The organism is Streptomyces sp. ALB3 (genome assembly GCF_044385685.1).
Lineage (GTDB): Bacteria > Actinomycetota > Actinomycetes > Streptomycetales > Streptomycetaceae > Streptomyces.
Map to the genome: position 1 here is coordinate 286,373 of NZ_JBISCE010000008.1, position 57,671 is coordinate 344,043.

Below are 57,671 nucleotides of genomic sequence, written 5' to 3' on the forward strand. Positions count from 1 at the left end.
GGCCGCCATCGCCGACCAGGCCCCGGGGCTGGAACTCCTGGAACGGCCGGTGAACGGTACGCCCGGCCTGGTGGCCCGGCGTGACGGGGCCGTCATGACCGTGGCCGCGTTCGATGTCGCCGGCACGCGCGTCACCCGGATCTGGGTGTTCCGCAATCCCGAGAAGCTGGGACCGTGGGCGTGACGGCAGCGGACCGTCCGCTCCGAAGCGTGACGTGGGGCCCATGGGCCGGACCGGGCGGAGGCCGTCCCGGCCGGTGTGTGCGCACAGGAGACGAGGGCGAGGATGGGCAGGCTCAGCACCGAGGGGGACGTGGACGCCTGGCTGGCAGCGGCCGGGTGGCGTCCCGGGCGCGACGTCGGTGAGGAGGCCGCGAAGGCCCTGGCGGCCGTGACCGGGCGATACCGCTTCTACGGCGTGGAGATCGAGCCCTCCGCACCGGCCCTCGCCTTCGTCCGGGAGCACGCGTTCCTCCGGGCCACCCTCGACACCGCACCGGAGAACGACGTGGTGTTCACGCCGCGCCTGGTCTTCGTGGGGGACGCCGAGGAGATCCGCGATCTCGGCGGAGCCCTCGGCGTGCGGCTCTTCCCGGTGGGACACGACACGTATGACGGCGCCACCGTGCTCATGGATGAGAACGGCCGGTTCTTCCTGTCGCACCACACCGGCGCGTATCTCCTCGGACGCGACAAGTACGAGGCGCTGATCAGCCTGACGAGCGGCGACATGCGGGACGCCGAGGACTACTTCGTCTGAGCGCGCCCCGCCGACGCGTCACCCGGCCGACTCCTCGGGTCGTCGGAACGGCCCGCGCCACAGGCACTGCCCCCGCCCCGGCGCGACCGGACCGCCGTGTCCAGGTGTCCGGACGGCCCGCCCCCGTGGGGGACGTGCGCCGTTCGCCGGTCCGCCCGCAGGGCGGTCGCCACGGTTCCAGGGCCCTCGTGGCTCACTCCGGCGCCGTGGCGCGGTGGCGCGGTGGCGCGCCTCGTGGCCCGTGCCCTCCCGCGACAGCCGGACCGGTGATCCCGGGTGGCGGGACGACCGGCGGACCGGCCGTGCGAGCGCTCCTGCCGTCACTTCCCGGCCTCGTACTCGTTCAGGACGTAGCGGCGGCGGGCCGCCGGAGGCGCCGAAGCCGGTGATCGGCCGGCCCCGGGACGGACGGGCGACGGCCGGACTGGCCGGTTCCCCGACCGGGTAGGGGGCGCGCACCCGGCGCATGGGAGCTTGTCGTGATCTCCGTGTGAAACGGAAGTACGCGGGCGCACACCGGGGGACTTCCGAAAGTGCGCGGCCCAAATCAAGTGGTACCTGCACCATTGGGACATCGGGTGGCCGATAATCTCAGCCCATGGCTTGTTGGCATATTCCCCCGGCGGGTGCTCCCCCTCCTCGCCGATTCGATACTTGTGAGTAACCAGGCGAATACGCGCCTTTCGTTGCCTCGGGTCCTCTAATGTGATTGGCGGGCGGACGGAGTCGGGTTATCCCCGGATCGGTCCCAGGCGTCTCGCGCTACGCGGAGGCGTGACGAATCTCCGTTCCGCGTGTCCGGGGTCGCGCTGAGGGAGTTCGGGGGCCGGTGGAATGTCGCGGGAAAGCGGCCGACGCGGTACGCCCAAGCGCAACTGATGAATGTGTCGTGGAAAGAGTGAGAACAAGTGGGGGACGGCCGTGACCAATCCTTTCGATGACGAGGCGGGCCGGTTCGTGGCGCTCGTGAACGACGAGGGCCAGTACTCGCTGTGGCCCGCGCACGTCGAGGTGCCGGGCGGCTGGCGCACCGAAGGGCCGGAGGGGTCACGTCAGGAATGTCTGGACGTGATCGAGCGGGCCTGGACGGACATGCGGCCCGCCGGCCTGGTGCGGCTGACGAGGGCCGACGTCAGGTAGGCCGGTGGCCGGCCACCGGAGGCCGCCTGAGGTCTCCTCGGGCCGAGCAGCATGCAGGCACTCCGACTTGATCAATCTCGCTCGCATGTGAGCAGGATCGATCAAGTCGTGAGCAGGTGTCCGCCCACCTTGCGCCGAAATGCTCATGTGCCCTTCATTGGGTGTTCATTCATTCGGCCGCCGTGCGGCCTCCTCCGATGAGCTGAGACGACGCGGTCTCCTATCGGGACGGCATGCCCGGTATGCGATCCCGGCCGCGCCCGACGCCAAGGGCGCGGTGACGTTTCTCCCCGCTTCCGCCTGCCCCGGCATCGACGACCGGCGCACTGGCGTGGTCGGTTCGACCGGCCTTTCTTCACCGTCCCCGAAAACTCTCCCCAAAGGTGTGGACCGGCATGCAGGAAAATCGTTCTCTCCCCACGGACGCGGCTTCCGAAGACCTTCTCGAACTGACCGCGGCACAGCAAGGCGTCTGGTACGGGCAGCTCGTCGATCCGGACAGCCCGAAATACAACATCGGGGAATGCTTCGAGATCCACGGCGACCTCGACGAGGAATTATTCGCAGCCGCCGTCGGGCGCGGCGCCGCCCTGTGCGACAGTCTCAACCTCGAGTTCGTCACCCAGGGGGAGACGGTGCGTCAGCACGTCGTCCACCGCCCCGCGGCCGGCCCGGGCCGGCTCCACGTCGTCGACCTGTCGGGCGCCGACGATCCCGCCGCCTCCGCCGAGCGGTACATGGCCGACGAGATGTACACCGTCGACCGGCTCGACGCCCCGCACCACCACTTCGCGCTGCTGCGTCTGGGCCGCCGGCTGCACTACTGGTACGTCCGCTTCCACCACATCGCCGTCGACGGTCTCGGCGGCGCCGTCTTCGGCCGCCTCGTGGCCGACCTCTACGGGCGTGCCGCCCGGGGCGAGGACGTGGCCGCTGCCGGGCTGCCCGCGGCACCCCTGCGCGCGCTCATAGCCGACGAGGCGGCCTACCGCGCCTCGGACCGCTTCGACGCCGACCGCGCGTACTGGACAGGCAAGTTCGCCGACCTGGCGGGCACGGGCGAGGCGGGCGCGGTGGGTGCCGGCACCGGTGCCGAGGACGGTGCCCGTACGCGCGGCGGTACCGCGCTCATCCGCCGGCGCACCGGCGCTCCGGCACCGGACGCGGCAGGGACGGACGTCCGGATGCACACGGGGGAGACCCTCCCTCCCGCGGTGCTCGACGACCTGCGCGCACTGGCGGCCGACCACCGGACGAAGTGGTCAGCCGTCCTCGTGGCCGCGGTCGCCGCCTACGTCGGCCGGGTCACCGGGGCGCAGGACATCACCGTGGGCCTCGCCTCCAACGGCCGTCACGGCGGGCTGCGGCACATCGTCGGCATGACGGCCAACATCCTGCCGCTGCGGCTGGCCGTCACCGGCGACATGACGGTCGGGTCCCTGGTCCGTACCGTCGCCGCCGAGATGGGCGGCGCCCTGCGCCACCGTCGCTTCTCCCGCGAGCAGCTCGCCCGTGAGCTGAACATGAGCGACGGCGGGGCCCGCCTGACCGACGTGGTCGTCAACATCATGGGATACGACTACGACCTCGACTTCGGAGGCAGCCCCGCGGCCTCCCGCGTCCTGTCCATCGGACCGGTCGACGACGTGTCCCTCTTCGTCTCCGAACGGGGCGAGGGCACGGGGCCGTTGATCGGATTCGACGCCAACCCGGAGCTGTACGACCCCGAGGACGTGCGGCTGCTCCAGCAGGCGCTCGTGTCCTTCCTGACGGCCCTGGCCCGCGCGGACGCCGGCACGGCTCTCCGTGACCTGCCGTTCCTCGACCGCACCGCCGCCGGGGCGCTGCTGCGCCGGGGGAGTGGCACCGCCCTGCCCGCCGTGCCCGCGACCTCGGGCCTGCCGGAGGCGTTCGGCGCCCGGGCCCGGCTGACGCCCGACGCTCCGGCCGTGGTGGACGGCGCTGCCACACTCTCCTACCGGGAACTCGCGCGGACGGCCGGGGAACTCGCGGGCGCTCTGACCGGCTGGGGCATCGGCGCCGAGGACGGCGTCGGCGTCCTCGTGGGCCGGTCGGCGGCCGTCGTGGCCGCCACGATCGGCACGGCCGGCGCGGGCGCCGCCTACGTACCGATGGACGCCGCGTGGCCGGCCGAGCGGCTCGGCCGCGTCGCCGAGGTGGCCGGCCTCCGCGCGCTGGTCGTCGACGAGGCCGCCGCTGCCAGGCCCTGGGTCCAGGAGAAGGCCGCCACTCTGCCGTTGATCGTCGTCGACGGTCTCGGAGCCGTCGTACGCGGCGCTCCGCCGCTGCCCGGACCGCTGCCGGGAGCGGTCCCCGCCGGCCGGCTCGCCTACGTGATGTTCACCTCCGGCTCGACCGGCCTGCCCAAGGGCGTCGGAGTCACCCACGCCGACGTGATGGCGCTGGCCGCCGACACGGCCTGGGCGGACGGTGCGTGCGACGCCGTCCTGCTGCACTCGGCCTACGTGTTCGACGCCTCGACGTTCGAGATCTGGGTGCCCCTCCTGAACGGCGGCCGTGTGGTCGTCGCTCCCGGAGGCGTCCTCGAGGCGCCTGCCCTCGAAGAGCTGGCGGACCGGCACGGGGTGACGGCGCTGTTCCTGACGACGGCGTTGTTCAACGTCCTGGCGGAGGCCGGCCCCGCGGCGTTCGCGGGGCTGCGCCTCGTGGCCGCCGGCGGCGAGGCCGCCACCCCGGACCTGATGCAGCGGGTGGCCGCCGCCGCGCCCGGCACGCGCGTCCTGCACGTGTACGGGCCCACGGAGACCACGACCTTCGCCACCCGCCACGAGGTGGACCCCGGCATGCCGGGCGTGCCGCCCATCGGCCGGGCCCTCGACGGGGTGCGCCTGTACGTGCTCGACGGCACCCTCGCGATGGTGCCGCCCGGCGTCATCGGGGAGCTCTACGTCAGCGGCCACGGCGTCGCCCGCGGCTACCAGGGCCGTGCGGCGCTGACCGCCACCCGGTTCGTCGCCGACCCGTACGGCGCACGCGGCGCCCGGATGTACAGGACCGGCGACCTCGTCCGCTGGACCGCGCGCGGCGACATCGAGTACGCCGGACGCGCGGACGGCCAGGTCAAACTCCGCGGATTCCGCATCGAGCCCGCCGAGATCGAGAACACCCTGCTCACCGACCCCGGTGTGCGGGCCGCCTGCGTCCTGGTCCGCGAGGACATACCGGGCGACCGGCGACTCGTCGCCTACGTCGTGCCCACCCCCGGAGCCGCGCCGGACGACTCCGCCCTGACCCGCCGCGTGAGACGCGCCCTGCCCGCGTACATGGTGCCGTCCGTGTTCGTCCTCCTCGACGCACTGCCCCTGAACCCCAACGGCAAGGTCGACCGCCGCGCCCTGCCCGCCCCCCGTGCCGCCGCCGCCGCCGGTCGCGCCCCGCGTACGGCACACGAGGAGGTCCTGGCCGGTCTCTTCGCCGATGTCCTCGGGATCGACGCGGTCGGGACCGACGACAACTTCTTCTCCCTGGGCGGCCACTCCCTGCTGGCCACCCGCCTCACCGGACGTGTGCGGGCCGCCCTGGGCGCCGAAGTCGGCCTGCGGACCCTCTTCGACCACCCCACGGTCGCCTCCCTCGCCGCCGCCCTCGACACCACGGGACCGGCCCGGCCGGCCCTCACACCGCAGCACCGGCCCGAAGCGGTGCCGCTGTCCTTCGCGCAGCAGCGCCTGTGGTTCCTCAACCGGGCCGAGGGACCGGGCGACACCTACACCATCCCGCTCGTGCTCGAACTCCGGGGAGCCCTGGACACGGACGCCCTGCGCGGCGCACTCGCCGACGTGGTCGCCCGGCACGAGAGCCTGCGCACCGTCTTCGCCGAGCACGACGGTGTCGCCCGCCAGGAAGTCCTCGGCGCGTCCGCCGCCACCGCCCGCGTCCCCCTCGTCGTCGAGCTGCCCCCGGCCGGGGAGAACGCCGACGCCTGGGCCGACAGCACGGTGCGCCGCCTGTCCGCGGTGCCCTTCGACCTCGCCGGCGACCTGGGCGTCCGCGCCCACCTGCTCCGCCTGGGCTCCGCCCGCCACATCCTGGTCCTGGTCCTCCACCACGTGGTCGCCGACGGCTGGTCCCTCGCCCCGCTCAGCCGCGACCTCGGCGCCGCCTACCGGGCGAGGTGCTCGGGTGGCGGCACGCCCGACTGGCCCGAGCTGCGCGTGCAGTACGCCGACTACGCCCTCTGGCAGCGCCGGCTGCTCGGGGACGACGGCGACCCGGAAAGCCTGGGCGCACGCCAGCTCGCCTTCTGGCAGGAGGCGTTGCGCGGCGCTCCCGACCTGCTCGACCTGCCTCTCGACCGCCCCCGCCAGGCCGTCGCCGGCCACCGCGGCGGCGCGGTCCCCTTCGAGCTGCCCGCTCCCGCGCACGCCGCGCTCACCGGTCTCGCCCGCGCCACGGGGTGCACCCCCTTCATGGTGCTCCAGGCGGCCCTCGCCGTGACACTGCACGCCCACGGAGCCGGCACCGACATCCCGCTGGGCACCGCGGTGGCCGGAAGGACCGACGACGCCCTCGACGACATGGTCGGCTTCTTCGTCAACACCGTCGTCCTGCGTGCGGACCTGTCGGGCGACCCGGCCTTCCGTGAACTCCTGCAACGGGTCAAGGACTTCGACCTCGCCGCTCTCGGCCACGTCGACGTCCCCTTCGAACGGATCGTGGAGGCGCTCAACCCCGAGCGGTCCGGCGACCACCACCCCCTCTTCCAGACGATGCTGGTCCTCCAGAACCAGGACCGGGCCGCGCTCGACCTTCCCGGCGTCACGGTCCTCGACCGGTCCCGGCACACCGGGGTCAGCAAGTTCGACCTCACGTTCTCGCTGACCGAAGCCACCGAAGCCACCGGGGACACCGCGGGCGGCATCGGCGGGTACCTGGAGTACGCCACCGGCCTCTTCGACGAGGCCACCGCCCGCGCCCTGTGCGCCCGTTTCGCGCGGATCCTGACCCTCGCCGTGACCGACCCGGACCGTACCGTCGGCGAGCTGGACCCGCTCGTGCCCGGCGAGCGGGAACGCCTCCTGGCCCAGGGACGCGGCGCGGAGCGTCCGCTCCCCGCCCGTACCGTCCCCGAAGCGGTCCGGGCGTGGGCCGTGCGCACGCCCCACGCGGTGGCCGTGCGCGACGCGCACACGAGCCTCACCTACGCCGAGCTCGACGCCCGTGCCGACGCGCTCTCCCGTGTGCTGACCGAGCGGGGCGCGGGCCGGGAGGACCGAGTGGCCCTCGCCGCACCGCCGTCCGTGGACACCGTCGTCGCCATGCTGGCCGTCCTGCGGGCCGGTGCCGCCTACCTGCCCGTCGACCCGGAGTATCCGCCCGCCCGCATCCGGCACATGCTCGACGACGCGGAGCCCGTCCTGCTGCTGACCACCACGGCGGCCCACGCGGACCTGCCCGCCTGCGGCATACCGTGGCTCGCCCTCGACGACCCGGCGACCCGGCCCGGGAACCCCGCCGGCGCCGGCACGCCCCACCCGGCGGACCCGGCCTACGTCATCTACACCTCCGGCTCCACCGGCCGGCCCAAGGGCGTCGTCGTCACGCACGAGGCGCTGGCCAACCACATGGACTGGATGGCGCGGCACCTGGACGTCACCCCCCAGGACCGGGTACTCGCCCGCACGTCCAGCAGCTTCGACGCCTCCGTATGGGAGTTGTGGCTGCCGCTGACGAACGGCGCGGAAGCCTGTGTGCTGCCGGACGGCGCCAACCGGGACCCCCGTGCCCTCGTCTCCTGGATGAGCCGGTTCGACGTCACCGTCGCCCAGTTCGTCCCCTCGCACCTGGCCCTCGTCCTCACCGAGGCGGCAGACGCCGAGCCGCTTCCCGCGCTCCGTGCCGTCCTGTGCGGCGGCGAACCGCTGCCGCGGGCCCTCGCCCACGACATCGCCGGACTGTGGCGTGCCGAGGTGCACAACCTCTACGGGCCCACCGAGGCCACCATCGACGCCACCGCGCACCGCTTCGGCGGGCAGGGGGACGCCGGCACGGTCTCCGAGACGGTGCCGATCGGCCGCCCCGTCGACACCATGCGCGCCTACGTCCTCGACGGCCGGCTCCGGCCCGTACCACCCGGCGTCACCGGGGAGCTCTACCTCTCGGGCCCCAACCTCGCCCGCGGCTACCTGGGCCGGCAGGCACTGACCGCCACCCGGTTCGTCGCGGACCCGTTCGGGTCCACCGGCGCCCGGATGTACCGGACGGGTGACCTCGTACGGTGGAACGGGCACGGTCTGCTCGACTACGTGGCCCGCGCCGACGACCAGGTCAAACTCCGCGGGTTCCGCATCGAGCTGGGTGAGGTCGAGGCCGCGCTGCTGGCGCGGCCCGGCGTCACGGCCGCCTGTGCCGTGATCCGGGAGGACGCACCCGGGCGGCGCCAGCTCGTCGCCTACGCCGTCGGCGGTCAGCCGGCCGAGCGCCCCGCCGCCCTGCGCGACGCCCTCGCGGAGACCCTGCCCCACTACATGGTGCCCGGCGCCGTCGTCGTACTGGACGACCTCCCGCTCCTGCCCAACGGCAAGGTGGACCGGCGGTCCCTGCCCGAGCCCGAGCCGGAGAGCGACGCCCCCGCCGGACCGGGGCGGCGCACGCTCCAGGAGGACCTGCTCGCCGGGATCTTCGCCGATGTGCTGCACCGGCCCCGCGTGGGCCCGCACGACAGCTTCTTCGACCTCGGGGGGCATTCGCTCCTCGCCATGCGTGTCATCAGCCGTGTCCGCGCCGTCCTGGGCGCCGAGATCGACGTACGCACCCTCTTCGAGCACCCGACCGCCGGGGGCCTGGCCCGCGTCCTGGACACACCCGGGCAGGCCCGCCCGCCGGTGGTGGCAGCGGCGCGACGCCCCGACCCGCTGCCCCTGTCCCACGCGCAGCAGCGCCTGTGGTTCCTCAACCGCCTCGAAGGCCCCAGCTCCGCCTACAACATCCCGCTCGTCCTCGAACTGCACGGAACCCTGGACACCGACGCGCTGCGCGCCGCCCTCCGCGACGTGGTGGAGCGGCACGAGGCGCTCCGCACCCTGTTCCCGGAACGGGACGGTGTACCGCACCAACTGATCCTCCCCGTCGACGCCGCCCTGCCCCCTCTGCCCGTCACGGCGCTGGCCCCCGCCGATCTGGAGCAGGCCGTCCTGGCCGCCGTGCGCGAGCCGTTCGACGTGGTCGCGGACGTGCCGCTGCGGGCCTCGCTGCTGAACTCCGCACCCGGCCACCACGTCCTGGTGCTCGTCCTGCACCACATCGCGGCCGACGGCTGGTCCCTCGCCCCGCTCGCCCGCCACCTCGGCGACGCCTACCGGGCCCGCGTCGCGGGCCTGGAGCCCGGACCCGCGGCCGGCACCCCTGTGCAGTACGCCGACTACACCCTCTGGCAGCACGCCACCCTGGGCGACGGCGTCGCACCGGGGAGCGTGCTGAGGCAGCAGCTCGACCACTGGCACACCGCCCTCGCGGGGCTGCCCGGACTGACCGGCCTGCCGCTCGACAGGCCGCGCCCGATGACCACGGACCCGAGGGGGGCCGTCCACACCTTCGACGTGCCGCCCCCGGTGTACGCCCAGCTCCTGCGGCTGGCCCGTGAGTCGGGCAGCAGCCTGTTCATGGTGCTCCAGGCGGCTCTGGCCACCCTGCTGCACCGCCACGGTGCGGGTGACGACATCCCGGTCGGCTCGCCCGTCGCCGGCCGGACGGACGAGGCGCTGGAGGACCTGGTCGGGTTCTTCGTCAACACGCTCGTCCTGCGCACCGACCTGTCCGGCTTCCCGACCTTCCAGGAACTGCTCGTACGGGTGCGGGAGTTCGACCTGGCCGCCTACATGAACCAGGACGTTCCCTTCGAGCGCCTGGTCGAGAGCCTCAACCCCGCCAGGGCCCACAACCACCACCCGCTGTTCCAGACGATGCTGGTCCTGCAGAACCAGGAGACCGCGCGCCCCGACCTGCCCGGTCTCACCGTGGAGGACCGGCTCGTCCACAACGGCCTGAGCAAGTTCGACCTCACCTTCGCCTTCACCGAGGAGCAGGGCGAGGACCGGCTCACCGCCGGGGTCGAGTACGCCACGGCCCTCTTCGACCGGGCCACCGTCGAGACGCTCGCGGCCCGCCTGGTACGCCTGCTGGAGCAGGTGGCGGCCGACCCCGGACGGCCCCTGGCCGACTACGACCTCATGACGCCGGACGAACGCGCACGTGTCACGCGCTGGGGCACCGGACGTGAACTGCCCCCGGGCACACGGGACGCCACCCTGCCCGCCCTCTTCGCGTCACAGGCACGCCGCACCCCGCACGCCGTCGCGGTGACCGGCGACGACGCCACCCTCACCTACGCCGAACTCGACCGGATCTCCGCCGGCCTCGCGGGCGCGCTCGCGGGCCTCGGTATCGGCCCCGAGTCCGGGGTGGGCGTGCTGCTCACCCGGTCGCCCGCCGTGGTGTCGGTATCGCTCGGCGCGGTCCGGGCAGCCGGCGCGTACGTCCCGCTGGACGCGCGCTGGCCCGGTGAACGCCTCGAACAGGTCGCCGGCGTCGCGGCCGTACGGGTCCTCGTCGTCGACGAGGACGCCTACGCCTCACCCTGGGTGACCGCGACGGCCCGCCGGATGCCGGTCGTCGTCGTGGACCGGCTCGGCCGGATCCTGCGGGGCGCTCCCGGGCAGCCGGGCCGCCCGGCCGCCGTACCCGGCCCCCGGACACTCGCCTACGTGATGTTCACCTCCGGGTCGACCGGCCTGCCCAAGGGGGTCGGAGTCACGCACGCCGACGTGGCGGCGCTCACGGCCGACTCCGCGTGGGACGACGGCGCCGCCGACGCGGTCCTGATGCACTCCGCCTACGTCTTCGACGCCTCCACCTTCGAGATCTGGGCCCCGCTCCTGCGCGGCGGCCGGGTCGTCGTCGCACCGGACGGCGTCCTGGAGGCCCGTGCCCTCAATGACGCCGTGGATGAGCACGGCGTGACCGCGGTCTTCCTGACGACGGCCCTGTTCAACGTGATCGCCGAGACGGATCCGGGCGCCTTCGCGGGTCTCCGGCTCGTCTGCGCCGGCGGGGAGCTGGCCTCTCCGGACGCGATGCAGCGGGTGGCGGGCACCGCGCCCGGCGTGCGGGTCCTCCACGTGTACGGGCCGACCGAGACCACCACCTTCGCCACGCGCTACCACGTGGCGCCCGGCTCGGCATCCGGCCCGCCGCCCGTGGGGCGCGCCCTGGACGGCATGCGCCTGTACGTACTCGACGGCTCCCTGCGCCCGGTCCCGCCGGGGGTGGTGGGCGAGCTGTACCTCGCCGGACACGGCGTCGCACGCGGGTACACCGGGCTCCCGGGGCTGACCGCCGCGCGCTTCGTGGCCGACCCGTCCGGCCCGCCGGGCAGCCGCATGTACCGCACGGGTGACCTCGTGCGGTGGACCCGCGACGGCCAGATCACCTACGTCGACCGGGCCGACGGCCAGGTCAAACTGCGCGGCCACCGCATCGAACTCGGGGAGATCGAGGGCGTGCTGGCACGCAGCGAGGGAGTCGCCGACTCCTTCGCGGTCGTCCGTGAGGACACTCCCGGCGACCGGCGGCTGGTCGCCTACGTGGTGCCCTCCGGCGGCGCCCGCCCCGAACCCGGCGACCTCGCCCGGGCGGTGGGCCGGTCCCTGCCCGCCTACATGGTGCCCTCCGCGTTCGTCCTGCTCGACGCGCTGCCCCTGACCCTCAACGGCAAGGTCGACCGGCGGGCGCTGCCCGTCCCCGAGCACCGTGCTCCGGGCCACGGGCGCGCCGCCCGCACGGTCCGCGAGGAGATCCTGTGCGGGCTCTTCGCCGATGTGCTCGGCCTGGCCGGCGCGGGAGCCGAGGACGACTTCTTCTCCCTGGGCGGCCACTCCCTGCTCGCCACCCGCCTCGTCGCCCGCATCCGCACCGTGCTCGGTGTGGAGGTCCAGGTCAAGGCCCTCTTCGAGCATCCCACGCCCGCCGCGCTCGCCGCGGCGCTGGAAGGCGCCGAGGCGGCCAGAAGCCCTCTGGAGCGCGCCCCGCGCCGCCCCGACCCGCTGCCGCTGTCCTACGCGCAGCAGCGCCTGTGGTTCCTCAACCGGTTCGAAGGGCCCAGCGCCACGTACAACGTGCCGCTCGTGCTCCGCCTGGCCGGCCCGCTCGACGCGGAAGCCCTGGAGAGCGCCCTCGCGGACGTCGTCGGACGTCACGAGAGTCTGCGCACCGTCTTCCCCGACACCGACGGAGTGGCGCGTCAGGTCGTCCTCGACGCGGATCAGGCCGACCTCGACCTCACGCCCCGCGACACCGGCCCCGCCCACCTCGACGAGACCGTGCGCGCACAGGTGTCGCACGCCTTCGACGTGAGTGCCGAACTCCCGGTACGGGCACGCCTGCTGCGGCTCGGCGCGGAGGACCACGTCCTGGTGCTGGTCGTCCACCACATCGCGGGCGACGGCTGGTCCCTCGCCCCGCTCGCCCGCGACCTGGGCGAGGCCTACCGGGCACGGACCGAGGGTGTGGAACCGCCCTGGACGGAGCTGCGCGTCCAGTACGCCGACTACACCCTGTGGCAGCGCGCCCTGCTCGGCGACGCGGACGACCCGGACGGCCGGGCGGCCCGCCAGCTGGACTTCTGGCGCACCGCTCTCGCCGGTGCCCCCGACCTCCTCGACCTGCCGTACGACCGTCCCCGCCCCGCCGTGAGCGCGCACCGCGGTGACGCGTTCGCGTTCCCCGTCGGCGCCGACACCCACCGGGCCCTGGCGGATCTCGCCCGCGCCCGCGGGTGCAGCCTCTTCATGGTCCTCCAGGCGGCCCTGTCGGTCCTCCTGTCCCGGCACGGCGCCGGTGAGGACATCCCGCTCGGCACCGCCGTCGCCGGACGGACCGACGAAGCCCTCGACGACCTGGTGGGCTTCTTCGTCAACACCCTCGTCCTGCGCACCGACCTGAGCGGCGACCCCACCTTCGGCGACGTACTCGACCGGGTCCGCGACTTCGACCTGGCGGCGTACGCCCATCAGGACGTGCCGTTCGAGCGGCTGGTGGACTCCCTCAGCCCGGTCCGGGCCCAGGACCACCACCCGCTGTTCCAGACCATGCTCGTCCTCCAGAACCAGCAGGACGCGGTGATCGACCTGCCCGGCCTCACGGTGACGGAGCAGCCGGTGCGCACCGGCATCAGCAAGTTCGACCTGACCTTCACCTTCACGGAGAGACGTGACGGCGCGGGCCTGCCCGCCGGCCTCGACGGCGTCCTCGAGTTCTCCACCGAGCTCTTCGCCCACGCCACCGCGCACGCGCTGGCCGGCCGGCTGACCCGGCTGCTCTCCTCGCTCGCCGCCGACCCGGACCGCCGCGTCCACACCGCCGACGTCCTGGACGCGTCCGAGCGAGGGGATCTCGAACGCGCCGCACACGGTCCGGCACGGACCGGGGCGGCGGGCACCGCTCCCGAGGGCTTCCGTGCCCGATGCGACCGGAACCCGGCGGCGATCGCCGTGCGGGACGGTGCGCACCGCCTCACCTTCGGCGAACTGGACGCCCGGTCCGACGATCTGGCGCACCACCTGCACAGCCGGGGCATCGGCCGCGGCGACCTCGTGGCCCTCGCCCTGGAGGGCACCGCGGACCAGGTCGTCGCGATGCTGGCGGTGGCGAAGGCCGGGGCGGCGTACCTGCCGGTCGACCTGGAGTACCCCGAGGCACGGGTCGCCCACATGCTGCGGGACGCCCGCCCGGCCCTGCTCCTCACCCACGGCACCGCACGCGCCGCGCGGTACCGGACGTCCGTGGCGTGCCTCGCCCTGGACGACCGGGCCGCATGGTCCACCGGGGGCAGCGTGCCGCCGTCCGCCGCCCCGGACCCGCGCGACGCGGCGTACGTCATCTACACCTCGGGCTCCACCGGCCGGCCCAAGGGCGTCGTCGTCACCCACGGCTCCCTGACCAACCACATGGCGTGGATGGCGGAACACCTCGGCCTCACCGACGAGGACCGCGTCCTCGCCCGCACCTCGCCGAGCTTCGACGCCTCCGTCTGGGAGACCTGGCTGCCGCTCCTGCACGGCGGCTCCACCTGCCCCGTCCCGCCCGCACTCAACCACGACCCGGCGGGGCTGCTGGCCCGCATGCGGGAGACGGGCGCGACCCTCGCCCAGTTCGTTCCCTCGCACCTCTCGCTCGTCCTCACCGAGACCGCGCCGCACGAGGCGCCGACGACGCTGCGGGCCGTCCTGTGCGGCGGTGAGCCCCTGCCCCGGACTCTGGCGGAACGGGCCGCGCGGGCCTGGCGGGCCGAGGTGCACAACCTCTACGGCCCCACCGAGACGACCATCGACGCCACCGCCCACCACTACCGGGCCGCCGGGACCGACGGCCCGGCGGGGGAGGGGAACGTGCCCCTCGGCCGCCCCGTCGACAACACCCGCGCCTACGTCCTGGACGCCGGCCTGCGCCCCGTACCACCCGGCGTCACCGGCGAGCTCTACGTCGCGGGCGAAGGTCTCGCACGCGGCTACCTGGGCCGCCCGGGCCTGACCGCCGCACGGTTCGTCGCCGACCCGTACGGCCCCGCCGGCAGCCGCATGTACCGCACGGGCGACCTCGTCCGGTGGGACGCCGACGGCCTGCTCGGCTACGTCTCCCGAGCCGACGACCAGGTCAAGCTGCACGGCTTCCGCATCGAACTCGGGGAGGTCGAGGCCGCGCTCACCGCACTGGACGGCATCACCGCCGCATGCGCCGTCGTCCGCGAGGACCGCCCGGGGGAGCGGCGCCTGGTCGCCTACACCGTGCCCGACGCGCGCGGCGGTGCCCGGGCACTGTCGGACGGCGAGCTGCGCGCCCGGCTGGTGGCGGCCCTGCCGCCGTACATGGTGCCCGCGGTCCTCGTCCCCCTCGACGCGCTGCCCCTGCTGCCCAACGGCAAGACCGACCGGCGCGCCCTGCCCGTCCCGGCGCGCCCCGTGACGGCCCGGCCGGGCGGGGAGCCGCGCACCGAGCGGGAAAGGGTCCTATGCGAGGTGTTCGCCTCCGTGCTGGGCGCTCCCGCCGTCCGTGCCGACGACGACTTCTTCGCACTCGGCGGCGACAGCATCCTCTCCATCCAGCTCGTCAGCCGCGTCCGTGGAGCCGGCCTGGGAGTCACCCCCCGCGACGTCTTCGTCCACCGCACGCCGGAGGCCATCGCGGCCGTCGCCACCGCGCTCGGCCAGGACACCGCCGCACCGGACGGACACGGCACCGGCGAGATGCCCCCGACACCCATCGCCGCCTGGTTCCTGGAGCGGCCCGGAACGACGGACGGGTACAACCAGTCCGGGGTGCTGCGCACGCCCGCCGACGCCGACGAGGCCACCCTCGTGTCCACGCTCCAACTGCTCATCGACCACCACGACATGCTGCGGCTGCGGACCACACGGTCCGCCGACGGCGCAGCCGTACTCGAAGCCCTGCCGCCCGGCGCGGTGGAGGCGCGGCACCGCTTCACCCGGGTCGACGTCGCGGGCCTCGGCGCCGGCGCGGTCCGCGCCGCCGTCGACGAGGCGGGCGAACTGGCGCGCAGGCGGCTGCGGCCCGCGCACGGTGAGGTGGTCGAGGCGGTGTGGTTCGACGCCGGGCCGCGCAGTCGGGGGCACCTGCTGCTCGTCGTGCACCACCTGGCCGTCGACGCGGTCTCCTGGCGCATCCTCGCCACGGATGTGGCCACCGCCTGGCAGGCCGTCACCGAGGCGGGGACCGCCGACGGCCGGCCGGCCGCGCTGCCGCCGGCCACCACCTCCTACAGGAGCTGGGCGCGACTCCTCTCCTCTCAGGCCCGGGAGCCCGCCAGGGAGGCGGAACTGGCCCTGTGGCAGGAGACGGTGAGGACCCCCGACCCACAACTGGGCTACCGGCCGCTCGATCCCGACCTGGACACCGCGGACCGGACACGCACCCTGGTCACCCACCTGGCCGCCGAGTCGACGAAGCCCCTGCTCACCACCGTTCCGGCCGCCTTCCACGCCGGGGTGGACGACGTCCTGCTCACGGGCCTCGCTCTCGCCGTGTGCTCCTGGCGGGCGGAGCGGGCCGGGCCGGGCAGGCCCCGGCCGGGCGGCACCGCCGTCCTCCTCGACCTGGAGGGCCACGGCCGCGAACAGATCGCCGACCACCTGGACCTGTCCCGTACGGTCGGCTGGTTCACCAGCCTCTACCCGGTCAGGCTCGACCCCGGGCCGGTCGACGCGCGCGACCCCCGACGCTTCGACGCCGCACTCGTCGAACGTGCCCTCAAACGGGTCAAGGAACAACTGCGGACCATCCCCGACCACGGGGTGGGCTACGGCATGCTGCGCCATCTCAACCCGGACACCCGTCCTCTGCTGGCCACCGCCCCCCACCCTCAGATCGGTTTCAACTACCTCGGCCGCTACCCCGCTCCGCCCGGGGCGGGGAGCGGGCGGGACGGCGCCGACTGGGACGTACTGCTCGACGCGGGCGGGCCGCGCAGCCAGGACCCCGACATGCCCGTCCACCACGTCCTCGACATCAACGCGCACGTCGAGGACCTGCCGGACGGTCCGCGCCTGGTGACCCGCTGGACCTGGCCCAGCGACCTCCTCAAGGAGGAGGACATGGAGTCCCTGTCCGACGCCTTCACCCGCGCCCTGCGCGCCGTGGCGCAACACGCCGAACGACCCGAAGCGGGCGGCTGGACGCCCTCCGACCTTCCCCTGGTCGCGCTCGACCAGGCCCAGATCGACCGACTGCAGAACAAGTGGGGTGGACGCAAGTGACCGGGTTCAGACTGGAAGACGTACTGCCGCTGACGCCGTTGCAGGCAGGCATGCTCTTCCACGCGCTGTACGACTCCCGCGCCGTGGACGTCTACACCGCGCAGTTCGTCTTCGACCTCGAGGGCCCCGTCAGCGTCCCGGCCCTGCACGCCGCCGTCGGCGGTCTGCTGCGGCGGCACGCCAACCTGCGGGTCGGCTTCCTCCACGAGGACCTGGACGAGCCCGTGCAGGCCGTCGCCGCCGAGGTGCCCGTACCGCTGGAGGAGCTGGACCTGTCCGGGGCGGCCGGCACGGGCACGGCCCAGGAGCGCCTCAGCGCGTTCCTCGCCGCGGACCGCACCCGCCGCTTCGACCTCGCCACCCCGCCGCTGATGCGTTTCACCCTCGTGCGCACCGCTCCGCAGCGGCACCGGCTGGTGATGACGAGCCATCACATCCTGCTCGACGGCTGGTCGATGCCCCTCCTCGTCCGGGAGCTCTTCGAGCTGTACGCCCACGAGGGCGACGACAGCACCCTGCCGCGCGTCGTCCCCTACCGCACCTACCTGGCCTGGCTGGCACAGCAGGACCGTGCCGCCTCCCTGGAGGCCTGGCGCACCGCCCTCGACGGCGTCGAGGCGCCCACCCTGGTCGCCGGACGGGGCGGGGCGGACGCCCCGGCCGCCGGTGAACTGCCCGAGACCCTCGTCCTCGAACTGGACGCCGCCACCACGGACCGGCTGCGCGGGACCGCCCGCACCCACCGGCTCACCCTCAACACCCTGGTGCAGGGAGCCTGGGGTCTGCTGCTCGGACACCTCACCGGTCGTCCCGACGTCGTGTTCGGCACGACCGTCTCCGGCCGCCCGCCGGAGATCGCGGGTATCGAGTCGATGGTCGGCCTCTTCATCAACACCGTGCCGGTACGGCTCCGCCCGGTACCCGGCGAGACCCTGGCCGCGCTGCTGACCCGGCTCCAGGACGAACAGGGCCGTCTGCTCGGCCACCAGTACGTGGGCCTGACCGAGATACGCGGAGTCACCGGACTGGACGAACTCTTCGACACCCTGGCCGTGTTCGAGAACTACCCCATGGACGCGGAGGCCCTGCGCACCGCGCAGCAGGCACTGCCCGGCCTCGCCGTGACCGGGTTCAGCGGCTCGGACGCCGCCCACTATCCGCTCACCCTCACCATCGCTCCGGGTGACGCCCTGAGGATCACGTTCAGCCACCGCACGGCCGTCCTCGGACGCGACGAGGTGGCGCGTACCGTCGCCCGCATGCGGCGGCTGCTGGCCGCGATGGCGGACGGCCTCGACCACCGCGCCGACGCGCTCCCCCTCCTCCTGGACGGGGAACGCGAGGAACTGCTCGCCCTGGGGCGCGGCGCCGGACTCCGGTGCGCCACCCCGGACGAGGCCGTCCCGGCCGCGATCGCCCGGCGGGCCGCCCTCCACCCGGACGCGGTCGCCGTCTCCGGCACCGGCGAACACCTGACGTACCGCCGGCTCGACTCGCTGTCACTGGCGCTGGGCCAGGCCCTGGCAGGGCTCGGCGTCGGCGTGGAGGACGGCGTCGGCATCCTCCTGGGCCGGTCGGCGGCCCTCGTCACGGCCTCTCTCGGGGCCCTGCGCGCGGGGGCCGCCTATGTTCCGCTCGACCCGGGCTGGCCCGCCGAACGACTCACCCGCGTCGCGCGGGTGGCCGCATTGCGCGCGCTGATCGTCGACGAGACCACCGGCGCGCACCCCTGGGTCCGCCGGCTCGGCCCGGACGTACACGTGGTGACCGTCGACGCGGCCGGCCGGGTCCGGCAGGGCGGGCCGGCCGTCGCGGGGGCCCTCCCCGCCGTCGCGGGCGGCACCGGGCTCGCCTACGTGATGTTCACCTCCGGCTCCACCGGCCTGCCCAAAGGCGTGGGCGTCACCCACGCCGACATCACCGCGCTCGCCGCCGACCGTACGTGGGGTGACGGTGCGTCCGAGGCGGTGCTCCTGCACTCGGCGTACGTCTTCGACGCCTCCACCTTCGAGATCTGGGTGCCCCTCCTCAACGGGGGCCGCGTCGTCGTCGCCCCGGAGGGCGCCCTCCAGCCGGCCGTGCTCCGAAACCTCGCCACCGAGGACGGCGTGACCGCGGCGTTCCTGACGACGGCCCTGTTCAACGTCGTCGCGGAGGCCGACCCCGGCGCCCTCGGCCTGCTGCGCCTGGCTGCCTGCGGCGGCGAGACCGCGGCGCCGGGCGTCCTCCAGCGCCTCGCGGCGTCGTACCCCGGCACCGCCTTCCTGAACGTCTACGGCCCCACCGAGACCACTACCTTCGCCACCCTGCACCGCGTCCGCCCCGAAGACGCCCACGACGGCGTGCCCCCGATCGGCCGACCGCTCGACGGCACGCGCGTCTACGTCCTCGACGCGGCGATGCGGCCCGTGCCGCCCGGCGCGGAGGGCGAACTGTACGTCGCGGGCGCCGGTGTCGCGCGAGGCTACCTGGGACACCCGGGCCTCACCGCCACCCGGTTCGTCGCCGACCCGTTCACCGGCGCCGGGGCCCGGATGTACCGCACAGGCGACCTCGTGCGCCGGGACGCCGACGGCACCCTGCACCACGTGGCCCGGGCCGACCAGCAGATCAAGCTGCGCGGCCACCGCATCGAGCCCGCCGAGATCGAGGCGGCCCTGTGCGCCGACCCCTCCGTGCGCGCCGCCTGCGTCCTGGTCCGTGAGGACCTGCCCGGTGACCGCACCCTGACCGCCTACGTCGTCCCCGCCCCGGGGCGGACACCCGACCCGGACCTGCTCGCGGCCCACCTCGGCCGCCGGCTGCCCGCCTACATGGTGCCGACCGTCATCCAGCCACTCGGCGCGCTGCCCCTCACCCGCAACGGCAAGCTCGACCGCGCGGCACTCCCCGCGCCGGCCATCCCGGCCGGCGCGGCGGGCGGACCGCCGCGCGGCGCACACGAGGAGATCCTCGCCGGGCTGTTCGCCGACGTGCTGGGGGTGACCCGCGTCGGTGCCGACGACAGCTTCTTCGCCCTGGGCGGTCACTCCCTGCTCGCCACCCGCCTCGTCGGCCGCATCCGTACCGCCCTGGGCACGGAGACCGAGATCCGCACCCTGTTCGAGAACCCCACCGTCGCCACGCTCGCCCAAGCGCTCCGGGACGCCGCCGGCCCCGCCCGCCCCGCCCTCGTACCGCAGGAACGCCCCGCCGAGCTCCCGCTGTCCTACGCACAGCAGCGCCTGTGGTTCCTCCACCGCCTCGAAGGCCCCTCCGCCACCTACAACATCCCGTTGGCCCTGCGCGTCGACGGACCGCTCGACACGGAGGCGCTGCGCCACGCCCTCCGCGACGTCGTCGTCCGGCACGCCGCGCTGCGCACCGTCTTCCCCGAGCACGACGGACGGCCGCACCAGCACATCACCGCCCCGGCCGACACCCGGGTCCCGTTCGTCCTGGAGACCGTCGACGAGAAGGCGCTCCCCGACCGGATCGGAGCCGCCGCGACGGCGCCGCTCGACATCGAGCGCGGGCTCCCGCTCCGGGCGACCCTGCTGCGCCTCGACGGCGACGCGCACGTCCTGGTCCTCGTGATCCACCACATCGCCGCCGACGGCTCGTCCCTCGCACCCCTCACCCGGGACCTCGGCCTCGCCTACCAGGCCCGGACGCGGGGCGGGGAGCCGGCGTGGACGGACCTTCCCGTCGACTACGCCGACCACACCCTCTGGCAGCGCCGCCTGCTCGGGGACGAGCACGACCCCAAAAGCCTCGTGGCGCGACAACTGGCTTTCTGGAAGCACGCGTTGGACGGGCTGCCGGAGATGGTCGAACTGCCCAGGGACCGGTCGCGCCCCGCCGAGCCCCGGCACACCGGTGCCACCCACGACTTCCTCCTGGGCCCCGCCACGGCGCGGTCGGTCTCGGACCTCGCCCGCGCCCACGGGTGCAGCGTCTTCATGGTGCTCCAGGCCGCCCTCTCGACGGTTCTCTCCCGGCACGGCGCGGGCGACGACATCCCGCTGGGCACAGTCGTCGCCGGGCGCACCGACGAGGCGGCCTCGGACCTCGTCGGCTTCTTCGTCAACACGCTCGTGCTGCGCACGGACCTGACGGGTGACCCCACGTTCCTCGAACTCCTCGACCGCGTGAAGCAGTTCGACCTGTCCGCCTATGCGCACCAGGACGTCCCCTTCGAGCGCCTGGTGGAACTGCTCAACCCCGCCCGCTCCCGGAACCACCACCCGCTCTTCCAGACCATGCTGGTCCTCCAGAACCACACCCCGGCCACGCCCCTGAACCTGCCCGGACTCACGGCCGAAGGCGTGCCGGTCGATCCCGGGGTCAGCAAGTTCGACCTGTCGTTCACCTTCACCGAGACGTACGACGGCGACGGCAGGCACAGCGGCATGCGGGCCACCGTCGACTACGCCACGGAGCTCTTCGACGAAGCCACCGTCCGCGGCCTCGCCGAACGGCTCGTCCTGCTGATCGGCGCCGTCACCGCCGAGCCCGACCGTCCGCTGAGCACGTACGACGTCCTCACCGAGGCGGAGCACACCAGGCTCGCCGCCTGGGGCACCGGGCCCGTCGAGAGCCTGCCGGAGTCGACCGTCCCCGCGCTCTTCGCCCAGCGGGTCCGGCTCACCCCGGACGCCCCCGCGGTCCGTGACTCCGCCACCACCCTCACCTACGGCGAGCTCGACGCCCGCGCCGAGGCCCTCGCCCACCACCTCGCGGCACGGGGCGTCGGACCCGAGGACCGGGTGGCCGTCGCCCTGCCCCGGACCCACGAACTCGTCGTGGCCCTCCTCGGAGTCCTCAAGGCCGGGGCCGCGTACCTGCCGCTCGACCCCGACTACCCGGCCCGGCGCCTGGCGTACATGCTCGACGACGCCCGGCCGAGTCTGCTCCTCACCACGCCCGCCGTCCGCGACCGGCTCCCGGAGTCGCAGATCCCCTGCCTGTACGCCGGCGACCTCGGGGAGCGGGCCCCGGCCTCCGTCCACGCCACCGTGCCGGCCACCCCCCTGCTTCCGGCGCACCCCGCGTACGTCATCTACACCTCCGGCTCCACCGGCCGCCCCAAGGGCGTCGTGGTCACCCACCGGGGCGCCGGAGCCATGGCCAGGACGCAGAGCCAACGGCTGCGGGTCGCGCCGGGCAGCCGGGTGCTCCACATGGCGTCCGTCAGTTTCGACGCCGCGTTCTGGGAGCTGTGCATGGGGCTGCTCTCCGGGGCCTGCCTGGAGATCGCCGAGCGCGACGCCCTGCTGCCCGGCCCCACCCTCGCCGCGCTCGTCCGGGAACGGGGCGTCACCCATCTCACCCTGCCGCCCGCCGCCCTCGCCGTGATGCCGCCGGGCTCGCTGCCCGAGGGAACCACGATGGTCCTCGCGGGCGAGGCCTGCCCGCCGGCCCTGGTGCACGCGTGGGCGCGGGACCGGTTCCTCGTCAACGCGTACGGCCCGACGGAGACCACCGTCTGCGCGACCATGAGCACCTTCCAGCACCCGGACGGGCCGTACGCCCCCGGCCGCACGGTGCCCATCGGGGTCCCCGTCAACGGCACCCGCGTCCACGTCCTGGACGACCGGCTGGCCCCCGTGCCCCCCGGGGTCGTCGGAGAGCTGTACGTCTCCGGCGAGGGAGTGGCCCGGGGCTACCACGGGAAGCCCGCCCTGACCGCCTCCCGGTTCGTCGCCGACCCCTTCGACCGGTGGGGGGGCCGCATGTACCGCACGGGTGACCTGGTGCGCTGGACGGCCGACGGGGAACTCGCCTACGTCTCCCGCGTCGACGACCAGGTCAAACTCCGCGGCTTCCGCATCGAGCTGGGTGAGGTCGAGGCCGCGCTCACCGCCCTGCCCGGCGTCGCCGCGGCGTGCGCCGTCGTCCGTGAGGACCGGCCGGGCGACCGGCGTCTGGTCGCGTACACCGTGCCCGCGGACGGCACGTCGGGCCCGGACGACGCCGAGGTGCGCGCGCACCTCGCCACCACCCTGCCCGACCACATGGTCCCCTCCGCCCACGTCCGGCTCGACGCCCTGCCCCTCACCCCCAACGGCAAGACCGACCGGCGGGCACTCCCCGCACCCGGGCGGAGCGGACCGGCCGCCGGCCGCCCCCCGGCCACCGCCCGCGAACGTGCGCTGTGCGACATCTTCGCGGAGACGCTCGGTGTGCCCGGGGTCGGCGTCACCGACGACTTCTTCGCCCTCGGCGGCCACTCGCTGCTCGCCGTGACCCTCGCCCAGCGGATCGCGGAACGATGCGGGCACCGCCCCTCCCTGCGCGCCCTGTTCGCGGCACCCACGGTCGAGGGCGTCGCCCGGCTCCTGGAGGACGGGGAGGGCGAGGACGAGCAGGAGGACCCCGCCACCCCCGACCTCGCCGCCGAGGTCCGCCTGGCGGCGGACATCACGGGCGCGGGCCGGGCCGGAGCGGCCACGCTCCCCGCCCCCGCCCGCACACCGGCCCGCCCTTCCGCCCGGCCCCTTCTGACCGGCGCCTCAGGATTCCTCGGCGCGTTCCTGCTGCGCGACCTCATCGAGACCACCGACGGCCCGGTCGACTGCCTCGTCCGGGCCGACGACGACCAGCACGGCGCGCACCGGCTGCGGGCCAACCTGGAGCGCTACGGCCTCTGGCGCCCCCGGTACGCGGACCTGGTCCGCCCCGTCCCCGGAGACCTCGCCGCCCCCGGCCTCGGTCTGTCCCCCGAGGGCAGGGCCGCCTTGGTGCGTCGTCTGGGCCCCGTCATCCACAACGGCGCACGCGTCAACTTCGCCGCCGCGTACGGGGATCTGCGCGCCCCCAACGTGGCGGGCACCGAGGAACTGCTGCGCCTGCTCGCCGACTCGGGTTCCCCCGGGATGCACTACGTCTCGACCACGAGCGTCTACGCCCCGGTCGCCGGCTCCGGCGTCATCACGGAGTCGACCCCGGCGGGCCCCGCCTCCGGCCTCCCCGACGGGTACGCGCAGAGCAAGTGGGTCGCCGAGCAACTCGTCGGCCTGGCCCGCGAGCGCGGCCTGCCGGTGACCGTCTACCGGCCGGGCCGCATCAGCGGCGACACCACCACGGGCGCCTGCCAGGACCGCGACCTGCTGTGGCAGCTCATCAAGGGGTGCCTCCAGGCGGGCGCGGTGCCGGACCTCGCGCACGGCTCGACCGACTGGGTGCCGGTGGACCACGTCAGCGCGGCGGTGGTGGCGCTCGCCGCCGCCGGACGGACCGGTGCCGGGACGTATCACCTCACGAACCCCGACGCCCCGGGACTGGACCGTGTCTTCGACGTGGCCACCCGCCTCGGCCACGAGTTGCGCACCGTCCCCGCGCCCGAGTGGCGGGCCCTCGTCGAGGCACAGCACGACAACGCGGCACAGCTGTTCCTCGGCGACGAGGGCCGGACGCGGCGCGAGGCGGTGGACCACCGCGCATTCGATTCCAGCCGCACGGCCGAGGCCGCGGCGTCCCTGGGGGTCCACCTGCCGCCCCTGACCGACGAGACCCTGATCCGCTACCTGACCTACTTCCAGGAGACGGGGTTCCTGCCCACGCCGCAGGGGGTGCGCGCCACGACGTGAGCCGGCCGCGCCCCGACGGACGACGGCATCCGCCCCCGGTTGTCAGAGGCGGATGCCAGACTCCCTGAGCATGAATGACCACGTGTGTCTGCGAGACGTCAGCCAGGCCGACCTGGAGGTGTTCCTCGCCCAGGAACACGACCCGGAGGCCGCGCGCCGGTCGAACTTCCCGCCCCGCGAACGCGAGGCCTTCATGAGGCACTGGACGACGAAGGTCCTGGGCGACCCCACCAACCTCGTGCAGGCCGTCACCGTGGACGGGCAGCTGGCGGGCAACCTGGTGGCGTGGTGGCACGAGGAGCGGCGCTTCATCGGGTACTGGCTCGGCCGGGAGTACTGGGGCCGGGGCGTCGGCACTCAGGCGCTCGGCCTCTTCCTGGACCGGGAGACCACCCGGCCCCTGTACGCCGACCCCTTCGCGGGCAACACCGGTTCGGTGCGGCTGCTGGAGAAGCACGGCTTCCGGCGCACCGGCACGGTCACGTACGGCGAACACGAGCACATCATGCTGGAGCTCCGCTGACTCCACCGGCTCCGCCAGCCGCACGGACCCGGCCTACGGGGCGGCCGGTGCTCCGGCGCGGTGACCGCGCCGGAGGCGGGTCCGCCCGGCCCGGACCCGCAACGTGTGCCGCACACGGCCGAGTTGCCCGGTCCGTAGCGGGGCGGGCAGGGCGGGCAGGGCGGGCAGGGCGGTCCCGGTCGTACGGCTCCACTGTCAGTGCCCCCTCATAGGGTGAAGTCATCACTCGGGGAGCCTCGGAGAGGGGGCGGAAGCGTGTCCGCCAACAAGATCAAGCACAAGGTGAACCACGTCGCGCTGGTAGTGGACAGTTCGGGTTCCATGTATCAGCACCAGAGCCAGCTCATCCGCGTCGTGGACGAGTTCGTGGCCGGTCTCAAGGCCGAGTCCGACAACCTCGGCCACGAGACCCGGATCAGCCTCTACTCCTTCGACCACAGGGTGGAGAACCTGGTCTGGGACATGGATGTGAAGCACCTGCCGTCCATGCGCGGCCTGTACAAGGTCAACAACGGCGCCACGGCTCTCATCGAGGCCTCTCTCAAATCCCTGGACGACCTGGGCCATATCTGGGAGGAGTACGGCGAGCACAGCTTCCTCCAGATCGTGGTGACCGACGGAGAGGAGAACGCCTCCGGGGGCGACAGGCGGCACGACGGCGACATGGCCATCCTCGGGCCGTGGCTCGACAGGATCTCGGCGAAGATGGGCGCGCTTCCGGGCCACTGGACCTCCGCGATCCTCGTCCCGAACTCCCTGGCCAAGCGCACCGCTCAGAACTACGGCTTCCCGGCTGGGAACATCGCCATCTGGGACGCGGACTCCCAGAAGGGCGTCGAGGACGCGATCGGTACCGTGCGCGCCGCCGCCACCAGCTTCCTCCGGGGCCGCGAGCACGGCGTGCGCGGCACGAAGAACCTGTTCGCCGTCGGCCAGGACATATCGGTCGACGAGGTGCGGGCGAACCTCGAACCGGTCCCGGCCGACAAGTACCGGCTCCTGAAGGTCGACAAGGAGACCGAGATCCGGTCCTTCGTCGATTCGCACCCCGGTGTGTCGTACCGGCGCGGCTCCTGCTACTACCAGTTGGGCGCCCGGGTGCAGGTCCAGCCCGACAAGGAGGTCATCGTGGTCGAGAAGGACACCGACCGCGCCTACACGGGCGACGCGGCACGCAGCCTCCTGTTCGGCACCGGCATCCACGGGACCGTCTCCGTGAAGGCGGGGAACAACCCCAAGGTGGAGGTGTACGTGCAGAGCCGTTCGGTGAACAGGAAGCTCAAGCCGAACACGCGCCTGCTCATCATGCTCTGACACGCGGAACCTCCGGACGGCCGTCGGCGTGTCCACACGACAGCCCCACACGCCCACGGCCCGCCCGCGCCCCCGGACGGCATGGCGTGGGCACCGGGCGCCGTCACCCAGATCCGCCCCTCTCAGCCGTGCGCGCCCGGTTGGACCGCGCCCTCCGGGGTCAGGCGCGCCGAGGGCGGGAACGCGGCCGGCGCTCCCGCCCGGCCGGTCCGGCCGGGTGGCCGTGCACAGATGTCGGGTTCACTGCGTCCGGACGAGTTCGCGGACATACTCGATGTCCCCGCAGTCGTCCTTCAGGTACGTGTTCCTGGCCTCGAGGAAGACCGCCCCGAGTTCGGCGCGACGCGCGTCCGGCACGTTCTCCCGGGCTCCGTTGAGGATCGTGCGCTCCTCCTCGTCGAGGTGGTGCGTGACGGCCGTCGCGAGCTCCTCCAGCTTCTCGTCCCACTCCTCGGAGCCGGCCTCCTCCACCTCCATCAGGGCGAGGAGCGCCTCATTGCCCTCATGGTGCTCCTCCTCACCGTGCTCGACCTCCTCGTCGTCCACGTTCCGGAACCGCTTGAGCGCCGGGTAGACCTCGGCTTCCTCGGCCTCTCCGTGGGCGATCAGGAGCGCGGCGAACTCCTTCAGAGCCGCGCTCCGGTCCTCCTCGACACTGCGCATCCGCCGCAGGAGCTCCTCCATGGCGCGATGGTCCTCGAGAATCACGGCCACCACGTCACACGTCTCGGACACCCCAAGCTCCTCTCCTCGTCATTGCCCCGCTGGTACCCCGGGAAGAGGGCGGCAAGCGGAGTTCCGCGCCGGACCGACGGTGGGCGCGGGCCGCGGGAGGCGCGGCTGTGGGCGCCCGGACGACACCGGTCGAGGAGTCCGCGGCCCGGTCACGAGACCGTGAGGACCGGGCCCGGAACGTCCTGCTCAGTAGCCGTAGATCATCTTGTAGGCGACCTCGGGAAGGAACTGGCCGGCCGAGGAGCCCCCACCGACGCCGCAGTTGCCGTCGGACTCGCCCGGCGTCTTGATCCACAACAGCATCTCGGCGCCTCCGCCGGTGCGCGTGGGGGTGCCGATGCGTCGGCCCGAGGGGTTGCACCACTGGCCGTTGGAGCCGTTGCCGTTACGGCTGGTGTCCACGACGAACGGCTTCGTGTAGCCGTAGCGGGCGCCCAGTTCGCTGTTGACGGCATTGCCGTAGGCCGTGTTCTCGGCGGTGGTGAAGTAGTTGGACACGTTGAGGGAGAAGCCGTGGGCCTGTCGCAGCCCGGCTTCATGGAGGCGCCGGGCCATGGTCGCCGCGTTCGCCCAGCCGGGGTTCCCCGCGTCGAGGTACGTCCAGGTGTTGGGTGCCTGGCGGCTGAACGAGGCGAGAGCGCCGGTGAGCATGCCCTCGCGTTGGTCGATCTGGTCCTGGGTCATGCAGCCGTAGTCCCCGAGGGAGTCCGGTTCGAGGATGACGACGGCTGGCCGGCCGCCGATCCCGCCGGCGAACTGCGAGATCCAGTCGGCGTAGGCGGACGGCGAGGCGGCCCCGCCCGCCGAGTGGCCGCCGCAGTAGTCACGGTTGTAGATGTTGTAGGCGACGAGTACGGGCAGCTTGTCGGCCTGGTCCGCCGCGCCCGCGTACGCACCCGCGGCGGCGCCGACGGCGCCGCTCCACGAGCCGAACCAGCGCGCCATCGGGGTGTCGGCGACGGAAGCTCCGACGGCCGGCGCCCGGCCGTCGGATCGGTTGGCGGCGACCCACCTCTTCGCGCTCGAGTCGGGGTCCACGTAGAACCCGTTCGTCATGGTGGTCGGGTCGGCCGCGTGGGCGGACGGGGCCACCGCGAGCGTCAGCGGCAGAGCGACGAGCGAGGCCAGCAGGGTGCGGAGTCTGCGGCGCATGGAGCTACCTCGTTTTCCTGGCAGGGACGCGTCCGTGCGCTCTCGTCCCGAGCGTGCGGCGCGCTGAGGAAGTGCGGTGTACGTGTCGTCGGGAGCGCTCCCACCGGAAGCACCGATCTGCGGGCCCCTCCTCGCCCGACCGTCATGGCCGGACGCTCCCGGAGAGGCCCATGTGTTCGTCATACCGAACAAGGATCGAACTGTCGGGCAACGTGATGATGGAGGGGCCGGTGCGCGCAGTCAAGGGATCCCGCACTATTCGCTTGACGGAGCGAAACTGTCGAAGGCGGCTCCAGGTGAAGCAGGTGCCCAGCCACTCCGGGCGGGGCGTGCGAGGCGATGGCTCATCCCGTCGTGGACGTGGGAAGCCGCCGTCGAAGACCTGTCGCAGGACGCCCCCGTGGCCGGGCGGGGTCTCCCCGGTGCCCGGCCCCGACGCGGCGCACAGCCGATGGCCGTGTACGGATGCCCGGCTCGGCCGACGGCCGGCCGACGCGTGTCCTACGGCTTCCGCGACAGGTGCGGAGACGTCCGGACGACTACCCGGAGACCGTATTCACCGGCTGCGACCGGCTCCCGGCGCCCGCGGGTACCGCAGGACATGGGCGTCGTCGGCTTCGACGGTCCGCCGGAGGCGCGCTGGCCGGCGGCGCCGCTCACGGCCGTCCGCCCACCCCTGTCCGACACGGGGAGGGTGGCGGCCCTGGCCGTACCCGACCTCGCCCGGTCCGTGACGCCCGTCTCGCCGCGGGTGGAACCGGCGACGCGACGGGTGGTCAGGGCGAGTGCGTCGCGGGTCCCCGGCACACGTGGGGGCGCGGCACCCGCCCCCGTCGGCCCCGGGGGCCGACGGCCTGTTCGGTCAGGGCCGTTGACACCCCCTGCGTGTGTCCGTAACTTGCGTCCACGTCCGACCGACAATTCTCGGATCACTTCCGGAAGGTGCGTCGATGCCAACCCACGAGCGAGTCGCCGTCTCCACGGCCGAGCCGGGGCACCTCGCCGTCCGTGAGGTGCTCGTGGGCCGGGCCGGGTAGGCGGCCCGGCCTCAGCCGGACGGGGATCGCCCGCGCCGGGCCGGGCCCGGGACGGCGCGGCCGGCCCGGCTTCCCGGGCGCCACCTGCCGGTGATTCTTGAGCGACAGTCGGCCGCTCCTCCGCCCGGTGCCGAGCACCGAGCGCCCCGGCCGGGGCCGGTCGCCGCCCGGCGCCGGTGTCGTCCGGCACCCCCTTCGTCACCGCCGCCCGCACCTCCGGTCCCTTGGCCGGCCAGTGGGCGGAGTAAATGCGGGTCCACGCCGCAGGCCTTCCTCGCCGCGTCACGGAAATGAGCGCTTCTCCGGTCACCGGAAGGCCCGTCCGGACAATCGGAAAGGCCCCGGGACTTGGGTCCGCACGTCCGCGCCGACACGGGGCGCGCCGGATCCGAACGGCGGATCCCCAAGGTGATCGCTCGCGCATCAGGGCCGTGAGAAACGTCCATTCTTCTGTATGCAGGCGGGAATGCCGGTATTCGCCGCTCCGGCCGTCACCCCGGTGCAGTCCCCGGTGAGGTGCGGAGGGTGACTTCACCTGCGCTCCCCACGCGGACCAGCAGCGACAGCGAAGCCCGAGCACTTCGCGACGTATTTCCTTTCAGTGCCCCGCCGGGCACCCTGCGGCCGACGCCAGGACGCCCGCACGATTTACGAAACATTACCGAAACTCTTGACATGCTCCTGCGGGATTTCCACACTGAAATCCGAGGCGGGTGTCGCCCATTCGTTCCGGCCGCCGGAGCCGAATGCCGCTCTCGGAGCATTGTGTCCCGGTGTGAGCGTCCACGTTCCGATGGACGCGGGCGTCGTCGACGCGGAGTGTTTCCGCCGCGTTCCCATCCTTCCGTACTCCTCATCTGGAGGCTCAGTCATGGGCTTAAACGTAATTCGTCCACTCACCGTCCGCCGGAAGATCGGCGGTCTGTGCCTGGCGGCGATCGTCGGCGTCCTCGGTCCCGGCATCGCGCTGGTGGCGCCGCAGACCTCGCACGCCGCCGAGAGCACACTGGGCGCCGCGGCGGCTCAGAGCGGCCGGTACTTCGGTACCGCCATCGCCTCGGGCCGGCTCAACGACTCGACGTACACGACGATCGCGGCCCGCGAGTTCAACTCGGTGACGGCCGAGAACGAGATGAAGATCGACGCCACCGAACCCCAGCGGGGGCAGTTCAACTTCACCGCCGCCGACCGCGTCTACAACTGGGCGGTGCAGAACGGCAAGCAGGTGCGCGGTCACACGCTGGCCTGGCACTCCCAGCAGCCCGGCTGGATGCAGAGCCTCAGCGGCAGCGCGCTGCGCCAGGCGATGACCAACCACATCAACGGGGTGATGGCCCACTACAAGGGCAAGATCGCCCAGTGGGACGTGGTGAACGAGGCATTCGCCGACGGCAGTTCGGGTGCGCGGCGGGACTCCAACCTGCAGCGCAGCGGAAACGACTGGATCGAGGTCGCCTTCCGCGCCGCGCGCGCCGCCGACCCGTCCGCCAAGCTCTGTTACAACGACTACAACGTCGAGGACTGGACCTGGGCCAAGACCCAGGCCATGTACTCCATGGTCCGGGACTTCAAGCAGCGCGGAGTGCCGATCGACTGCGTCGGCTTCCAGTCGCACTTCAACAGCGGCAGCCCCTACAACAGCAACTTCCGCACCACCCTGCAGAACTTCGCCGCCCTCGGGGTCGACGTGGCCATCACCGAGCTCGACATCCAGGGTGCCTCGGGCACGACCTACGCCAACGTGGCCAACGACTGCCTTGCCGTCCCGCGCTGCCTCGGCATCACGGTCTGGGGCGTGCGCGACACCGACTCCTGGCGGCCGGAGCACTCGCCGCTGCTGTTCAACGGCGACGGCAGCAAGAAGCCGGCCTACACCTCGGTCCTCAACGCGCTCAACGCCGACTCCACCACACCCCCGGCCGGTGGCGGACAGATCAAGGGTGTCGGTTCGGGCCGGTGCCTGGACGTGCCCGGCAGCACCACCGCCGACGGTACCCAGATCAGCCTGTGGGACTGCAACAACCGCACCAACCAGCAGTGGGCCCACACCGACGCGGGCGAGCTCAGGGTCTTCGGTGACAAGTGCCTGGACGCCGGCGGGACCGGCAACGGTGCCAGGGTCCAGATCTACAGCTGCTGGGGTGGCGACAACCAGAAGTGGCGCCTGAACTCCGACGGATCCATCGTCGGCGTCCAGTCCGGCCTCTGCCTCGACGCCGTCGGCAACGGCACCGCCAACGGCACCCTGATCCAGCTCTACTCCTGCTCGAACGGCAGCAACCAGCGCTGGGCCCGCACCTGACCTGCGCCTGGCCTGCCGGCGCGGCCACGCGTACGCGCCGGCGGCCGTGGACACGCCGCAGGCGTCCAGCGCCTCGCCGGTGCCGCGACTGACCAGGACCGGGCACGGTGTACACCGCCGGCCGGACGTGCGCCGGTCCGGGGGACGACCCGCCCGGCGCGAGCGGCGTCACGGCACGGGCCGGGGGAGGGGCCAGGGAGTTCGCCGCGCAGTTCCCGTGACACGTCATCCACACCAGGGGTGGAGCCAGGGCGGCCCTGGCTCCACCCCGTCGCGATCGTCCCGGAGTGGGCGAGCGCCTTGTCCGAGAGGTCGCGGAAGCCGGGGCGCCACGAGATCCGGGGCAGCCCGTCCTCGCCTGCCGGCGGCAGGGTCCCGTGCGGCCCGGTCACTGACACGGTGCGCGCCGTCCGCTACTTCGTCGCACCCTGGGCGAAGCCGTTGTAGATGTAGCGCTGGAGGAACAGGAACGCGATCAGGGTGGGCAGGATGACGAGCACGGCTCCTGCCGAGATGTTCTCCCAGTGGGCTCCGAAGGGGCCCTTGAACCGGAACAGGGCGGTGGAGATCGTGCCGAGTTCCTGGGAGGGCATGTAGAGGAACGGAATGTAGAAGTCGTTGTAGGTCGTGATGCCCTTGATGATCACCACGGTGGCGATCGCGGGCTTGAGCAGCGGAAAGATGATCTTCCGGTAGACCGTGAACGAGTTCGCGCCGTCGAGCCGCGCGGCTTCGTCGAGGGAGACCGGGATGCCGCGGATGAACTGCAGGAAGATGTAGATCGAGACGATGTCCGTGCCCATGTAGAGCAGGATCGGGGCCCACCGGGTGTCGAACAGCCCGAAGCTGTTGATGACCTGGAAGGTGGCCACTTGCGTGGTGACCCCGGGGACCAGGGTGGCGACCAGGAAGAGCCCCATGACGAGCTTCTTGGCCCGGAAGTGGAAGCGGTCGATGGCGTAGGCCGTCATCGACCCGATCACCACGGTGCCGGTGATCGAGAACAGCAGGATGAAGGCCGTGTTGCCGAACGCCGTCAGCATGTGGCCGTCCGAGAAGGCGGTGGCGTAGTTGCCGAAGTTCAGCCAGTCGCCGGGCAGCGAGAGCGCACCGCCTTCGGTGACCTCCTCGGACGTCTTCAGCGAGGTGAGAAGGACGACCGCGAGGGGGAGGAGCACGACCAGCGAGGCGACGACCAGCGACAGGTAGACGAGCGTCTGTCCGAGTCGGCCGCGCCGGCGAACGCTTCGCGGGTCCTGCCCGGAACGAGGGCGCGCGGAGGTCTGCGGGGCCGTGGTCATACGAGGTCCACCTTTTCGTCGGGCACGAGCCGGCGCTGGATCCAGGTGATCAGCAGAATGATCAGCAGCAGCACCACGGCGGCGGCCGAGGCCAGCCCCGTCTTGTTGAACTGGAACGCGAGTTTGACCGTCTGGATGACGAACGTCGACGTCCCCGTCGCCCCGCCGGTCATGATGTAAGGGATCTCGAACACCGCCAGGGACCCGGAGACCGCCAGGATGACGCTGAGGCTCAGGACGGGCCTGATGCTCGGGGCGATGATGTGGCGGAACTGCTGCCACCTGGTCGCGCCGTCCAGCTGCGCGGCCTCGTAGAGCTCGCCGGGGATGGACTGGATGGCGCCGAGGAACAGGACGAAGTTCAGCCCCGTGAAGCGCCAGACCGATACGCCCGCGAGCGAGGTGTTGGCAGACGTGGGGTCACCCAGCCACGCGTGGTCGGTGTCCGCACCGAACCAGGACAGGACCGAGTCCAGGGTGCCGCCGTCCTGGAAGAAGTACAGGAAGACGAAACCGATGGCCACGCCGTTGATGAGGTAGGGGAAGAACAGGAGCCCCTTGAAGAGATTGCGGTACCGCAGGTCGAAACTGAGCACCGTCGCGAAGTAGAGCGCGATGGCGATCTGCGCCACGGAAGCCGCGAGGTAGTAGAAGCTCACGAAGAACACCCGGAAGAGTTCGGGCCGGGTGAAGATCTGGACGTAGTTGTCCGCACCCGTGAAGTTCCGGTCCGGGCTGATGCCGTCCCAGTCCGTGAAGCTGTAATAGATCATGTTCCCCACAGGTACGTAGGTGAACGTGACCAGCAGCACCAGCGGTGCCAGCAGGAAGAGCCATGGGGTCGCGCGCCCCAGCAGTCGTCCTCGCACCCTGTGCCCGCCCGGGCCCTTGCCGCTCCGGGAGGAGGTCCTGCGAGGTGAGGGGGCGGCGCGGCGTGTCCTCACGCTCGCCACCTCGGTCGTCTCGGTCATGTCGGGGCCTTTCGTCATCCGCGTCGTCGTCCTGTGTGCGCGGGAGGGTCCGGGCCCCGGCCGGTGTGTGCGGCCGGGGCCCGCCTCACCGGCTCAGGAACCGGCGGTCTTCGCCGCCTCGTTCCACTTCGCGTCCAGGCCGCTGAAGTAGTCCTCGAGGCTGCCCTTCTCCGCGCCGCGGGCGATGTCGATCAGCTTCTGGCGGTAGTCGGGCTTGTTGAGCCCGATCTCGGCCGCGTTGTCGATCTCGTTGACCTCACCCGTGTCCCGCTCGGAGCGCTCCACGAAGGTGACATCGTTGTCAACGAAGTCCTTCAGGGTATCCGGCATCGGAGCCGCCTTCACGGTGGGAACGGCACCCTCCTTGACCGAGTAGCCGGACTTCTCGGTGAACCAGTCGACCCAGGCCCGCGCCGCCTCCTTGTGCTCGGAGTGGGCGTTGACCGCCTGCTGGTAGTCCGAGACGAGGGTGGCGCAGTACTCCTTGTTGCCCTTCAGGACCGGGAACGGCATGAACCCGAGGTCCTCCGGGTCCGCCCCGGCCTTCTCGGCCGCGTCCTTCATCTGCGTGATCGACCACGAGCCCAGCATCATGGTGCCGATCTCGCCCTTTGCGAGCTTGGTCTTGGAGGCTTCCCAGTTCGTGGTGTTGGGGTCCTTCTCCGAGAGGCCGCCCTTGACGGTGTCGTGCAGCAGGGTGTCGATCACATGGAGCTCGCTGCCCTCCTTCCAGGGGGAGACCGGTCCGGCGAGGTCGTTGGTGGCGTAGTTGTCGCAGGTCACCGAGCCGATGTTGGCGGTCCACTGGACCAGCGGCCAGCCGTCCTTGAAGTTGGTGTAGTAGGGGACGGCGTCCGTCCTGGCCTTGACCGCCTTGAGCCCTGCGAGGAACTCCTCCGGCGTCTTCGGCCACTCGGTGACGCCGGCCTTCTTCCAGACGGCCTTGTTGTAGACGAAGCCGTTGGCGGTGCCGAACTGGGCGAGGCCGTAGACCTTGCCGTCGACGTCCGTCTTGTCGCTGAAGCGGTACTTCTCCGACATCTCCTTCGAGGTGCCGAGGGGTGCGAAGAACTTCGGGTAGTCGTTCTTGGAGACGGCGGCCGGGATCATGAGGACATCGCCGTAGTCCTCGGTGTTCATCCGGATCTTGACCTCACCCTCGTAGTCGGTGAGTCCCTCGAACTTCACCTTGACCTTGGGGTAGATCTTGTTGAACCGCGCCGCGTAGCCGGCCATGGCGCCGCTCTGGACCAGGTCCGTTCGCTGCGTGAGGACCGTGATCGTGCCGGTCGTGCTTCGCGGGTCGTCGGGCGCCTTCGCCATCTCGGTCGACGCCGCGCCTCCGCCGCTGCATCCGGTCGCGGCCAGTGTCGCAACGGTCAGAAGTGCGCCTGCGAGCGTCTTCGTCTTCCCCATGTGCCCAACTCCTCTAGATGGCGGCTCAGCTCTGCGGTGGGATGTTGGCACTATGACAGGAGGTGTGTGAACCGGTAAAGCTCCGATTTCCATGACGATGCCCAATCGTTACCGGCGCGTCCATCAGCGCAGTACAGGGGGCCTCTGTGTGGTCACGGAGTTACGGCAGCGTAACTAGACCGGTTTATGGACAGTGATCGATCGGCGGGTTAAGTTGTGCGCCGACATACCTCCGCCAGCGCGCCTGAAGGCGATTGGAGCCGCACCATGAAGGACGTCACCCCGCTCACCGACGGCTGGAGCCTGCGTCATGACCAGGCGCTGCTGCCCGCGCAGGTCCCGGGCTGCGTGCACACCGATCTGCTCGCCGCCGCGGTCATTCCCGACCCCTTCCTCGGACTCAACGAGACCGAGGTCGCCTGGGTCGGCCGACGGGCGTGGACCTACGTCAACGACGTCTCGCACGACAGCCGGCACGAGCGGACCGACCTCGTCTTCGACGGCCTGGACACCGCGGCCGGGATCACCTTCGCAGGGCGGGAGATCGGTACGACCAGGAACATGCACCGCACCTACCGGTTCGACGTCACAGGGCTGACCGGACCGCTCGAGGTGCGCTTCGCCTCGGCCTACGACGAGGCCGAGGCGGTGCGCGCGGTCACCGGGGACCGGCCCAACGTGTATCCCGAGCCGTTCCAGTACATCCGCAAGATGGCCTCCAGCTTCGGCTGGGACTGGGGGCCGACCCTCGTGACCGCCGGTATCTGGCGGCCCGTACGCCTGGAGCACTGGTCGACCGCGCGCCTCGCGTCCGTCCGCCCGCTGGTGACCGTCGACGAAGCCACGGGAAACGTCGAGGTCAGGCTCCAGGTGGAGCGCACACCCCGGGGGGCGGGCAGGAGCCTGCTGGCCCGCGCCACGGTGGCCGGTGAGAAGGCGGAGGCCCGCTTCGAGGGTGACGAAGCCGTGCTCCGCCTGACGGTCGACCGGCCCCGGCTCTGGTGGCCGCGCGGATACGGCGACCAGCCCCTCCACGACCTGGACGTCACCCTCCTCGACGAGGACGGGGAGCTGGACACCTGGCACCGGCGCATCGGGTTCCGTACCGTCGAGCTGGACCGGAGCCCCGACGCGCGGGGCACGGGCTTCACGCTCGTGGTCAACGGCGAGCGGGTGTTCGCCCGCGGGGTCAACTGGATCCCCGACGACGTGTTCCCCTCCCGCGTCACCCCCGAGCGCTACCGCACCCGGCTCGCCCAGGCGGCGGACGCCAACGTCGACCTCGTACGGATCTGGGGCGGCGGCATCTACGAGGACGAGGCGTTCTACGACGCGTGCGACGAACTCGGGCTGATGGTCTGGCAGGACTTCCTCTTCGCCTGTGCCGCCTACCCGGAGGAGCAGCCCCTGCGCGGTGAGGTGGAGGCCGAGGCTCGCGACAACGTTGTCCGGCTGATGCCGCACGCCAGCCTCGTCCTCTGGAACGGCAACAACGAGAACCTCTGGGGCTTCCGCGACTGGGACTGGGAGCCCGGGCTCGCCGGTGACTCCTGGGGCGAGGGCTACTACCTCGGCCTGCTGCCCCGCGTGGTCGCCGAACTCGATCCCACCCGCCACTACGCCGCCGGCAGCCCCTGGTCCGGATCGTGGGACCACCACCCCAACGACCCCGACCACGGCACGTACCACTCGTGGGAGGTGTGGAACCGCCAGGACTACGCCGAATACCGAGCGAACGTCCCCCGGTTCGTCTCCGAGTTCGGCTGGCAGGCGCCTCCCACCCTGGCCACGCTCCGACGCGCCCTTCCCGGAGAGATCCTGGCGCCCGACTCCCCGGGCATGCTGCACCACCAGAAGGCGGAGGACGGCAACGGCAAGCTCAACCGGGGGGTCGAGCGTCACTTCACCCTGCCCGAGGGCGACTTCGACCGGTGGCACTACCTGACCCAGGTCGTCCAGGCCCGAGCCGTCGCCGCGGGCATCGAGCACTGGCGCTCGCACTGGCCGGCCTGCGCGGGCACCGTCGTCTGGCAGCTCAACGACTGCTGGCCGGTCAGCTCCTGGGCGGCGATCGACGGGGACGGGCGCCTCAAGCCCCTCCACCACGAGCTGCGCCGGGTCTACGCGGACCGGCTGCTCACCCTGCAGCCGGGCGACGAGGGTTTGGTGCTCGCCGCCGTCAACCAGTCCGCGACCCCGTGGCGCACGTCGGTGACACTCAGCCGGCTCGAAGCCGACGGTACGCCGCTCGGCCGGAGCGTACTGGAGGCGACCGTCGCCCCGCGCTCCGTCCTGCGGCTCCCCGTCCCCTCCGGCACGGTGCCGGCCGGGTCCACCGCCAAGGAGTTCCTCGTCGCCGACGCGGACGGTCTGCGGGCCGTGTACTTCCCGGTGCCCGACAAGGAGTTCGCTTACGTGCGGCCGGACTTCGACGTCGAGGTGGAAGCGGTTCCGGGAAGCGGCGGTAAGGTCGACGTCGTGGTCAACGCGCACACCCTCGTCAGAGATCTCCTGCTTCAGGCCGACCGGCTGGGCCCCACCGCCGCCGCCGACCGCGGCCTCGCCACCTTGCTGCCGGGTGAGCAGATCCGCATCCGCGTCGACGGCTGCGGCAACGTGACCGCGGACGACGCCCGGGCCGCCTTGTTCTGCGCGGATACGAAATGAACGGCCCGGCGCGCATCACCATCAAGGACGTCGCGGCCCGGGCGGGTGTCTCCAAGGGGGCCGTCTCGCTGGCGTTCAACCAGAAGCCGGGCGTCTCGGACGCCACACGCCGACGGATCTTCGAGGCCGCGAAGGAACTGGGCTGGGCGCCCAACCTCACCGCCCGCAGTCTGTCCAGTCAGCGGGTCGACATCATCGGACTGGCACTGTGCCGTCCCGCCCGGCTGCTCGGACTCGAACCGTTCTACATGGACTTCATCTCCGGCATCGAGAGCGTGCTCGCCGAACGGTCGTACTCGCTGCTCCTGAGGCTCGTACGCAATCTCGACGAGGAGACCGAGCTCTACACGTCCTGGTGGCGCAGCCAGACGATCGCCGGTGCCATCCTGGTCGACTTCCACGAGGACGATCCGAGGGTTCCGTCGCTGCAGGCCGTCGGGCTGCCGGCGGTGGCCGTCGGGCATCCGTCCCTCACCGGGTCCTTTCCCGCGGTGTGGACCGACGACGCCACCGCCGCGGCCGAGGCGGTCCGCTATCTGGCGGCACTCGGGCACCGGCGCATCGCACGCGTCGGAGGCCCGGTCGGCCTCGGGCACAGTGCCATCCGGGCCAACGCCTTCGCGGCCACGATGCGGGAGCTGGGTCTCGAGGAGGGCCGGCAGATCGCCACAGGCTTCGACGGAAGCGAAGGAGCCAGGGCCACGCGCTCCCTTCTGGTGTCGGCGGAGCGCCCGACGGCCATCGTCTACGACAACGACATCATGGCCGTGGCGGGCGCCGGCGTCGCCGCCGAGATGGGCTTCGTCGTCCCCGACGACGTGTCGCTGATCGCCTGGGACGACTCGCAGCTGTGCCGGATCACCCATCCGACGCTGTCGGCCATGAGCCATGACGTGCACAGCTTCGGGGCGCAGGTGGCCCGCACCCTGTTCGCGGTCATAGAGGGCCGGCACAGCGGTTCCGTCCAGGTCCCGACACCGTCGCTCACCCCGCGCGGTTCCACCGCACAGGCGCCCGTCACGAGCTGACCGCCGCATCATGACAGCACTGCGGCCTCCCCGCCCGGACCGGCGGGGAGGCCGCGGTGCTGTCCGGTGCGGGGAGGCCGCGGTTCAGGCGGCGCGCGAGGAGGCGCCCGGGCGGTGACACGTCAGGGGAAGCTGACATCCACAGTCGCGCGGAAGGCGGTTCCCCTTCCGGTGACCGTCACCGACTCACCGGCGGGCACGTACACCGCGCTGCCGGCGGGCAGTACGAGCTCGCCCTCAGGGCCGGTGACGGAGACGGTGCCCGCCGTGCAGACGAGGATCTGCGGGGCGAGAGAGCCGAGCGCCACCGCTTCCCGCCGCACACCGGGCCGCACGACCGACAGCTGGAAGTCGTCCACGAAGGACGCGAACACCTCCTCGCCGCCGGACGTGGCAGTGGGCCGCAGGACCCGTAGGCCGTACGCCGAGAACCTGACGACGCGCAGCAGCTCCTGCGGGTCCACGTGCTTGGACGTCAGACCGCACCGCAGCACGTTGTCCGAACCCGCCATGACCTCCACCCCCAGGCCCCGCACGTAGGCATGCGGGATCCCGGCCCCCAGACACAGTCCCTCGCCCGGGGCAAGACGGAAGTGGTTGAGCATCAGAGCGGGCAGCAGACCGGGGTCGCCCGGGTGCGCCCGCGCGAGGGAGTCGTAGACGGCGAACGCGGCCCGGAGCGGGCCGTCGCCGCGCGCCTCGCGTGCCACGGCGCGCGTGACCTCCTCCACGAGGGAAGGTCCCTCGGCCAGGAAGGCGGAGAAGACCTGCCGCAGCGCCAGTTCCTCCGGTGCCGACCGCAGGGCGGCGACGTGATGCCTCAGGCCGTCCACCCGCAACGCGCTCAGCACATCGGCGCACTCCCGCACCTCACGGAAGCCGCAGAGCCCGTCGAACGAGCTGAGCGCGACGATCATCTCGGGCTTGTGATTGCCGTCGGGATAGTTGCGGTGCGGGGCGTCGACGGGAATCCCGCGCGCGTTCTCCCGCGCATGCCCGGCGGCAGCCTCGGCGAGGTCGGGGTGCACCTGGAGGGAGAGCGGCGCGTCGGCCGCCAGCAGCTTGAGCAGAAAGGGGAGACGCGGCCCGAAGCGCCGCAGTACCGGTTCCCCCAACTCGGCCGCCGGCGCCTCCTCGATGACCCGGTCGAGGGGCTGGAGCTCCCCGCCACGCTCGACCAGGGACGGAGCGGCCGGATGGGCGCCCATCCACAGTTCGGCCTGGGGGGTTCCGTCCGGTTCGACGCCCGTCAGTTCGGGAAGAGCCGTGGTGGACCCCCAGCTGTAGCGACGGATGGTGCTGATCAGGCGGTCCACTCGGTGGTCCCCTTTCGTGGTCGACACCGACCGGCCGGACGACGGCCGCGGGGTGAGCGCTTCGACGGTGCGAGATACGGAATCCGGCTTCTGGCGCGGAGTTACGGGCGGGAGGAAGGTGCGAGCACGGGGGTGCCGGCCCGCGTGGACGCGACGGCGGCTGCCCCGATGAGCCCGGCGTCCAGAGCCAGGAGCGCCGGCACGACGGGCAGTCCGCGGGTGAAGTCGAGGACGGCGTAGTCGGCCAGGCACCGTCGCAGTGGCACGAAGAGCGTGTCACCGGCCTGCGCCACGCCACCACCGATGACCACGATGTCCAGTTCGACGAGGGCCGCCGTCACCGCGATGGCCGCTGCCAAGGCCTGGGCGGCGCGCTGGTAGGCCTCCAGGGCCCGCCGGTCCCCTCCCCGCGCCGCGGCCGCGACCGCCGCGGCCGTCGGTGCCACCCCGGCCGGCGCGGACCATCCCGCAGCCTGCGCCCGCGCGGCGATCGCCGTACCGCTGGCGAACCCCTCGACGCAGCCAGGAGCACCGCACGGGCACAACGAACCGTCCAGGTCGACGGTGATGTGCCCGATGTGGCCCGCGTTTCCCGTCCGGCCCGTGTGGAGCCGGCCGCCGAGGATCAGGCCGCCTCCCACGCCGGTGGACACCACCATGCAGAGGGCGTTCTCGGACTCCCGCGCCGCGCCGAGCCAGTGCTCCGCCGCGGCCATCGCCACCGCGTCCCCGACCAGCACCGGTCGCAGCCCCACGGGAAGCCGTGGGTGCGCGGCCACTTCGTCGACCAGCGGGAAGTGCCGCCAGGCAGGGATGTTGACCGGGCTGACCGTGCCCGCGGCGGTGTCGACCGGCCCCGCGCTGGCGATGCCCAGACAGGTCATCTCATCCCACAGCGGGTGTGCCGCCAGTTCGTCGATGACCGAGGCCACCGCTGACATGAGCACATCGGCGGACTTCCGTGCCGGAGTCGGCCGCTGCGCACGCAGCACCAGCGTGCCTGCGTCGTCCACGAGCGCTCCGGCGATCTTCGTGCCACCGATGTCCAGTGCTCCGTACACGGTCAAACACCTTTCGCGAGGGGGAGCGGGGTCCGTCACCCCGGAGCACACTCTGACGGGTCGTGACAACGTTGTCTAGTGAACGGTTTAGTTAAGGTCAAGGTTTAGTAATGCCGTCGCCGTATGCGAGGCGTGCGGAGCCGACACCTCCGCGCCGTGTGCCGACGGGAGCCGTCGGCACACGAGGCGCCGGCCGACTCCCGGGCGAGGTGAGTTCCGGTCCTGCACCGGTTTATCGACCTGGAACGTAAGAGCGTGTGGAGTGACTGTCAATCAGTCGCGACGCCCTGTTGTCGCTGCTGAAAGGCCACGGGTCCGGGGGTGGTGGGGTTGGCCTGGCTGTTTAGCGGTTTAGTAATGGCGAGGCCTTTCTGCTCGGCAAACGGATCGCGAACCCACTATTGACAGGGACGTAACACCCGGTGCCTCATGGTGTGGCGACGGCCCGTTCAAGCCACATCCGGCCGAAGTCGAAGCTGTCCGATGCCAGTTGTGCGGCGCGACCCCCCCACCCTCACGACGCCCGCGAAGTCTGCCCTCGATCCCACCCGCGCCGACGTGCGTGCGGCGCCTGCCAAGCGTGCCCTCATGGGGCCGGTGTGGTGTCAGACATCGTTGTCAGTGAGTATCGCCCGTTCCACTGCCTCGTCCCGCTCCGTACCCGTCCACGCACCCGCATGCGTATCCGAGGAGAGAAATGCGAAAGCCGAGAAGCACCCTGATCACGACGGCGGGCATGGCGTTCGCCGCCGCCCTGGGCCTGCTGGGCTCGATCGCCGGCCCTTCCGTCGGCGAGGCCGAGGCCGCGCCCACCGGCATCCGGGTCAGTGACGGAGACGTGGTCGAGGCGAACGGCAAGGCGTTCGTCATGCGCGGGGTCAACCACGCCTACACCTGGTATCCCGAGCAGACGACCGCCATCGCCGACATAGCTGCGAAGGGCGCGAACACCGTCCGCGTCGTCCTCGGAAGTGGCGACCGGTGGACGAAGACGAGTGCTTCCCAGGTCTCCGCCCTCATCGGCCAGTGCAAGGCGAACAAGGTCATCTGTGTGCTGGAGGTGCATGACACCACCGGCTACGGCGAGGACGGCGCCGCCACCACCCTGGACAAGGCAGCCGACTACTGGATCGGAGTGAAGAGCGCGCTCGAGGGCCAGGAGGACTACGTCGTCGTCAACATCGGCAACGAACCGTACGGCAACACGAACGCCGCGGCCTGGACCGGCGCGACGAAGAGCGCGATCAGCAAGCTGCGGAACGCCGGCATCGACCACGCCCTCATGGTGGACGCCCCCAACTGGGGCCAGGACTGGTCGGGGACCATGCGGAACAACGCGGCCTCGGTCTTCGCGTCCGACCCCGACCGCAACACCATCTTCTCGATCCACATGTACGGCGTCTACGACACGGCCGCCGAGGTGCGGGACTACCTGCGCCACTTCACCGACAACAAACTGCCCATCGTCGTGGGCGAGTTCGGTGACCGGCACAGCGACGGCAACCCGGACGAGAACGCCATCATGGCGACCGCGCAGTCCCTGGGCGTGGGCTACATGGGCTGGTCCTGGAGCGGCAACGGCAGCGGCGTCGAGTACCTCGATATGGTCAACGGCTTCGACGCGAACTCCCTGACGACCTGGGGTGACCGCTTCATCAACGGCGCCGACGGCATCGCCGCCACCTCCGAGACCGCCACCGTCTACGGCGGTGGGGGAGAGCCGGGCGGCGGGGGAGGCACGGGCAGCGGGACCGCCCCCAACGGGTACCCGTACTGCGTCCACGGCAGCTCGTCCGACCCGGACGGTGACGGGTGGGGCTGGGAGAGCAGCCGCTCCTGCGTCGTCCCGGGCAGCAGCGCGGACACCGGTGGCGGGACCGGCGACGGTACGGCCCCCAACGGGTACCCGTACTGCGTCCACGGCAGCTCGTCCGACCCGGACGGTGACGGGTGGGGCTGGGAGAACAGCCGCTCCTGCGTCGTCGCCGGCAGCAGCGCGGACCGCTGACGGAACCCCGTGCGTGGGGCTGGCTGCCCCCTGCCGTGCTGTGCGCACGTGCAGGGGGTGGCCGCACGCACGGAGCCGGCCGCCCCGTCCGCCGGCGTGAGACGTCTGCGCGGCGGGCGCACGGTGGGGCGTGATGTGGTCACTCGCGCTTGCGCGCGGTGAGTCGCCGGGCGAAGAGCGCCGGGCTCCGGAACGGTCGCTCCCGGTTCGGAGTGCCGGAGAAATCCCCGCACGTCCCTCCCCTCCGACCTCGCCTCGCACGTGCTGCGGGTCAGGGAGGGTGTGAGTCGGACACCGTGCGGCAGCGCCGCGCCATCAGACCGAGTGTCCGGTGTTCACGCCTCACACTTCACGCCCCTCAGGGAACGGACGGACGCTCACGCCGGGTCAGCGAACGGTCCGGCGCCCGGGAGGTCCATGTCGACGAAAGCCCGTGGGACGGCTGGATCACAGAGGCGAAGTGGACCGGCGGTGACAGAATCGGTGATGGGAGAAGTCCCCGTACAACCCAGATTTCAAGTACTACAACGAGGGCCGGCTCACTGCACAGGCCGACAAGTTGCTCGCCCTCAACGAGGATCTCGGAGGCAAGGGGGTCCGCTATATGGTGTCCAATGAATGGGGTGCCGCGCATGTGAACGAAGTGCTGTCCAAGGCCTCCCCCGAGGCCTATGCCAGCGGGCAGTTGAAGGCGTACCACGTGCCCTGCAACGGCATGAGTGGAATGAGTTCATGGCTGCAGTGATCGCAATGCTGGAAGAGCTCCGGGGTCTCACCCCGCTGACTGCCGAGGGCGCGGCGGCGCAGTTCTCGGCCCAGGAGTGGACGCCCGGAGGTAAACCCCGCCACGGTGTGGAGACGTCGTGGGACAAGGGCAGCATCGGGGCCTGGATCCAGACGTTTACCAGTGGGACGGTCAGCGTCTCGTTCGCCGTCTGGATCCGAGACGTCGACGAGTCGGGCTATTTCGACGACCTGGAGGCTGTCTACGAGCAGGGAGAGCAAGCGCTGGCCGACTACCTCCCCGAGGTCGAGAAGCCCCCGCTTGCCGGCCACCTCATCGAGGCCGAGCCGACGGAGGCGGACAGGGATGAGTTCATTGCGGTGAAGAAGTGGACCCTTGACGCCCGGATCCTGACTGCCGGCGTGATCCAGCAGGACACAGATCTTCCGGTGATGGTCGTGGTGGCGCTAGAGGAGCCCGGCGCTGCCTGACCCAGCCCGTATGCCAGGGCGTCCGCGCCTTCATCCGGGGCTGGGCGCGCCCTGACGTACGCGACTCATGGGGGAGGGGCCGGGCATCCAAAGACGAGCCGTACCGTACGCGGCTGGGCGTATAGCAAGGCCGCCCCTGCCCGGTCGGCGCGAGGCAGCCTTTTGTGGTTCTCGGTCAGACCTCGGCGAGACGGTTCGAGAGGTCGAGGGCGTCGGCTGCGAACGTAAGCGCAGCGCACAGGCCGGTCACCTCGTGGACGGTCCGGTGGACCAGGTGCGGCCAGGCGTCCGGGGCGGCGGGCCAGGAGGCGAGGTGCACCTCGCCGGTCGCCAGGCCCAGGTGGGCGGTGACGCCCCAGCCCCCGAGGGAGGAAGGCTGCCAGTGCAGACGGATGCGGCTGAGGGCGAGTCTTGGAGTTTCGGCGGCGAGCCATGTGACGTCGAGCGGGCCGTCGGGCTGGGCGGAGACGCGCCGGACCAGCGCGCCGCGTACGCCGTCCGGAATGGAGCGTACGGCGAGGCCGTGCAGCGGAAGGACGGACGAAGGGTGGTGTCGCGAGGAGATGGAAGCCCCCATGATGTTGAGGGAACTGGTCAGTCCCAGGAGAGGGGCGACGACGGTGGGCGTGCGAAGGAGCGGGTGGCGTTTCACAGCGGGCGCGATCCGGCTGATCTCGTTTCGCGCCGTGCGCGAGTTGAACTCGAACGACACCGAGCGGCTGAAGACCTGTGGCGCGTCCGACACGGCCAGGACGGACTTAAATCCCAGCCCGAAGCGCCCGGTCTCGTCCCCTCGTTTGCCGCTGAGATGCGCGTGAGTGATCGCGGTGGTCCCGTTCCTGGAGAACAGGCGACCGGTGTTGGCGCAGTAGAGGTCCGATTCTCCGGGTCGAGGACTATCGCGACCCGGCCCGCGGATTCACGCTGGTCGTCACTGATCCCATACATCGCGTCGGCGGCGTTCTGAACGAGTTCCAGAAGTATCCGATTGGCGTACCCGTCGACCCGGATGGACTCCTCGTGATTGGCGTGCTCGGAGACGAGGTGCGCATTGGCCCGGTAAGAGGCGAGGGCTCTGTCGAACCGATCCCCCACTTCCCGCGCGAGGCCCGGGTCCGGTGCCCAGGACCGCGGCGTGATCGTCATGAGCGACCGCCCCTCGTGTCGAAGGCGTCCGATTCGCCGGTGGGCGCAGGGCCGCTCGGAGCATCTATAACCATGTGCGGTTCGAACCCGATCGGGCGTGATATCGCCTCGCGTGCGGCGCGGAGGCGAGCCCCGCCCCGGTGCAGAATCGCAACCTCACCCCTACGTCGTCGCCGTTCCACAGCCGGACGTGCGTGATCCGACGCGTCTCGACTGGACACCTATCTGAACGATGCGACCGATGCGGACGCAATGAATCTGAATTAACCGACGGCTCCGCCATGGTCACCGGCAGATAGCGGCTCGCCTCGTCGACCACACGCGGTCGGCGTGACGCGACCGGCATGGACGTTGCGAGGTCGTTCGATGACAACGCTGCGTAAAGGCTGACGGTTGCTCAGAAGTGTCTGACGCCTCGTCGACTATTCAAGATCATCTTACATATGCGTTGCACAAGGTGCTGAAAAGCAACGGTGATCAGTGCAGGGTTGTGAAGGTAGTATTCGCAGGTCAGATGGCGTGTTGCGATGTTGTGCCCCTTGGCTCCAGGGGGCACAGCATCCCACCCGTCAGATGTCCCGGAAGAGACCAGCCGCTTAGCTGACCTGCGGGAACGTTGGACCACTAGCCTTTGACCTGGGAAACGGCCTTTCGGTTGTTTCACGCCTGTGCCCCTTGATGCGGCCGAAAGTCCCAGGAAAGTCCCAGAGGGCTCCCAAGGAGACCAGGTGTTCTTTCCAGGTCATGCGGGCTATGCAAGACGCCTTGGAGCTCAGCGGTCGGGGTAGTCGTCGGCCGGGGCAGAGGCGAATCCACGGCGGGTTGAATTCCTGACCTCTGCGGTCTGGGGCGACCGGATCCGGACACCCCCCGCTCGGCGGGGAGGATCGGCCCCGGACGTAGCCCATGACCGCGGCGTCCCGAACACCCCGCGTCGGCTGGGAGGACAATTGCTGACCTGCATCTTAGGAAGGGTGCAGGTCCCGCACTGCCCGCCCCACTCCATGCGCCACACCTGCGTCTCATGGCTAGTCCAGAAGGGAGTCTCCCTCTACGAGCTCCAGCACCTCCTCGGCCACGAAAGCTTTCAGACCACCTGCAGCTGGAAGCGCACAAGGCCGTCCTCGGGGCCTGGGAGCGGATGGAAACCCCGCTCTCGATCGCCGCATCAGCGTTCCTTCGCCCCTGTCCTGCTTGGACAGGAACGAAGCCGGTTGCGAGCGGAACACGATCACGATCACGATCGCGAGTTTGAGTCGGGCGGCTCTTCGTGGGGGAGCACCCTGCGGCCGTCCGCGTCGAACGGCCACGGACAGGCGTAGGCATCGACGTCGTCTTTATGCTCTGCATCCGCAGCCGAAACTCGCCGCTCAAGCGCGGTAGCGAGCGACCCGGTCGAGCGGGAGAGCAGGGCTCGAAGGCGACGCTCGTCTCTCGCGGAGTCATCTATGCTCGCGCCCAGTTGGTATGACCAGTTCGCTTCAGGGGGCGGAGAGCCGCATGGCCGATGAGATCAAGTACGAGTACAAGGCCGTGCAGACGGTTCGGGGCACCGACGGTTTGGTGATCTCGAAGATGCAGAAGGACGGATGGGAGCTCGTGGAGCAGCTCCCAGGCAGACTTCGCATCACCCTCAACTTCCGTCGGCCGAAGAGGCCACTGCCTTGGCGTCTGATCGGGGCGGGGGCTGCCGCACTCGTGGTCTTGGTCGCCATCATCGGCACGGGCGTTGCGTTCGGCGACGACGAGGAGAAGGGCGCGTCAGCCAGTTCGCCGGCCGCCAGTGAGAAGCCTTCCGCTACGCCGCCCGCAAACGAGCCGACCACCGCTGGGGTGATCACGGCGCAGAACAGTCCCGAGTTCGCAACGTTGTTGAAGGCGGATCCGTGTGGCGAAGCGAACGTGAACTTCGCAACCAAGCACGAGGGGCAGACGGTCGCCTTCGACGGGTCTATCAGGCACATGGCGGCCCACGCGGATGACCAGACCCGCTACGACTTCCTTCTCGGCCCGGGCGACAAGGGGCCGCAGACGACGGACGGCCCGAACTTCAAGTACGAGGACGTCAACACCGGCAACCTCTACCTGACCGGCAAGGAGGTCCCTGCCACCATTGCAGTTGGCGACAAGTTCCGTTTCATCGCCGAGGTGATCGAGTTCAACACGGCCCAGTGCCTATTCCGCCTCGCCCCGGTCTCGACGGAGACCCGGTAGCCGAGATGGCCAGCCTTCCCATCATGGAGGGAGCTGCCCGATGGAACGGCCCCCTGCTCCATCCATTCGAGAGTTTTGAACTTTCCCACCAGCTTGCCAGACGGCAACGCCATCCTTGACCCATGCTCGCATCCAGCCCTCCCCAACGGCTCGCCGACCACGTTCGACACCTCCTTGGCAGCGGACCGTTTCCCCAGCCCAGCGGATGGACCCACATGGGTGCTGTCATCTGCGACGTCAGCTTCCAGCCACGGTGCAACTACGAAAGGACTCTCCGACCGCGGCTCCTCCATTTGCAACTGAGCTGGGCTGATGCAAGAACAGTCCGCGGATTCCAGCGTCGGCTCGTCACGGAAGACCTTGCCGTGGCCCTGAAGTTCAACCACGCACAGAAGGTCGCGACGGCTCACGCCATCACCGACCTCCTCGCTGCCGACGGGGTCGATACCCGCGAGGACCTCAGCGCCTGGCTCGATCATCAGGCCAATCGCGCCGCTCTGCGCACGGTGAAGGGAGTGGGGCCGAAGAGCATCGACTACATAGGCAATCTCGTCGGCCGTTCGCACGTCGCCGTTGACGTACATCTGCGTGCCTTCGCCGTGGATGCGGGTGTTCCGGACCTCCCATACGACCAGTTGCGCGCCGTGTATGAGGAAGCCGCGGCGCTTCTCGGGCACGACAAAGGCGGGCTGGAGCATGCCGTTTGGCGGCATAGGTCGAAGGCCACGTAGCCACCCAGCGGGCCTGGCCGTTGTAGGTGCGGGTTACAGGAGGCTGATCGCTCGTGGACGATGCGCGGCCGAGTTCGCGGACCATGTCTCCGGTCCTCTCCTCCCACCTGAGCGCGCACCGCACCGCGGTGCGCGCTCAGCTCTTGAGGGCTCGCTCGATCCGCTCGAAGTTCTCAGGGCTGAAGTTGCCCCGGCTGATCTGCACGCTCCGGTTTTGTTTCGGCGTCACCACATTCGGATACGACGCCAGCTCCGGCACGGCGATCTTCCAGGTGGCCGCGATGCGCCCGAGGACGATCACCGCGTCACGGGACATGGCGCGGCGCACCAGGTAGAAGGCGAAGGACTGGGAGGGCGGGCCTTGACCCCGGATGTTGGACACACGAGACACTGGATCCTGAGGATCTGAGAACGGACATCTCGTGGTCATGAAGAACTATCCGCCGCAGTTCAAGGCGGATGCGGTCGCGCTGTACGAATCGCGGCCGGAAGCGACGATCAGGTCGGTCGCCGCCGATCTGGGGATCAACCCGGAGACGCTGCGGAACTGGGTTCGGGCAGCCGGGGTGAGCCGTCCCCCAGGACGGCGGACGCAGGGGGCGTGCACTGCGGACTCGCGGATTCCCTAGCGCCCCCCCGTACTGGTTGTCCCGGCGGCAGGCGGTGCCCGCTGTCGCCAGGGCAAGACCTACCGGTCCCCGGCCGCGCCGGTTTTACGGGACCCCTGGATGCGGTGGGCCGTGTCCATCTTCGTGAGCGGGCGGCCGTCGCTCTTCGCGTCCCGCAAGGCTTCCAACGTCGCCTCCGCCTGGATCCCGTAGGGGGTGACGATGCCGGTGTCCTTGCCCTCGCGAGGTGGTAGTCCACCAGTGCCCTGGCGATCAATGATCCGAGGGCTCGTGCTGGGGGCGCTAATCGTGGCAACCTATTCCGTCCCGAGGAGGAGGAATGGACTGTTGGTCATGACGCTCGTTTGACGCTCTGGTCGCCAGCACGCGGTACCGCGAGCCATAAAAGGGGCTCTGAACTGGGCTTTTCCGAGACTCTCCCAGGCCGACATCTTTCCGATGACGGCGCACGTGGAGTGCGTGGCGATCTTGGAGCCTGCTACAAAAGGGCTCTGACCTGCAGTTTTCCTGGGTTTCTCAGGGAAGGTCGGATGTGCTCGACATGTTTCCCACCGGACACGACGTGGAGCGCGCGGCCGTCCAGGCACACTGCTCTGACCTGCGGTTGCACCCAAGAGTGCAGGGGCAAGCGGTCTGCGGCGGCCTTCGTTGGGAATGGTGCACGACGGGCTCGACGCTCATCTGACGCTCGTTCTTATGGTGCGTCAGGTGAGCCTCGAACCCAGGGCGCAGTACGGGTCGTCGCGTCATCATGGAGGAGAGGTTTCTTGGCCGCCGCGAGCCATCTGGCCGCCCGGGTGGCCAGGTCGGTGTAGCCGTCCTGGCCCCGGTCGGTGCGGTCAGGGCGCTGAGATACATCCGCCTTCGGACTCCGGATCGCCTGCGGATCGCCTGTGTCTCCTCCGGGTTGCGCTGTTGAGGCCCTGGCGATGTTCTCAAAGGACTGCGGTCACCGGCCGGTCGGACCTTCAGGTGGGGTCTCGCGAGGGCTCGGCCCTGAGGTGCTGTCCACGTTCGTGCCGTCCTGTGGCTGTGGAGCGTCTGTCCCCCGACAGTCCAGCCGGATCAGGCACCAGACAGTGTCGCCGCCAGCGACTGGAACCAGGCGCCGTGGGAGAACGGCTCCGGCGGGCCCACCTCCATGCCGAGTTCGGCGGCAGCCAGGGCGTAATCCCCCTCGTCCAGGGGGAGGGCGAGCAACTCGTGCAGTTCACCCACGAGGCGGGCGACCAACTGCGGGTTTGTGGTGTCGGCGTAGTCGGCGACCGCGGCGTCGTGGCCGAGGAACTCGTCGACGATATCCTGCGAGAACCAGCCCCCCAGCAGTTGCGCGGTCTCCGGAAAACGCGCGTGCCACTCCCAGTGCGTCTGCGGGGACGATGGCTCCGGAACGTCCCCCTCCTCGATGCTCCTCTTCAGGTGGTCGGCCAGCACCATCAGCCAGTCACCGATGTCCGACTGGGGCTTTCCGGTGTCCGGGATCGAGTAGAACTCACCCAGCTCCTGCCGGATGCGGCCCGGAGGATTACGGCTGTACGCGCGCAGCTGTCGCTCCGCCTCCGCGACGGCCGCAGGCCGGGTATGCCAGGTGTGACGGAGATACGCGTCCAGGGCGCGACTGCGCCGCTCCGGGGTGTCGTCCGCCGGCTGACCCAGATACGCGCGCATCACCTGGTCCAGCTCGCCGTACCGCCGGTCGTGCTCGAGGGGCTTCATGGACATGTGCGACCCCTACAGGTAGAACGGGACGGTCGTGTGGACGACGAAGCCGAGCGGACTCGTCGCCTCGCGGCGCAGCACCACGCGCGCCGCGCGCACGTTGACGGGGCCGCGCCCGGCCAGCAGGTCGCCCTCCAGCTGGACCCGGCCCACGGGCTCCTCACGGGACGGCCAGGCTGCCTCGAGGGTGAGGCGGACCCGGGTGTTCTGGGCGAGCCAGCGGTGGACGGCCTGTTCATTGGCGGTCACCACCTGCTGGGTAGCCCACTGGGCGGTCTCCCGGTCGGGATAGGAGGCGGAACGGGTCAGCACGGGGGCATCCTCTCAAATTGCCTCGTAAGGAGCCGAACTCCTACGGGTGGCAGGCGGTTCAGTAGTCGGCGAAGTTCCAGAACATGCCCACCTCGGTGTCCGAGACGACGATCAAACCGTAGTCCTCCGAGTACACGCTCAGCGGGCTGTACGCCCAGCCCGACGATGTGAAGTCGAGCGTGCCGCTCACGTGACCGGGCTTGTTGACGTTGGTGTGGAAGCTGGCGGAGTCCCCATAGCGCGCGAGGATCGTGCGCGCCATCGCCCGGAGCTCCGCCTCGCTTTCGGCGAAGCGACTCAGGTTGGACAGGGTGCAGCGGTCGTCCGTAAGGGCGAGGAGCAGGTTCTCGGCACTGTCCCGATCGATCTCCTGGAGGCGCCTCGCGATGTACTCCGGCGGGTGGGCGACGAAGGGATACGTGAGGGACGCCTCGCGCTCCGGGTTCTGAGCCGCGTCATCGAGACCGGTCCAGCCGCGGGGGTCCGGCTCTCGTGCCATCAGAGCAAGGACGTCGAGGACCCAGTTCTCGTGGCGACGCGGGCCTGTGGCGTCATACGGGTACGCGTCCTCGTACAAGTGGCGTACCGCGGCTTCCCAGGACGTCTGGTCGACGGACATGTGCTGCTGGCCTTTCTCGGCTCTCGCTAGGACTTGGAGGGCATCGACGTCATGACAGTGAACGGAGGGTTGCGGCTGCTGTCGTAGCGGACACGCGTGTCGACGCCGCTCACGTCGTACGCCTTGGCATTCAGACCGCCCTGCTTGTACCCGGACAGTGGGTCGTTGGGGTCCACCGGCTGCTTGCTCACGCTGCGGCCGCTGGTCTCGCCGCTCGGCACCGTGTCGTAGAACGACTTGACGTTGCCGTCTGAGGCTGGCGGAGGCCCCTTGATCCATGCCTCGATGGCGGCCTTGTTCGTGTTGAGATTGCGCTCGGTCAATTCCTCGGCGCGCTGGTAGTTCGGGAAGGCGGAGGAGCCGCTGGGCATCGGCTTGCCGTGGGGCCAGGCCGCTGTCGGGCCGCCTGACTGCTGGTCACGCAGACGCTGCGCCAACTGCTCGTCCGTCTTGCCGACGTGCTTGTCCAAAGTATGGCCGTTCGCCATGTATTCGTTGGCGGCGAGGTTCAGGTCGTAGCTGCCGTTCGAATTGACCTTCAGCCAGACCTTCGAGTCCTTGAATTTCTCCAGGGCTCGGGTACCGAAGCCGTGCGAACGTGCGACGCCGGCCTCGAAGTTGGGTACGCTCCGGAATGCCTCGTCCAGCGGCTCCTTCAGCGCCTCCATGCGCGTGGTGAGGCCCCCCAGGATGCCGGTGTACTTGTCGACGATCCCGTTCAGCTTGCTCGTGTCGATGTTCAGTACCGTCTTGACGTCGAACGACAGGATCAGGCCCCCGCCCTTGCCGATCACGGAGGTGACGGTGCCGAGGATGCTCTTGGGGTCCTTGGGCTTGGCGAGATCTTCGATGATCTCCTTGGCGGCTTGCCACATGGCGCGGTGGAGCTCGTCGGCGACATCGCGGTTGAGGTCGACGGCGGCCTCGGCGTACTCGCGCAGGATAGTGGCCATTTTGTCCGCGGTGTCCTTCAGTACGGCCAGAACCGGCTGACTGCCTGTGGGAACCCGCGGTGTGCCCGGACCTGAGTTGGCGGTCTGCCCCCATTGGTAGCCGTGCCGCTGCTGCCCCCACGCCGTCCCTCCCCACAGGGCGCTGCAGAAGGTCCGCATTGCGGCTTCCCAGTCCGCCTGTTGGTGGTTGGTGATGGCACCCACCGCCTGGGTGAGCTGGTCCGCCCCCCACGTCGCGGTGTTGGATACGTTCATCCAGCTGTGGCAGAGCGAGTTGAGGTAGTGCTGTTGCGGGAAGGGGTGGACGTCCGCCACCCTTCCGATCCGGAACACGTTCTTGCACAGTGGCTGGAGGAGGTCCCGGACGATTTCGGGTATGCCCTCCATCAGGCCGCGCAGGATGTCGTCGCCGCCGTCGTCGTCGCCCCACTTGATATCGGGTACCGAGTCGAAGTTCGGGGCCTTGTCGATGACCGCGGGCCGCGGGCGCTGCTCGGCCGTCTTCCCCGGCTTGGGGTGGGCCGCCACGTCTGCTCTGGTGTAGGCGTTGGCCGTCTCGGTGAATCCGACTGCGACACCGCCGACGCTGAGCACGGACCGGCCCCAGACTTCCAGCCAGCGATTGCCGATCTTCTTGTACGCCCGGGCGAACTTTTCGGCCTCTGTGCCGGCACCGCCTGCGTCGGGGTACTTGCCCAGCTCCTCGAGAAGCGTCTTGGCACCCCGTACCAGGAAGTCCTGCTGCGCGGCGACCCGTCCGGAGACCGACCAGAGGTCGCTCGGCTTGACGTCGATGGCCCCGCTACCACCCGGCGGCTGGGCGGGTGAGGAAGGACCGGCCATCAGGCACCGCCTCCCCAGCCTTCGAGTACGGACCTGTTGGCCGCGGCGTAGTTCAGGTGCCCCTTCACTACGACCTCGTGGAGCCAAGCCTGGGTCGCCTTGAGGTCGTCGGCGGAGTGGCTCCACTTGTCCAGCTCGTCGATGAACGCTTCTCGTGCCTCACCGTCCCAGCTCAGCACGGCTTTAGTGGTCCGCTCGTACAACGTGTCCAGCTTCTCGTTGAGGACGCGGAGGATGCCCTCCAGGTCACCCGAAAGCTGTTGCAAAGTAGCGAAATTAACGGTGATGCGGTCTTCGTCCGGCACGGTGCTGATCCCCCTAGAAAACAGTCACCAATGATGCTACTCAGCACCTGAGTGGAGTCCGCGCGGGCACCGGGTCGCATGTCGGCCATACGTCTGCCCAATGTGAAGCCTGGCCCCTCAGTGGCAGGGGTGATAGAGGTGTGCGTGTGCGTGACACCCCAAACCTGTGAACTTGTGTCCGCGTTGCTAGGGTTGGTCGGCTTGTAATACAGGTTCGAACGTGGGGGGCCGACATGGGTGATGAGCCCAAACTCGCCTATACATCGTCGCAGTTGAAAAATCTGGCGGACGATCTGGATGACATGCATGAGTATCTCGGCAAGCAGTTCAAGCGTATGGACGAGATCGTCGACGGCATCGAGACCGGCTGGCAGGGCCCCACTGCCACGTCTTATCGATCGCTCCACCGCGGCGCCGCGGCGGATGCTGTTCGCATCGGGCAGACCATTCAATTCCTGGCGGAGGCCATTCGTCTGAGCGAAGGAGGCTTCACGGACCAAGAGCTCGAGACTCTGGAACAGTTCCGCAGAGTCCAGGTCGACGTTGATGTAGAAGCAGCCGCAGACGCCCTGTCCACGCCGTCGAACCAGCAACCTCGCAGTCGCCTGCAAGATCTCTGAAGCACAGGGGCCGTCCCATCGACATGGCCGGAGGTCATCCACGGTGTCGTCTCCGGACGAGGTCGACCGGGTGTGCTCGCCTGTGCCGCGCACCGGCCATTCGTGGGCGCGTATGCCGGGACGGCGTATGCGCGTCGCACCTGGTTGCGGGTGCTGAGCGCCGCCATGGTGGGCGGTGACTGCACCGTCCGTTCCCACGACCGGCCCTGCGCAACCCCTCGCGGCTGTGCTTCTCCAGCGGTTCAGCTCCACCCAGCGTGGCTCGCACCTCGCCCGTCGACTCTTGCTGCACCAGCTCGACGCATGGGGCGTGCCGCACGGCAGCGAGGCATCCGACACCGCCGCGCTGCTCGTTGCGGAACTCGAGCCAACGCCGCCTCACACGGCCGGGTTCCGGCCGGTACATCGAGGTCGCCGCTGAGGTCCTCGGCCGGACCCTGTTTCCCCCGCGTTGCCCCGGCCCTATGTGCCGATTAGGCGCAGGGCGAGGAGCGTCGCGCCGTCGGTGCGGGTCGTCCAGGCGGGCCGCGAGGTGGTCGACGTAGTCCCGGAGTCCGGCGTGGCCGGCGCCTGGGGCGGCTTCCCGGAAACAGTGTTGCGCAGTTACGAGAAGGCGGTGCGTGTCATGGCCCGGGTCAGCCGGACGACGTTCGGTCAGGGCGGTCCCAGCACATCAGGACGAGGTCACCGATCTCCTGCGGCGTCGCGATGACGGTGCAGGTCGCGCCCGAGTGGGACCCCAGAGATAGCCCGGGCCCGCCGCCGCGGGTCGGTAGCTGGGTGGCGTGACCATCGTGCACCAGGACGGGGCGAGGTCTCCCGTGCAGGCCCAGCGAAGCAGCGCGCATGCCCGCGCTGAGCTGGCCTCGCCCGGCTCCCGTTCGTCGCCGAACCCGCCGTGAACACCGTCCTCCACGGCGTCCCCGGAGGGGGGCTTCGCCCCGCCCCTTTCCCACCACGAGAGCCTGGGCGTCGTCCGAGTCGCGGTGACCGACGACCTTCTCCCCGTCCGGTTGGCGCGACCGGCTCCCGATCCGGACGAGGGCGGAGGCTGCGGAGTGCTCCTCGTTGACGCGCTCGCCGCTGACTGGCGCCTGCGCGCCCCCCGGCCCGGGAAGACGGTCTGGGCGGAGTGCGCAACGGCTCCCGTTTCATCGGGCCCGTCGGGGCCAGGAGGTATGGTGTTCGGTCGACCGGACCGTCGGCCCCGAAGATCCGCCCAAGGCATTACTGACATGGGTGGAGCGGTATTAGGGTTGCTCTCCGAGCGGTGCCCTGACCGCTTTCGAGGGGGAAACGGTCGTCGCACAGGGCATCGGGGGTGAGGGGAGCCGCCGTGCAGGCGCTGTAAGCCGTCAGTTTCGACATCCGCTCCGCCCAGGAGCAGCCGGGCCGCGTCTACGAGAGCCTTCGCGGCCATCTCGCCGACTGGCTCGGCCACCACGGACGCGTCCCGGCACCTTCGGTGGCCGAACTCGACCGGGATGGCCGGGCGGTGCTCGTCGGCAAGTTTCCCGGCCATGGTGACCGCACAGTGAGCTGGACCGTGGCGGGCGACGAACTCACCCGCGCACTGCGCATGACCATCCATCAGCCGCTGTCTACAGGACCGGCCCAGTTCGTCACCCGGGTCACGGTCTCCGAGTGGGAGGAAGGCGGTGGCGGGCTCAGGATCGTCATGGGCAGGGAGATCCCCGACGGTTGGATAGCACCGGTGCAGGATCCACTGCTCAAGCGCCCGAACCTGCTGCGGGCGGTGCTCGGCGACCAGGAGCTCGAAGTGCGGGTGCTGAGCCAGCTCGCCACGGGGCGGTACGAGAGGATCCGGGAGGAGAGCCATGCTGACGTACTCCTCGATGTCCTGGCGCTGCGCACGCGGCTCCCCATTCTCCTGATACATCCCAGGGACCAGGCGGGATGGAGCGCGGCGGCCGACGCTTCGGGCCAACTCGCTGGCCTCGCCCAGGTGGTGACCCTGAACTACGTGACTGCACAAGCCGTCCGGCGAACCCACGAGCAGTTGGCCGTACCCAGCGGTGGCGCCCGGCTGGTCTGGCCCGACCTCGGCTTGGAACACCCCTCGTACTCGCGTGAGGAGGTGTCCCAGACGTCCTTCGTGGAACGGCGATTGATGCTGTCGCTCGCCCATCTTTCTGTCATCGCCCGTGGCAGTGACACGGCGTGGGAACGTGCGCGGCAGGCTTCGTACCGCGCGGGAGCCCGTAGGGCGGCGGAGCAGTTGTCGCGCGCCCAAGCCGCCGGAGACACGACCGCCGAGCTCGAAGCCCTGCAGAAACGTGTCCGGCAGCTAGAAGAGGACGCCACGTCCTGGGAGGACATGGCACAGAGCTGCATGGAGGAACGCGACAAGGCGCGAGACGATGCCGCCACCGCTGAGGCCTGCGTCAGGACCGGGACTACTGGAAGAACGAGTACTTGGGCCTGTCGAAGGGCGGGAGCGGGCGGGCGGCCACATTCGATGCCTGGAGCGAGATCCCTTCTTTGGGATCAGATGCCGTGCTCACTTTCGCAGCTCTCGCCAAGGCGTCGGAGGAGCACATCGTGTTCACGGCGAAAGCGGCACGCGCCTGGAAGGACTCCCGCTACCCGTACCCTCAGGAGATGACCGACCGGCTGACCGCCCTCGCGCAGGCTGCGATGGACCTGTACTCCAATTCCGGCAAGATGCCCAGGCTGGCCCAGTGGTTCTACGACAACCACGGACTGAAATTCGCGCCCAACGACGAGAAACTTAGCAAGGACAAGGACAAGCGTTATTTCACGTTCAACGGGAAGCGCTGGGACGGATTGCCGCACATCAAGGTACGGGACGCCGTCTCGCCCAACGAGGTCGGACGCATCTACTTCGCCCTCGACTCCGAGGAGAAGCGGTTCATCGTGAACCATGTGGGACTGCACCTGTAGCCGGCCCCGGCGGGCACTTTGGCGACCTGTTCACCGACTGTCGGCTGTGACGCTCGTTTGACGCTCCAGGTTCCCACACGCAGGATGGCGAGCTAAGAAATGGTGTCTGACCTGGGCTTTTCCGTGACTCGCCCAGGCCGACGTCTTTCCTATGACTCATCACGTGAAGAGCGCGGTGCACGTCGTCGCTCCTGGCCCAAAGTCCCAGAAAGGTCCCAGGGACTCCGCCACACCCCGCCTCAACTTGCATTTGTGCAGGTCAGAAGGGGTGCGACGGGGTCATTTTTGCGGGCTTTCAGATGTCCCGGAAAATCTCGATCTGCGCCCCCAC

The 57,671-nt window shown here is 70.8% G+C and carries 35 protein-coding genes and 1 pseudogene (2 of these 36 running past the window's edge); 21 read left to right on the forward strand and 15 right to left on the reverse strand.

Going from position 1 to position 57,671, the window contains the following annotated elements; all coding sequences use genetic code 11:
• From sigJ to ACHFIV_RS08180, 7 genes are all read left to right on the forward strand, one after another.
• Window positions 1–184 carry the 3' portion of an RNA polymerase sigma factor SigJ gene (sigJ, locus tag ACHFIV_RS08150; RefSeq protein ID WP_398965096.1) on the forward strand. 704 nt of this gene lie to the left of the window's left edge, so only the last 184 of its 888 coding nucleotides appear in the window; its start codon lies off the left edge, out of view; the stop codon is at window positions 182–184.
• Window positions 185–286: 102 nt separating this feature from the next.
• Window positions 287–760 carry an SUKH-3 domain-containing protein gene (locus tag ACHFIV_RS08155; protein ID WP_398965097.1) on the forward strand — a complete coding sequence of 158 codons (474 nt, stop codon included), beginning with the start codon at window positions 287–289 and terminating at the stop codon, window positions 758–760.
• 921 nt (window positions 761–1,681) lie between these two features.
• Window positions 1,682–1,900 carry an MbtH family protein gene (locus ACHFIV_RS08160; protein WP_398965099.1) on the forward strand — a complete coding sequence of 73 codons (219 nt, stop codon included), beginning with the start codon at window positions 1,682–1,684 and terminating at the stop codon, window positions 1,898–1,900.
• A gap of 395 nt (window positions 1,901–2,295) precedes the next feature.
• Window positions 2,296–16,707 carry an amino acid adenylation domain-containing protein gene (locus ACHFIV_RS08165; RefSeq protein WP_398965101.1) on the forward strand — a complete coding sequence of 4,804 codons (14,412 nt, stop codon included), beginning with the start codon at window positions 2,296–2,298 and terminating at the stop codon, window positions 16,705–16,707.
• The gene (locus tag ACHFIV_RS08170) at window positions 16,704–24,278 is read left to right on the forward strand and encodes an amino acid adenylation domain-containing protein (RefSeq protein WP_398965103.1); all 7,575 of its coding nucleotides are present in this window, start codon (window positions 16,704–16,706) and stop codon (window positions 24,276–24,278) included. Before ACHFIV_RS08165 ends, ACHFIV_RS08170 begins: the two co-directional genes overlap by 4 nt.
• 70 nt (window positions 24,279–24,348) lie before the next feature.
• Window positions 24,349–24,801, forward strand: coding sequence for a GNAT family N-acetyltransferase (locus ACHFIV_RS08175; RefSeq protein ID WP_398965104.1), 453 nt, complete (start codon window positions 24,349–24,351; stop codon window positions 24,799–24,801).
• A gap of 255 nt (window positions 24,802–25,056) precedes the next feature.
• Window positions 25,057–26,115: a VWA domain-containing protein gene (locus ACHFIV_RS08180; protein ID WP_398965106.1), complete on the forward strand. Its 1,059-nt coding sequence runs from the start codon at window positions 25,057–25,059 to the stop codon at window positions 26,113–26,115.
• 240 nt (window positions 26,116–26,355) lie between these two features.
• Here ACHFIV_RS08180 and ACHFIV_RS08185 read toward each other — a convergent pair whose 3' ends face one another.
• Window positions 26,356–26,850: a hemerythrin domain-containing protein gene (locus ACHFIV_RS08185; RefSeq protein WP_398965108.1), complete on the reverse strand. Its 495-nt coding sequence runs from the start codon at window positions 26,848–26,850 to the stop codon at window positions 26,356–26,358.
• Window positions 26,851–27,036: 186 nt separating this feature from the next.
• Complete coding sequence (locus ACHFIV_RS08190; RefSeq protein WP_398965110.1) at window positions 27,037–28,002, reverse strand: glycoside hydrolase family 6 protein; 966 nt, start codon at window positions 28,000–28,002, stop codon at window positions 27,037–27,039.
• 451 nt (window positions 28,003–28,453) lie between these two features.
• On the opposite strand from ACHFIV_RS08190, the gene ACHFIV_RS08195 reads away from it, so the two are divergent.
• Both ACHFIV_RS08195 and ACHFIV_RS08200 read left to right on the forward strand, forming a co-directional pair.
• Window positions 28,454–29,014 (forward strand): substrate-binding domain-containing protein, encoded by a 561-nt coding sequence (locus ACHFIV_RS08195; protein ID WP_398965111.1) that lies wholly within the window; start codon window positions 28,454–28,456, stop codon window positions 29,012–29,014.
• Window positions 29,015–29,910: 896 nt separating this feature from the next.
• Window positions 29,911–31,341: an endo-1,4-beta-xylanase gene (locus ACHFIV_RS08200; protein ID WP_398965113.1), complete on the forward strand. Its 1,431-nt coding sequence runs from the start codon at window positions 29,911–29,913 to the stop codon at window positions 31,339–31,341.
• A gap of 413 nt (window positions 31,342–31,754) precedes the next feature.
• Here ACHFIV_RS08200 and ACHFIV_RS08205 read toward each other — a convergent pair whose 3' ends face one another.
• The 3 genes from ACHFIV_RS08205 to ACHFIV_RS08215 all read right to left on the reverse strand — a co-directional run bounded on the left by ACHFIV_RS08205 (window position 31,755) and on the right by ACHFIV_RS08215 (window position 35,029).
• Window positions 31,755–32,642, reverse strand: coding sequence for a carbohydrate ABC transporter permease (locus ACHFIV_RS08205; RefSeq protein ID WP_398965114.1), 888 nt, complete (start codon window positions 32,640–32,642; stop codon window positions 31,755–31,757).
• Window positions 32,639–33,613 carry a carbohydrate ABC transporter permease gene (locus ACHFIV_RS08210; protein WP_398965115.1) on the reverse strand — a complete coding sequence of 325 codons (975 nt, stop codon included), beginning with the start codon at window positions 33,611–33,613 and terminating at the stop codon, window positions 32,639–32,641. Before ACHFIV_RS08210 ends, ACHFIV_RS08205 begins: the two co-directional genes overlap by 4 nt.
• 93 nt (window positions 33,614–33,706) lie before the next feature.
• Complete coding sequence (locus ACHFIV_RS08215; RefSeq protein ID WP_398965117.1) at window positions 33,707–35,029, reverse strand: extracellular solute-binding protein; 1,323 nt, start codon at window positions 35,027–35,029, stop codon at window positions 33,707–33,709.
• A gap of 267 nt (window positions 35,030–35,296) precedes the next feature.
• On the opposite strand from ACHFIV_RS08215, the gene ACHFIV_RS08220 reads away from it, so the two are divergent.
• On the forward strand, window positions 35,297–37,696 hold the full coding sequence (locus ACHFIV_RS08220) for a glycoside hydrolase family 2 protein (RefSeq protein WP_398965119.1): 2,400 nt from the start codon (window positions 35,297–35,299) through the stop codon (window positions 37,694–37,696).
• A complete protein-coding gene (locus ACHFIV_RS08225; protein WP_398965121.1) occupies window positions 37,693–38,724 on the forward strand; it encodes a LacI family DNA-binding transcriptional regulator in 1,032 nt (343 codons plus the stop codon). Before ACHFIV_RS08220 ends, ACHFIV_RS08225 begins: the two co-directional genes overlap by 4 nt.
• Before the next feature lie 122 nt (window positions 38,725–38,846).
• Here ACHFIV_RS08225 and manA read toward each other — a convergent pair whose 3' ends face one another.
• Window positions 38,847–40,040 carry a mannose-6-phosphate isomerase, class I gene (gene manA, locus ACHFIV_RS08230; RefSeq protein WP_398965123.1) on the reverse strand — a complete coding sequence of 398 codons (1,194 nt, stop codon included), beginning with the start codon at window positions 40,038–40,040 and terminating at the stop codon, window positions 38,847–38,849.
• Between the two features lie 101 nt (window positions 40,041–40,141).
• Window positions 40,142–41,107: an ROK family protein gene (locus ACHFIV_RS08235; protein ID WP_398965125.1), complete on the reverse strand. Its 966-nt coding sequence runs from the start codon at window positions 41,105–41,107 to the stop codon at window positions 40,142–40,144.
• 691 nt (window positions 41,108–41,798) lie between these two features.
• On the opposite strand from ACHFIV_RS08235, the gene ACHFIV_RS08240 reads away from it, so the two are divergent.
• Both ACHFIV_RS08240 and ACHFIV_RS08245 read left to right on the forward strand, forming a co-directional pair.
• Entirely contained in the window at window positions 41,799–43,109 is a 1,311-nt protein-coding gene (locus ACHFIV_RS08240) for a cellulase family glycosylhydrolase (RefSeq protein WP_398965127.1), read from the forward strand.
• A gap of 732 nt (window positions 43,110–43,841) precedes the next feature.
• Window positions 43,842–44,324: a hypothetical protein gene (locus ACHFIV_RS08245; RefSeq protein WP_398965128.1), complete on the forward strand. Its 483-nt coding sequence runs from the start codon at window positions 43,842–43,844 to the stop codon at window positions 44,322–44,324.
• A gap of 175 nt (window positions 44,325–44,499) precedes the next feature.
• Here ACHFIV_RS08245 and ACHFIV_RS08250 read toward each other — a convergent pair whose 3' ends face one another.
• A complete protein-coding gene (locus tag ACHFIV_RS08250) occupies window positions 44,500–45,069 on the reverse strand; it encodes a hypothetical protein (protein ID WP_398965130.1) in 570 nt (189 codons plus the stop codon).
• Between the two features lie 1,405 nt (window positions 45,070–46,474).
• On the opposite strand from ACHFIV_RS08250, the gene ACHFIV_RS08255 reads away from it, so the two are divergent.
• From ACHFIV_RS08255 to ACHFIV_RS08265, 3 genes are all read left to right on the forward strand, one after another.
• Window positions 46,475–46,792 carry a site-specific integrase gene (locus tag ACHFIV_RS08255; RefSeq protein ID WP_398965960.1) on the forward strand — a complete coding sequence of 106 codons (318 nt, stop codon included), beginning with the start codon at window positions 46,475–46,477 and terminating at the stop codon, window positions 46,790–46,792.
• Window positions 46,793–46,970: 178 nt separating this feature from the next.
• On the forward strand, window positions 46,971–47,684 hold the full coding sequence (locus ACHFIV_RS08260; protein WP_398965132.1) for a DUF4839 domain-containing protein: 714 nt from the start codon (window positions 46,971–46,973) through the stop codon (window positions 47,682–47,684).
• Window positions 47,685–48,049: 365 nt separating this feature from the next.
• Entirely contained in the window at window positions 48,050–48,415 is a 366-nt protein-coding gene (locus tag ACHFIV_RS08265) for a hypothetical protein (protein WP_398965134.1), read from the forward strand.
• Between the two features lie 136 nt (window positions 48,416–48,551).
• Here ACHFIV_RS08265 and ACHFIV_RS08270 read toward each other — a convergent pair whose 3' ends face one another.
• On the reverse strand, window positions 48,552–48,797 hold the full coding sequence (locus tag ACHFIV_RS08270; RefSeq protein ID WP_398965135.1) for a hypothetical protein: 246 nt from the start codon (window positions 48,795–48,797) through the stop codon (window positions 48,552–48,554).
• Between the two features lie 46 nt (window positions 48,798–48,843).
• Here ACHFIV_RS08270 and ACHFIV_RS08275 point away from each other — a divergent pair, with 46 nt between their 5' ends.
• A complete protein-coding gene (locus ACHFIV_RS08275) occupies window positions 48,844–49,044 on the forward strand; it encodes a transposase (RefSeq protein ID WP_398965137.1) in 201 nt (66 codons plus the stop codon).
• Between the two features lie 1,065 nt (window positions 49,045–50,109).
• On the opposite strand, the gene ACHFIV_RS08280 is transcribed toward ACHFIV_RS08275, so the two are convergent.
• Genes ACHFIV_RS08280 through ACHFIV_RS08300 form a run of 5 tightly spaced genes read right to left on the reverse strand, consistent with a single transcriptional unit; the run spans window position 50,110 to window position 53,795 of the window.
• Window positions 50,110–50,766: a contact-dependent growth inhibition system immunity protein gene (locus ACHFIV_RS08280; protein WP_398965138.1), complete on the reverse strand. Its 657-nt coding sequence runs from the start codon at window positions 50,764–50,766 to the stop codon at window positions 50,110–50,112.
• 9 nt (window positions 50,767–50,775) lie between these two features.
• Entirely contained in the window at window positions 50,776–51,075 is a 300-nt protein-coding gene (locus ACHFIV_RS08285) for an RNase A-like domain-containing protein (RefSeq protein ID WP_398965140.1), read from the reverse strand.
• Window positions 51,076–51,133: 58 nt separating this feature from the next.
• Window positions 51,134–51,694: a hypothetical protein gene (locus ACHFIV_RS08290; RefSeq protein ID WP_398965141.1), complete on the reverse strand. Its 561-nt coding sequence runs from the start codon at window positions 51,692–51,694 to the stop codon at window positions 51,134–51,136.
• Between the two features lie 26 nt (window positions 51,695–51,720).
• Window positions 51,721–53,490, reverse strand: coding sequence for an RNase A-like domain-containing protein (locus ACHFIV_RS08295; protein ID WP_398965143.1), 1,770 nt, complete (start codon window positions 53,488–53,490; stop codon window positions 51,721–51,723).
• Entirely contained in the window at window positions 53,490–53,795 is a 306-nt protein-coding gene (locus tag ACHFIV_RS08300; RefSeq protein WP_389716812.1) for a WXG100 family type VII secretion target, read from the reverse strand. The genes ACHFIV_RS08295 and ACHFIV_RS08300 overlap by 1 nt, the downstream gene beginning before the upstream one ends.
• Before the next feature lie 233 nt (window positions 53,796–54,028).
• On the opposite strand from ACHFIV_RS08300, the gene ACHFIV_RS08305 reads away from it, so the two are divergent.
• The 4 genes and pseudogenes from ACHFIV_RS08305 (at window position 54,029) to ACHFIV_RS08320 (ending at window position 57,340) form a co-directional block, all read left to right on the forward strand.
• Window positions 54,029–54,415 (forward strand): WXG100 family type VII secretion target, encoded by a 387-nt coding sequence (locus ACHFIV_RS08305; RefSeq protein WP_398965145.1) that lies wholly within the window; start codon window positions 54,029–54,031, stop codon window positions 54,413–54,415.
• Between the two features lie 226 nt (window positions 54,416–54,641).
• Window positions 54,642–54,811: pseudogene (locus ACHFIV_RS08310) on the forward strand (ATP-binding protein); the annotation flags it as partial.
• A 1,069-nt stretch (window positions 54,812–55,880) separates the two neighbouring features.
• Complete coding sequence (locus ACHFIV_RS08315; protein ID WP_398965146.1) at window positions 55,881–57,041, forward strand: hypothetical protein; 1,161 nt, start codon at window positions 55,881–55,883, stop codon at window positions 57,039–57,041.
• On the forward strand, window positions 57,038–57,340 hold the full coding sequence (locus tag ACHFIV_RS08320) for a hypothetical protein (protein ID WP_398965148.1): 303 nt from the start codon (window positions 57,038–57,040) through the stop codon (window positions 57,338–57,340). Before ACHFIV_RS08315 ends, ACHFIV_RS08320 begins: the two co-directional genes overlap by 4 nt.
• A gap of 295 nt (window positions 57,341–57,635) precedes the next feature.
• Here the strand turns inward: ACHFIV_RS08320 and ACHFIV_RS08325 are convergent, their stop codons facing one another.
• Window positions 57,636–57,671 carry the end of a helix-turn-helix domain-containing protein gene (locus ACHFIV_RS08325; protein WP_398965150.1) on the reverse strand. The gene runs 1,494 nt beyond the window's last position, so 36 of the gene's 1,530 nt are visible here — the last part of the coding sequence; its start codon lies off the right edge, out of view; it ends in the stop codon at window positions 57,636–57,638.

What these genes read in the sequence shown, in the direction of transcription:
- ACHFIV_RS08305 (WP_398965145.1), top strand. Translation starts at nt 54,029, where the DNA reads ATGGGTGATGAGCCCAAACTCGCCTATACATCGTCGCAGTTGAAAAAT.
- ACHFIV_RS08255 (WP_398965960.1), top strand. Translation starts at nt 46,475, where the DNA reads ATGCGCCACACCTGCGTCTCATGGCTAGTCCAGAAGGGAGTCTCCCTC.
- ACHFIV_RS08245 (WP_398965128.1), top strand. Translation starts at nt 43,842, where the DNA reads ATGGCTGCAGTGATCGCAATGCTGGAAGAGCTCCGGGGTCTCACCCCG.
- ACHFIV_RS08200 (WP_398965113.1), top strand. Translation starts at nt 29,911, where the DNA reads ATGGGCTTAAACGTAATTCGTCCACTCACCGTCCGCCGGAAGATCGGC.
- ACHFIV_RS08195 (WP_398965111.1), top strand. Translation starts at nt 28,454, where the DNA reads ATGGCCGTGTACGGATGCCCGGCTCGGCCGACGGCCGGCCGACGCGTG.
- ACHFIV_RS08225 (WP_398965121.1), top strand. Translation starts at nt 37,693, where the DNA reads ATGAACGGCCCGGCGCGCATCACCATCAAGGACGTCGCGGCCCGGGCG.
- ACHFIV_RS08215 (WP_398965117.1), bottom strand. Translation starts at nt 35,029, where the DNA reads ATGGGGAAGACGAAGACGCTCGCAGGCGCACTTCTGACCGTTGCGACA.
- ACHFIV_RS08165 (WP_398965101.1), top strand. Translation starts at nt 2,296, where the DNA reads ATGCAGGAAAATCGTTCTCTCCCCACGGACGCGGCTTCCGAAGACCTT.
- ACHFIV_RS08205 (WP_398965114.1), bottom strand. Translation starts at nt 32,642, where the DNA reads ATGACCACGGCCCCGCAGACCTCCGCGCGCCCTCGTTCCGGGCAGGAC.
- ACHFIV_RS08260 (WP_398965132.1), top strand. Translation starts at nt 46,971, where the DNA reads ATGGCCGATGAGATCAAGTACGAGTACAAGGCCGTGCAGACGGTTCGG.
- ACHFIV_RS08280 (WP_398965138.1), bottom strand. Translation starts at nt 50,766, where the DNA reads ATGTCCATGAAGCCCCTCGAGCACGACCGGCGGTACGGCGAGCTGGAC.
- ACHFIV_RS08290 (WP_398965141.1), bottom strand. Translation starts at nt 51,694, where the DNA reads ATGTCCGTCGACCAGACGTCCTGGGAAGCCGCGGTACGCCACTTGTAC.
- ACHFIV_RS08275 (WP_398965137.1), top strand. Translation starts at nt 48,844, where the DNA reads ATGAAGAACTATCCGCCGCAGTTCAAGGCGGATGCGGTCGCGCTGTAC.
- ACHFIV_RS08295 (WP_398965143.1), bottom strand. Translation starts at nt 53,490, where the DNA reads ATGGCCGGTCCTTCCTCACCCGCCCAGCCGCCGGGTGGTAGCGGGGCC.
- ACHFIV_RS08190 (WP_398965110.1), bottom strand. Translation starts at nt 28,002, where the DNA reads ATGCGCCGCAGACTCCGCACCCTGCTGGCCTCGCTCGTCGCTCTGCCG.
- ACHFIV_RS08320 (WP_398965148.1), top strand. Translation starts at nt 57,038, where the DNA reads ATGACCGACCGGCTGACCGCCCTCGCGCAGGCTGCGATGGACCTGTAC.
- ACHFIV_RS08220 (WP_398965119.1), top strand. Translation starts at nt 35,297, where the DNA reads ATGAAGGACGTCACCCCGCTCACCGACGGCTGGAGCCTGCGTCATGAC.
- ACHFIV_RS08155 (WP_398965097.1), top strand. Translation starts at nt 287, where the DNA reads ATGGGCAGGCTCAGCACCGAGGGGGACGTGGACGCCTGGCTGGCAGCG.
- ACHFIV_RS08240 (WP_398965127.1), top strand. Translation starts at nt 41,799, where the DNA reads ATGCGAAAGCCGAGAAGCACCCTGATCACGACGGCGGGCATGGCGTTC.
- ACHFIV_RS08210 (WP_398965115.1), bottom strand. Translation starts at nt 33,613, where the DNA reads ATGACCGAGACGACCGAGGTGGCGAGCGTGAGGACACGCCGCGCCGCC.
- ACHFIV_RS08175 (WP_398965104.1), top strand. Translation starts at nt 24,349, where the DNA reads ATGAATGACCACGTGTGTCTGCGAGACGTCAGCCAGGCCGACCTGGAG.